Source organism: Luteibacter sp. SVR4-7G, from assembly GCF_056755555.1.
Genome location: NZ_JBPGXO010000041.1, coordinates 1 through 40,505, shown reverse-complemented (window position 1 = coordinate 40,505; position 40,505 = coordinate 1). Strand labels below are relative to the sequence as shown.

The 40,505-nt window shown below is 67.3% G+C and carries 32 protein-coding genes; 18 read left to right on the top strand and 14 right to left on the bottom strand.

The window, feature by feature from the left end:
* A partial coding sequence (gene rho / locus ACR9ZH_RS14825; protein WP_481291527.1) for a transcription termination factor Rho occupies positions 1-1,375 on the top strand: 1,375 nt, incomplete at its 5' end.
* Positions 1,376-1,585: 210 nt separating this feature from the next.
* Positions 1,586-2,956: a glutamate--cysteine ligase gene (locus ACR9ZH_RS14820; RefSeq protein ID WP_481291526.1), complete on the top strand. Its 1,371-nt coding sequence runs from the start codon at positions 1,586-1,588 to the stop codon at positions 2,954-2,956.
* 173 nt (positions 2,957-3,129) lie between these two features.
* Here the strand turns inward: ACR9ZH_RS14820 and ACR9ZH_RS14815 are convergent, their stop codons facing one another.
* Positions 3,130-4,557 (bottom strand): OmpP1/FadL family transporter, encoded by a 1,428-nt coding sequence (locus tag ACR9ZH_RS14815; protein ID WP_481291525.1) that lies wholly within the window; start codon positions 4,555-4,557, stop codon positions 3,130-3,132.
* Positions 4,558-4,797: 240 nt separating this feature from the next.
* On the opposite strand from ACR9ZH_RS14815, the gene ACR9ZH_RS14810 reads away from it, so the two are divergent.
* Together ACR9ZH_RS14810 and ACR9ZH_RS14805 are read left to right on the top strand one after the other, a co-directional pair.
* A complete protein-coding gene (locus ACR9ZH_RS14810; protein ID WP_481291524.1) occupies positions 4,798-5,100 on the top strand; it encodes a YcgL domain-containing protein in 303 nt (100 codons plus the stop codon).
* Positions 5,101-5,191: 91 nt separating this feature from the next.
* Positions 5,192-8,611, top strand: coding sequence for an ankyrin repeat domain-containing protein (locus ACR9ZH_RS14805; protein WP_481291523.1), 3,420 nt, complete (start codon positions 5,192-5,194; stop codon positions 8,609-8,611).
* Here the strand turns inward: ACR9ZH_RS14805 and ACR9ZH_RS14800 are convergent, their stop codons facing one another.
* From ACR9ZH_RS14800 to ACR9ZH_RS14790, 3 genes are all read right to left on the bottom strand, one after another.
* Positions 8,612-10,420, bottom strand: a complete 1,809-nt coding sequence (locus ACR9ZH_RS14800) for a monovalent cation:proton antiporter-2 (CPA2) family protein (RefSeq protein WP_481291522.1) — start codon at positions 10,418-10,420, stop codon at positions 8,612-8,614.
* A 71-nt stretch (positions 10,421-10,491) separates the two neighbouring features.
* Entirely contained in the window at positions 10,492-11,481 is a 990-nt protein-coding gene (gene hemB, locus ACR9ZH_RS14795; protein ID WP_481291521.1) for a porphobilinogen synthase, read from the bottom strand.
* 114 nt (positions 11,482-11,595) lie between these two features.
* Positions 11,596-12,690, bottom strand: coding sequence for an ABC transporter ATP-binding protein (locus ACR9ZH_RS14790; protein ID WP_481291520.1), 1,095 nt, complete (start codon positions 12,688-12,690; stop codon positions 11,596-11,598).
* A 213-nt stretch (positions 12,691-12,903) separates the two neighbouring features.
* On the opposite strand from ACR9ZH_RS14790, the gene glk reads away from it, so the two are divergent.
* Positions 12,904-13,944, top strand: coding sequence for a glucokinase (glk, locus tag ACR9ZH_RS14785; protein WP_481291519.1), 1,041 nt, complete (start codon positions 12,904-12,906; stop codon positions 13,942-13,944).
* Between the two features lie 13 nt (positions 13,945-13,957).
* Here the strand turns inward: glk and ACR9ZH_RS14780 are convergent, their stop codons facing one another.
* The 3 genes from ACR9ZH_RS14780 to secB form a co-directional block, all read right to left on the bottom strand.
* Entirely contained in the window at positions 13,958-16,966 is a 3,009-nt protein-coding gene (locus tag ACR9ZH_RS14780) for a DEAD/DEAH box helicase (RefSeq protein WP_481291518.1), read from the bottom strand.
* Positions 16,967-17,091: 125 nt separating this feature from the next.
* On the bottom strand, positions 17,092-18,126 hold the full coding sequence (locus tag ACR9ZH_RS14775; protein ID WP_481291517.1) for an NAD(P)H-dependent glycerol-3-phosphate dehydrogenase: 1,035 nt from the start codon (positions 18,124-18,126) through the stop codon (positions 17,092-17,094).
* A 3-nt stretch (positions 18,127-18,129) separates the two neighbouring features.
* A complete protein-coding gene (secB, locus tag ACR9ZH_RS14770) occupies positions 18,130-18,621 on the bottom strand; it encodes a protein-export chaperone SecB (RefSeq protein ID WP_481291516.1) in 492 nt (163 codons plus the stop codon).
* Positions 18,622-18,926: 305 nt separating this feature from the next.
* Between secB and rpmB the strand changes: the two genes are divergently transcribed.
* Both rpmB and rpmG read left to right on the top strand, forming a co-directional pair.
* Positions 18,927-19,163 carry a 50S ribosomal protein L28 gene (gene rpmB / locus ACR9ZH_RS14765; protein ID WP_481291515.1) on the top strand — a complete coding sequence of 79 codons (237 nt, stop codon included), beginning with the start codon at positions 18,927-18,929 and terminating at the stop codon, positions 19,161-19,163.
* A 12-nt stretch (positions 19,164-19,175) separates the two neighbouring features.
* A complete protein-coding gene (gene rpmG, locus ACR9ZH_RS14760) occupies positions 19,176-19,340 on the top strand; it encodes a 50S ribosomal protein L33 (protein WP_036109728.1) in 165 nt (54 codons plus the stop codon).
* A gap of 97 nt (positions 19,341-19,437) precedes the next feature.
* On the opposite strand, the gene ACR9ZH_RS14755 is transcribed toward rpmG, so the two are convergent.
* The 3 genes from ACR9ZH_RS14755 to ACR9ZH_RS14745 all read right to left on the bottom strand — a co-directional run bounded on the left by ACR9ZH_RS14755 (position 19,438) and on the right by ACR9ZH_RS14745 (position 22,053).
* Positions 19,438-19,869, bottom strand: a complete 432-nt coding sequence (locus ACR9ZH_RS14755; RefSeq protein ID WP_481291514.1) for a nuclear transport factor 2 family protein — start codon at positions 19,867-19,869, stop codon at positions 19,438-19,440.
* A complete protein-coding gene (locus ACR9ZH_RS14750) occupies positions 19,866-20,741 on the bottom strand; it encodes an AraC family transcriptional regulator (RefSeq protein ID WP_481291513.1) in 876 nt (291 codons plus the stop codon). The genes ACR9ZH_RS14755 and ACR9ZH_RS14750 overlap by 4 nt, the downstream gene beginning before the upstream one ends.
* Positions 20,742-20,859: 118 nt before the next feature.
* Positions 20,860-22,053, bottom strand: coding sequence for a DesA family fatty acid desaturase (locus ACR9ZH_RS14745; protein WP_481291512.1), 1,194 nt, complete (start codon positions 22,051-22,053; stop codon positions 20,860-20,862).
* 231 nt (positions 22,054-22,284) lie between these two features.
* On the opposite strand from ACR9ZH_RS14745, the gene ACR9ZH_RS14740 reads away from it, so the two are divergent.
* The 7 genes from ACR9ZH_RS14740 to ACR9ZH_RS14710 all read left to right on the top strand — a co-directional run bounded on the left by ACR9ZH_RS14740 (position 22,285) and on the right by ACR9ZH_RS14710 (position 30,847).
* Positions 22,285-23,016: an ABC transporter ATP-binding protein gene (locus tag ACR9ZH_RS14740; RefSeq protein WP_481291511.1), complete on the top strand. Its 732-nt coding sequence runs from the start codon at positions 22,285-22,287 to the stop codon at positions 23,014-23,016.
* Positions 23,013-23,768 carry an ABC transporter permease gene (locus tag ACR9ZH_RS14735; protein ID WP_481291510.1) on the top strand — a complete coding sequence of 252 codons (756 nt, stop codon included), beginning with the start codon at positions 23,013-23,015 and terminating at the stop codon, positions 23,766-23,768. Before ACR9ZH_RS14740 ends, ACR9ZH_RS14735 begins: the two co-directional genes overlap by 4 nt.
* Positions 23,768-25,114, top strand: a complete 1,347-nt coding sequence (locus ACR9ZH_RS14730; protein WP_481291509.1) for a GldG family protein — start codon at positions 23,768-23,770, stop codon at positions 25,112-25,114. Before ACR9ZH_RS14735 ends, ACR9ZH_RS14730 begins: the two co-directional genes overlap by 1 nt.
* Positions 25,114-25,602 (top strand): hypothetical protein, encoded by a 489-nt coding sequence (locus tag ACR9ZH_RS14725; protein WP_481291508.1) that lies wholly within the window; start codon positions 25,114-25,116, stop codon positions 25,600-25,602. The genes ACR9ZH_RS14730 and ACR9ZH_RS14725 overlap by 1 nt, the downstream gene beginning before the upstream one ends.
* Before the next feature lie 56 nt (positions 25,603-25,658).
* Positions 25,659-26,471, top strand: coding sequence for a bifunctional DNA-formamidopyrimidine glycosylase/DNA-(apurinic or apyrimidinic site) lyase (mutM, locus tag ACR9ZH_RS14720; RefSeq protein ID WP_481291507.1), 813 nt, complete (start codon positions 25,659-25,661; stop codon positions 26,469-26,471).
* A 97-nt stretch (positions 26,472-26,568) separates the two neighbouring features.
* Positions 26,569-27,459 (top strand): phosphoinositide-specific phospholipase C-related protein, encoded by an 891-nt coding sequence (locus ACR9ZH_RS14715; RefSeq protein ID WP_481291506.1) that lies wholly within the window; start codon positions 26,569-26,571, stop codon positions 27,457-27,459.
* Positions 27,460-27,574: 115 nt separating this feature from the next.
* Positions 27,575-30,847 carry a dermonecrotic toxin domain-containing protein gene (locus tag ACR9ZH_RS14710; RefSeq protein ID WP_481291505.1) on the top strand — a complete coding sequence of 1,091 codons (3,273 nt, stop codon included), beginning with the start codon at positions 27,575-27,577 and terminating at the stop codon, positions 30,845-30,847.
* A gap of 5 nt (positions 30,848-30,852) precedes the next feature.
* On the opposite strand, the gene ACR9ZH_RS14705 is transcribed toward ACR9ZH_RS14710, so the two are convergent.
* Entirely contained in the window at positions 30,853-31,626 is a 774-nt protein-coding gene (locus ACR9ZH_RS14705) for a hypothetical protein (RefSeq protein WP_481291504.1), read from the bottom strand.
* Positions 31,623-32,276 carry a thymidine kinase gene (locus ACR9ZH_RS14700; RefSeq protein WP_481291503.1) on the bottom strand — a complete coding sequence of 218 codons (654 nt, stop codon included), beginning with the start codon at positions 32,274-32,276 and terminating at the stop codon, positions 31,623-31,625. The genes ACR9ZH_RS14705 and ACR9ZH_RS14700 overlap by 4 nt, the downstream gene beginning before the upstream one ends.
* Positions 32,277-32,439: 163 nt before the next feature.
* On the opposite strand from ACR9ZH_RS14700, the gene ACR9ZH_RS14695 reads away from it, so the two are divergent.
* Positions 32,440-34,092 carry a phosphoinositide-specific phospholipase C-related protein gene (locus tag ACR9ZH_RS14695; RefSeq protein WP_481291502.1) on the top strand — a complete coding sequence of 551 codons (1,653 nt, stop codon included), beginning with the start codon at positions 32,440-32,442 and terminating at the stop codon, positions 34,090-34,092.
* 92 nt (positions 34,093-34,184) lie between these two features.
* Positions 34,185-36,179 carry a UvrD-helicase domain-containing protein gene (locus tag ACR9ZH_RS14690; protein WP_481291501.1) on the top strand — a complete coding sequence of 665 codons (1,995 nt, stop codon included), beginning with the start codon at positions 34,185-34,187 and terminating at the stop codon, positions 36,177-36,179.
* 4 nt (positions 36,180-36,183) lie between these two features.
* On the opposite strand, the gene ACR9ZH_RS14685 is transcribed toward ACR9ZH_RS14690, so the two are convergent.
* Together ACR9ZH_RS14685 and ACR9ZH_RS14680 are read right to left on the bottom strand one after the other, a co-directional pair.
* On the bottom strand, positions 36,184-37,203 hold the full coding sequence (locus tag ACR9ZH_RS14685) for an AI-2E family transporter (RefSeq protein WP_481291500.1): 1,020 nt from the start codon (positions 37,201-37,203) through the stop codon (positions 36,184-36,186).
* A gap of 30 nt (positions 37,204-37,233) precedes the next feature.
* The gene (locus ACR9ZH_RS14680; RefSeq protein WP_481291499.1) at positions 37,234-38,253 is read right to left on the bottom strand and encodes an AI-2E family transporter; all 1,020 of its coding nucleotides are present in this window, start codon (positions 38,251-38,253) and stop codon (positions 37,234-37,236) included.
* A gap of 169 nt (positions 38,254-38,422) precedes the next feature.
* Here ACR9ZH_RS14680 and ACR9ZH_RS14675 point away from each other — a divergent pair, with 169 nt between their 5' ends.
* Both ACR9ZH_RS14675 and ACR9ZH_RS14670 read left to right on the top strand, forming a co-directional pair.
* On the top strand, positions 38,423-39,334 hold the full coding sequence (locus tag ACR9ZH_RS14675; protein WP_481291498.1) for a 5'-nucleotidase, lipoprotein e(P4) family: 912 nt from the start codon (positions 38,423-38,425) through the stop codon (positions 39,332-39,334).
* A gap of 241 nt (positions 39,335-39,575) precedes the next feature.
* The coding region (locus ACR9ZH_RS14670) for a hypothetical protein (protein WP_481291497.1) at positions 39,576-40,505 on the top strand (930 nt) is incomplete at its 3' end.

Here is a 40,505-nt window from a genome sequence, read left to right as displayed (position 1 = left end):
AGATGTGTATAAGAGACAGGGCAACGGTGGCGGCAATTACCAGCACCCGCGCAACAACAACGGCTATCCCGTCGACGACGACGAGAACGCCGATGCCGGCAGCAACGATCGCCTGATCAACCTGACCGAACTGAAGCGCAAGAACTCCATCCAGCTCCTCGAGTTCGCCGAATCGCTCGGCATCCGCGAGGGCGTGGCCCGCCAGCGCAAGCAGGACGTGGTCTTCAATATCCTCAAGGCCCACGCCCGCTCCGGCGGCGGCATCTGGGCAGAGGGCGTGCTCGAGATCCTCCAGGACGGTTTCGGCTTCCTGCGCTCGGCCGACGAGTCCTACCTGGCCGGTCCGGACGACATCTACGTCTCGCCCAGCCAGATCCGCCGCTTCAACCTGCGCACCGGCGACTACATCACCGGACGCGTGCGTCATCCGAAGGAAGGCGAGCGCTACTTCGCCATGCTCAAGGTCGACGACATCAACGGCGATCCGCCGGAGGCGTCGAAGAACAAGCTGCTGTTCGAGAACCTCACCCCGCTGTTCCCGCGCAAGGCGTTCAAGCTCGAACGCGGCAACGGCTCCACCGAGGACATCACCGGCCGCATCCTCGACCTGGTGGCGCCGATCGGCCGTGGCCAGCGTGGCCTCATCGTCTCCCAGCCGAAGTCCGGCAAGACGATGATGCTGCAGAACATCGCGCAGGCCATCCAGTACAACCATCCCGACGTCCACCTGATCATGCTGCTGATCGACGAGCGTCCGGAGGAAGTCACGGAAATCGCCCGCACCGTTCGTGCCGAAGTCATCAGCTCCACCTTCGACGAACCCGCCGTTCGCCACGTGCAGGTCGCCGAGATGGTGATCGAGCGGGCCAAGCGCCTGGTCGAGCACAAGAAGGACGTGGTGATCCTGCTCGACTCCATCACCCGTCTCGCCCGCGCCTACAACACCGTGGTGCCGAGCTCCGGTAAGGTGCTCACCGGCGGTGTCGACGCCAACGCCCTGCAGCGTCCGAAGCGCTTCTTCGGTGCGGCGCGCAACGTGGAGGAAGGCGGCAGCCTGACCATCATCGCCACGGCGCTGACCGATACCGGCTCGAAGATGGACGAGGTGATCTACGAGGAGTTCAAGGGCACCGGCAACATGGAAGTGCATCTGTCCCGGCGCATCTCCGAGAAGCGCGTGTACCCCGCCATCGACATCAACCGCTCCGGCACGCGCCGCGAGGACCTGCTGATCGATCCGGACCTGCTCGCCAAGATCTGGATCCTGCGCAAGCTCCTCCACCCGATGGACGAGCTGGCGGCGATGGAATTCATGCTCGACAAGATGAAGAACACGAAGTCCAACGACGAGTTCTTCAATTCGATGAAGCGCTGATTCCGCGCCTTGCCGAAAAAAACTGCGAGAGGCCGCCTCCGGGCGGCCTTTTTCTTTATCGCGATTCCTGAACCCATGGCCCGGGCCAGGATACTTTGGACACGGCCCCGACCCGCGATGCTACGCTCCGCGCGCAGGCACCTTTTGCTTGCCGAATCCGTCCCCATTAGGTGCGGCTACCGGCCGTGCGCCCAACGTCAAGGAAAGTCCGTGTCCATCCCCAGCGCCGCGAAGAGCACGCCCATCGGCGACCGCCACGACCTGGCCGCCTATCTCGCCAAGGGCGAGAAGCCGAGCTCCGACTGGCGCATCGGGACCGAGCACGAGAAGTTCGGGTTCTACACCGACGACCTCACGCCGCCGCCCTTCGAGGGCGCCCGCCCGGGCATCCGGGCCATCCTCGAGGGCCTCGCGTCGCGTTATGGCTGGGACATCGCCCGCGAAGGCGAGACGCCCGTGGCGCTGACCAAGGGCAAGGCGAACATCACCCTCGAACCGGCCGGCCAGCTCGAACTGTCCGGCGCCCCGCTGGAAACGATCCACGAGACCTGCGACGAAGTCACCAACCACCTCGAGGAAGTGCGCTCGGTCGCCGAGGAACTCGGCATCGGCTTCCTCGGCATGGGCTTCCAGCCGAAGTGGCGCCGCGACCAGATGCCGTGGATGCCCAAGGGCCGCTACAAGATCATGCGCGACTACATGCCCAAGGTCGGCTCGCTCGGCCTGGACATGATGACCCGCACCTGCACCGTGCAGGTCAACCTCGATTACTCGAGCGAGGCCGACATGGTGAAAAAATTCCGCGTCGGCCTCGCCTTGCAGCCCATCGCCACCGCGCTGTTCGCCAATTCGCCGTTCACCGAAGGCAAGCCGAACGGCTACAAGTCGTACCGTTCACACGTGTGGACCGACACCGACAACGATCGCACCGGCATGCTCGACTTCGTTTTCGAGGATGGCTTCGGCTACGAGCGCTACGTCGACTACATCCTCGACGTGCCCATGTACTTCAGCTACCGCGATGGCAAGTACGTCGATCTGTCGGGGCAGGACTTCAAGAAGTTCATGCGCGGCGAATTGCCGGCTCTGCCCGGCGTGAAGCCCACGATGACCGACTGGGCCGACCATCTCACCACCGCGTTCCCGGAAGTACGCCTGAAGCAGTACCTCGAAATGCGCGGCGCGGATACGAGCACGTGGGGTTCGCTGTGCGCGTTGCCGGCATTCTGGGTGGGGTTGCTTTACGACGATGTCGCGCTCGACGCGGCCTGGGACCTGGTGAAGGATTTCAGCAAGGCGGAGCGTCACGCGCTGCGCGACGGCGTGCCGAAGGAAGCGCTGGACCTGCGCTTCCGCGACCACACGGTGCGCGACCTGTCGCTCGAAGCGCTGAAGATCGCGGAGGCGGGTCTGAAGCGCCGCAACCGGCAGGGCAACCGCGGCGCGGACGAGTCGATCTACCTCGAGCCGCTGATGGAAATCGCGATCTCGGGTAAGACTCAGGCGGACGTGAAGCTGGAGCTGTTCAACGGGGCGTGGAACAGGAACGTGGACCCGGTATTCCGCGAATACGCCTACTGAGGCTAGGCGCGCGCCTGCGCGGGGTAGGAGCGCGCCTGCGCGCGACAGTTTTTCGCGGAGAGCAGCAGGGCCTGTTGTTCACGGCCTCAAAAGATGTCGCGCGCAGGCGCGCTCCTACAAAAAAACCTCCCCGTCACCGGGGAGGTTTTTTTATCGGCCGATCGACGGATCGATCAGAACGAGTACTTGGCCGACACGCTCAGCAGGTTGCCCTTGTCGTCGTTCGAGCCGACCAGGCGGTCGCCGGTCGAGCTGCTCACGCCGCCGATGTGGGCATTGTTCACGAAGATGTGAGCGTAGCCGGCGTTGATCTCGAAGCGATCGGTGGCCTTGTAGCCGACGCCGAAGGCCAGCCACTTGCGGGTCGAGTCCGGCACGCGCGGCGAGCGGGTGTCGTCGTAGGTCGGCGTGGTGTCGATGGCTACACCGCCGCGCAGGGTGAGCTTGTCGCTGAGGTAATACTCACCACCCACCGAAGCGAACCAGGTGTTGCGCCAGCTGTAGTCTTCGCTGGTCGGCGGCTGGTTCGGGTTCGAGTAGTTGACGGTGAGATCCTTGAAGGTGTCCCACTTGGTCCACGACAGATCGAAGCCGAGGCCGAACTTCTCGTCCTGGTGCCAGAAGCTGGCGGTGGCGACGGAAGGCGTGGTGAAGCCCGCGCGGCCTTCGGTGTGGGTGAACGGCGGCTGGCCGCTGCCCAGCAGTGCGCCCACCGCCGGATTCGACAGCACGGCGGTGACGTTCGTGGGCATCGTGAAGTTGCCGGTGCCTTCGAGCGTGTGCTTAATCTTGCTGCGATAGCTCAGCGCGATGCGATCATTGGGCGTCAGCTTCCACAGACCGCCGACCTGCCAGCCGTAGCCCCAGTCGTCGCCCTTGATCTTGGCGTAGCCATCGCTGCCCGGCGGCACCACGGCGGCGTACTGGCGGGCGAGCGCGGCGGCAGCGGCAGGCGGCAGCTGGCCGGCTGCGGCGGCGCGCTGGATCAGGCCAAGGCCCACGGTGTTGTAGTTGATGGCGCTGGTCAGTTCCGCGCTGGTCTTCTGCGCGATGGCGCTGACGCCCACGGCGAAATCGTCGGTCACGTCGAACGAAGCCGACAAGGTGGCGTCGAGCGACTTGAAGTCCGACTTGATGCCGTTATAGCGGCCCTTCCAGTCGGAGTCGTATTCGGTCTTGAAGCCGAACGGCGCGGTCAGGCCCAGGCCGATGTGCCAGCGGTCGCTGACCTGCGAGGCGAAGTACAGCGCCGGGACCGGCATGGTGGTGCCGGCGTCGCCGCCGTTGCCGCCACTGATCGGCCGGCCCTGGGCGTCCGTGGCCGTACCGTGGAACTTGGTGCTGAAGTTGATGCCGGTGACGTCGGCCTGGAACACGTTGCCCTTGAGCATCGACATCGCGGCCGGGTTGTTCACGATCACCGAGGCGTCGTCGCCGGCCGCGGTGGAACCCGCGAATGCACGGCCGAGAGCCTTGGCGCTGTTTTCCTTCAGCTGGAAGGCGCTGGCCTGGGCAGCCTGGGGAGCCACCAGTGCACCGGCAACGGCCAACGAAAGGGCGGCGATGGCGAACGGACGGGTATGGAGGTTCAGCTTCTGCATGCGGGGTCAGCTCCTGCTTCTTGTTCTGCTCGGGGGCGATGAAATCACGTGTGTGAAAGCGGAAACTTACCCGTTTTCATACGCGCGTTTAACATTCTGGCTGTGCACTCTGGACGAGTTGACGCCTGTTTTGCAAGTCCCGCTGCAACAAATGTGAAACGGCCCGCGGGTAGGCGGCCCCATCGCCGGGCTGCATTTGCTACTGTGGAAACCCCGCCCCCGACCGCGAGACCAGCCGCCATGCAGTGCTTCGTCTACGCCAGTCAGCGCAAGCCGGATACCTACGTCTGGCTCACCCGTCGAGACGGTTTCGACGTGCTTCCCGAGCCGCTCGCGCTCCTGTTGGGCGACCTTCGCTTCGTCCTTGAAGTGCAGGTCACTCCCCAGCGCAAGCTGCCGCATGACGACATCGAGCGCGTGCTCGACAACCTTACCGCGCGGGGCTGGCACATGCAGACGCCGCCCAACGAGACGCTGAGCGTATGCAACCAGCCGAACCACAACCGCGAGATCGATCCGGGCGGATCCCTCGTCCGCGCCTGAGCCGGCCGGAACCGCACCGAGGGGAAAGCGTGGAAGCCGGGTTAACGCCGCGTTACCGCGTAAGGGTTTACGGCTCCGTATACTCGCGCGCATGGCCAATTCCAAACGTCGTCGCCCGCCGCTGATCAAGGCGCTTTCCTGGTTCCTTCCCGCGTTCGCAGCGGTCGCCTGTGCCGGCTTCACGGCTTCGCCCCTGGCGCTGATCCCGCTCCTGCTGGCCAACGCCCTGGCGATGGGCGCGGTATGCCATGCGATCGGCTTCGACCCCGAGACCAGCTACCTGCGCACGGTGCTGCGCCGCGGCTCCGCGCACGTCGTGATGTTCACGGCCTACACCTTCCTCGTCTTCGTCCTGGTCGCCTGGCCCCTGCTGAAGCTCACCCAGGCCCCGAGCCTCGGCGCGGCGCTGCTGCTCGCGGCGACGCTGGTCGTGGCGCTCGCCGCGCTGTGGCGGGTCTGGCCAGCCTTCGGCCTGGTCTTCGTCTGGGACGACGCCTATCCCGAACACAGCGGCGATGGCTCATGGATCTTCACCGCCATGGCCCGTTCGATCACCTTCGGCCGGCATCTCTCGGCCGAGGAACGCTTCTTCTCGCACTTCCTGCCGGCCTCGCTGGGCCTGTTGATCCTCGCCTTCTGCGCCGTGGCCCTGTCCGGCCTCTATGGCGTGCTGCCCGCGGAGATGCGCATCGCGGCGCTGGGCATCTATGCCCTTGTGCTGCTGCCGCTGGGCTGCATGGTCATCGCCAACCGCACCTTGCGCGCCCTGCTCTGCGACCGCCGCGGGCAGATCCGTGGCACGCGCACCGATCCGCGCAGCGAGGTGCCCGCCGAGCCGGTTCGCGCGCCCATTCCGCAGCTGCGCACTGAGGAGAGCCAGCCGGGCGTGCGCGAGCGGTCCCTGCTCGCCGCAGCGCGCGAAGGCGACATCGCCCGCGCCGTGGCCCTGGTCGAAGCGGGCGCCGATCCCGATACCGGCGCCGAGCCCGGCGATCGCGACCAGCGCCCGGTGCTCACCCTCGCCGCGCTCTCGCCGGATACGCGCCTGCTGCGCGCGCTGATCGGCAAGGGTGCGCAGGTGAACCGCGTGCACAACGGCATGACCGCCCTGCTCGCGGCATGCCGCGACAGCTGGCACGGACGTCCGGAAGCCGTGCTCACCCTGCTCACCAACGGCGCGAACGCCGCCGGTACGGACGCGGAAGGGAACACGCCGCTGCACGGCGCCGTACTCAGCGCGGAACCGACGGTGGCCGCCATGCTGCTCGACGCCGGCGCACCCGTCGACGCCGTGAACCACGCAGGCGAAACGCCGCTGGTGATCGCCTGCCGCACGGCGAACTGGACGCTCGCGCGTTTCCTCCTCGACCACGGCGCGAAGCCGGCGCCGGTCGGCACGGAACCCGCGCTGGTCGCGGCGGCCGGCATCCCCGACGACGACAGCGAAGGCGTGAAAGTGCTCCTCCGCTACAAGGCACCGGTGAATGCGACCGATGCCAATGGCCGCACCGCGCTGCTTGCCGCGGCCGCCGAAGGCCACGAGCAGATCGCCCGCGTCCTGCTCCAGGCCCATGCGAATCCGAACATCGCCGACAGGAACGGCACCACCGCCTTGATGGAAGCCGCGCGTTCCGGCGCGCACGGCATCGTGCAGATGCTCGCCGAGGCCAGCGCCGACGCTTCGCCGCGCGACGGCCACGGGCGCGACGCGCTGACGCTCGCCTGCCAATCGCCGCGCGCCCAGGCCGCGACGGTACGCGCGCTGCTCACGCTCGGCGCACAGCCGAAGGAACCGGCGGCCGACGGCCGCAGCGCGCTCGACCATGCGGCGGCAGCCGGCCGCTGGGATTTCGTCGCGCTGCTCGATCCGGAAACGCCGCTGCCCACGTCGCTGAGCGAATCGGTGGTGCCGGAAGCGGGCGCAGACTCGCCTGTGCACCTCCACGACGCCCTGCGTTTCGGTCATTGGGCGGTCGCGTCCACGTTCGCCGCCAGGGTCCGCGAATGGCCGGAGCATGAACTCGCCGCGCTCTACGTCGACCTGGCGGGCGCGGGCTTCGATGCCGCGCGTGCATGGCTGCTCGATCACGGCCTGTCGGCCGAGGCACGGCTGGCTGCGCCCGCCGGCGAGGAAGGCGTGCTGGGCAAGCGTCTGTTCGATGCGCTGCTTCCGCAACTGCCGCAGTCCGCCGACGCACTGCTCCAGCTCATGCGCGCCGGCGCGAGTCCGGCCGGCGCGGGCCTGCTAGGCCATGCCATCTGCCGCCTCGAGGACGCCGACGAACGGCTCACCCTGGCGATGCTCGAGGCCGGCGCGGATCCCTTCGGCGCCGATGCGCGCGGGCGCACGCCGGTGCACATGGCCGCCGCGACCGGCCGCGCGGCACTGCTCGGCGCGCTGCTCGCGCGCGGCATGGATCCGAACGTGCGCGATGCGGGCGGCCGCACGCCGCTACATGCTGCACTGGAAATGGGCGACGACAGTCTTCCGCTGGTGCGCCTCCTGGTGTCGCACGGCGCCGATCCCGAGGCGGCGGACGTCAATGGCGAAACGCCTTACGGCCTCGGCATCGGCCATGGCGACGTCGAACGCTGGCTGAGCTGGTCCACCTGGCCGTTGCCGCGACGCGCGCTGCGCGCCGACGATCTTCCGGCCGCCGCCGCCGCGGGTGACCTGCAGGCCGTAGATCGCCTGCTCGAACTCGGCTTCGCCGTGGACAGCCGCGATCACCAGGGCGCAACCGCCCTGCTCCGTGCGGCAGGCGCAGGCCGCCGCGACGTCGCGGAACGCCTGCTCGCGGCGGGTGCGGATACGGCACTCGCCGCCACGTCCGGCGTGACCCCCCTGGCGGCGGCGGTTACCGCCCGCCGCGAGAACGTCGTGGCCCTGCTGATCGAACGCGGCGTGACCGTGGACCAGCGCCTGCCCGGCGACGCCACGCCGCTGATGATCGCCGCGACGCTCGGCTATCCCGAGATCGCCGACCTGCTGCTCGCCGCCGGCGCGGACGTGGCCGCGCAGGACGCGCATGGGCACACGGCCCTGCACGCGGCCGCCCAGTATTGCTTCGGCAGCAACGACAGCCTGCGCGCGCGGCGTCTGCTCGATGCCTTGATCGGCAAGGGAGCCGAGGCGAACAAGCCCGACAAGGACGGTGTCACGCCGCTGCTCATTCTCCTCGGCGCGCACATGCGCCCCGGTGCGGACGCCGACGCCACGCACCTTGGCGCACTCGTGCCGGTGCTGCTCGATGCGGGGGCGAAGCTCGAGCATGCCGACCATCGTGGCGTCAGCGCGCTGCATGCCTGTGCGATGCACGCACTACTGCCACCGGCACGCGTGCTGTTGCAGCGTGGCGCGAACCGCCATGCGGCCGATGCGTTCGGGCGCACGGCGGGCGATGTGGCCCGGCACCTCGGGTACGTCGACATCGCGCACGAGCTCGGCACGCGCGTGGGTGCGATTCCCAGCGTCAGGCAGACCCTGCGCCAGCCCGCGCAGCCGGACTGATCACTTCTCCTCGTCCCTTACGCGCTCTTCGACGGCGTCCGCCTCGAAGAGCTGCTGCAGGTCGTGCAGGGCTTCCTTGGTGGTCTGCACCAGCGCGGTCTCGTCGTCGTAAACGAGGTATTGCGCGCGCAGCACCTGGTCGTCGTGCTTGCGGAAGCGCTCGAGGCGGCTCTCCGCCACGTCGGCGCTCATGCCCAGCGATTCGAGTACGTAGCGGGTCATTTCCAGGCTCGAATAGAACGTTTCGCGCACCGGGTTCTCGACGCCGATGTCCATCAGGCGGAATGCATGCTGGCGGTTGCGCGCGCGGGCCACGATCTTCAGGTGCGGGTACTGGCGGCGCACCAGGCGCGCGGTGCGCAGGTTCGCCTCGGGATCATCCGTGGCGATCACGAAGACCTCGGCCTTGTCGGCCTGTGCCGCGCGTAGCATTTCCGGCCGGCCCGGATCGCCGAAAAACAGCGACGTGCCGCCGAAACGGCGCGACGTGTCGACCTGCTCCACCGAACTTTCCAGCGCCACGAACTGGATGCCCTGCGCACGCAGGATGCGCGCGACGATCTGGCCCATGCGGCCGAACCCCGCGATGATCACGCGTGGGGTGTCTGTTTCGATGGTGTCGAATTCGCGGTCCGGTTTGCGCACGCGCTCGGTCACCAGGCGGGAAGCCACCAGAACGAGCAGCGGCGTCAGTGCCATGGACAGCGAGATAACCATCACCATCAGGCCGCGCTGGGTCTCGTCGATCACGCGGCTCTGCTGGGCCAGGTTGAGGATCACGAAGGCGAATTCGCCGCCGCACGCGAGCACCGCCGCAAGGCGCACCGAATCCGCTGTGCTGAGCGCCCCCACCAGCTTGCCCAACGGCACGATGAGTGCCGCCTTCACCGCCAGCAGCAGACCTACCAGTCCCAGCACCAGCAGCGGCCTGTGGACCAGCATCGCCAGGTCCACCGACATGCCCACGCTGATGAAGAACAGGCCGAGCAGCAGCCCCTTGAACGGCTCGATGTTCGATTCGAGCTCGTGCCGGTATTCCGAGTCCGCGAGCAGCAGGCCGGCGAGGAAGGCGCCCAGCGTGGTCGAGATGCCCGCAAGCTCCATCAGCCATGCGGTGCCCATCACGACCAGCAAGGCCGTGGCGGTGAATACCTCGGTGCTCTTCGCGCGGGCGACGAAGCGGAACACATGGCGCAACAGCAGCCGGCCGCCAAGGATCACGGCAAGGATGGTGCCGACCACCCGGACGACGCTCATCAGGTCCGGGGAGTGGGCATCGCGCGCGATGGCGCCGCCCAGCAGCGGCACGGCGGCGATCAGCGGAATCGCCGCGAGGTCCTGGAACAGCAGGATGGCGAACGCCTGGCGGCCATAGACCGTGCCGGCTTCCTTGCGTTCGGCGAGGATCTGCAGCCCGAATGCGGTGGACGAGAGCGCGAGGCTGCCGCCGACGATCACCGCGGCTTTCCAGGTGAGGCCGAACAGGAAATAGCCGGCCGCGCCCAGGGCGATGGCACAGGCGAGCACCTGGAGGCTGCCGCTGCCGAACACGGCGCGACGCATCACCCAGAGGCGCGACGGCGACAGTTCCAGGCCGATGACGAAGAGCATCAGCACCACGCCGAAATCGGAGATGGTCGCGACGCCTGCGGTGTCGCTGACCAGGCCGAGCACCGACGGCCCGATGACGACGCCGGCCAGCAGGTAACCGAGGACGGCGCCGAGGCGGAAACGCTTCGTGAGCGGAACGGCGATCACCGTCGCCAGCAGGAAGACGACCGCCGTCTCGAGAAAATGATGACCGTCCATCCCGGCTCCCCAAGTGTCCACAGGATTATGTCATGCGGGAGCGTTCGGGTTTTGGCGAATCCGGCGGCGCGTCAGCCTTTCAACCAGCGCGCCACGTCGATGGCGAAGTAGGTGAGGATCGCATCCGCGCCGGCGCGCTTCATCGACAGCAGCGATTCCATCACCACCGCCTTCTCGTCGACCCAGCCATTCTGCGCGGCCGCCTTGATCATCGCGTACTCGCCGCTCACCTGATAAACGAAGGTCGGTGCGCCGAAGGCATCCTTCACGCGACGCAGGATGTCGAGGTACGGCAGGCCCGGCTTCACCATCACCGCGTCGGCACCCTCGGCGAGGTCGAGCTCCACTTCGCGCAAGGCTTCGTCGCTGTTGCCCACGTCCATCTGGTAGGTGTGCTTGTTGCCCTTGCCAAGGTTCGCCGCCGACCCCACCGCGTCGCGGAAGGGTCCGTAGAAGCTCGAGGCGTACTTCGCGGAATAGGCCAGGATGCGTGTATGGATGTAGCCGGCGTCTTCCAGGGCTTCGCGGATGGCACCGATACGGCCATCCATCATGTCGGAAGGCGCGACGAAATCGATGCCCGCCTCGGCCTGGGCGAGCGACATCTTGATCAACGCCTCGACCGTCGGGTCGTTCATCACGTAGCCGTCGTCGTCGATCAGGCCGTCCTGGCCATGCGTCGTGTACGGATCCAGCGCCACGTCGCCGATCAGGCCCAGTTCCGGGAAGCGGCGCTTGAGTTCGCGCGTGGCCCGCTGGAACAGCCCATTGGGATTCCACGCCTCGCGCGCGTCCTCGGTTTTCGCCGAGCCATCCACCGACGGGAACAGCGCCAGCGCCGGGATGCCAAGCTCGACGCATTCCGCGGCCAGCTTCACCAGTTCGTCGATCGAGAGGCGCTCCACGCCCGGCATCGAAGGCACCGGCTGCCGCACGCCTTCGCCGTCGACCACGAACGCAACCATGATGAGGTCGGACACGGTGAGGACGGTCTGGCGCATCAGCGCGCGGGAGAAGGCGTCGCGGCGCATGCGGCGCATACGTACTGCAGGAAAGGTCATGGGACGGCCTGTGCGTGGGCGATCCACTCATTTTACTCCCCGCGGCACGGCCGTCAGGGGGACAAGGCGTCGCAGGCCGCCCCCTGCCGGTCACGGGTTACGCGCGGGATCCGCTCAGGCGTCGATCCGCGCCGTGCTCTGCGGATCGAAGAAGTGCAGCCGTTCCGGCTGGAAGCCCAGGCCCACGTCGGAGCCCGGCTGGACCGGCGAATGCGGCGGCACGCGCGCCACCAGCTCCGCGTCGGCGTGGCGCATGTTGAGGAAGACCTCGTTGCCCACGGGCTCGACCACCTCGACGTGCGCACGCAGGCGCTCCGGCACGTCCGGATGATCGTCCACCGTGAGCAGGTCTTCCGGCCTGACGCCGAGGATGACCGGCTTGTCGACATAGGCGGCGAGCCCCGGCGCATCGGTGCCCAGCGCCATCGAACCGTCCTTCATCGCCAGGCGGAGCCCGTCGGCGCGATGCAGCGTGCCATTGAACAGGTTCATCGCCGGACTGCCGAGGAAGCCGGCGACGAACAGGTTCGCCGGCTTGTTGTAGAGGTTCATCGGCGTATCGAGCTGCTGCACCACGCCACCGTTGAGCACCACGATGCGCTGGCCCAGGGTCATGGCCTCGATCTGGTCGTGGGTGACATAGACCATCGTCGCGCCGAGGCGGCGATGGATGCGCGCGATTTCCACGCGGGTGGAGAGGCGCAGCTTCGCGTCGAGGTTCGACAGCGGTTCGTCGAGCAGGAACACGGAAGGATCGCGCACGAGGGCGCGGCCCAGTGCCACGCGCTGCCGTTGGCCGCCCGAGAGCGCCGCCGGGCGATGGTCCAGCCGCTCGTTCAGGCCCAGCATGTCCGAGGCCACGGCCACGCGCCTGTCGATCTCGGCGCGCGCCACGCCACGCAGGCGGAGGCCGAAGCCGAGGTTCTCGCGCACGGTCATGTGCGGGTACAGCGCGTAGTTCTGGAACACCATCGCGATGTCCCGGTCCTTCGGCGCCACGTCGTTCACCACGCGGCCGCCGATGGTCATCGTGCCGCCCGAGATCGACTCCAGCCCCGCGATCATCCGCAACAGCGTCGTCTTGCCGCAGCCCGAGGGGCCCACCAGCACCAGCAGTTCGCCGTCGGCGATCTCGAAGCTCGCCTCCGTCAGGGCCACGTGCCCGTTCGGATACACCTTGCGCACCTTGTCGAGGCCAACCGCTGCCATCTCTACTCTCCGCTGGGGCCTGGGCAGACAGGACTTGCCTGCCATTGCCCCGGGCAATGGGGTATTCTGCCGACGTAATCGTTTACATCAAAGCCCAGGCCTGGGCCAGATGACGCGGTAGGTTCTTTCCGGGCCGGGAGCAAGCCTTCACTAGACGCCAGCCCCCGCGCGAGGCACCCTTGCGGGCTTCCGTGATTCGACAGGTTCTTCAACATGGCCAACGTTAGCGCCCCGGCGCCGACCCTGCTCGCCGACCTCGGCGGCACCAACGTGCGCTTCGGCATCGCTCATCCGGATGAAGATCAGCCGCTCATCCAGGAAAGCATCCGGCGCTACCACGTCAAGGACTATGCCTCGCTAGCCGACGCCGCCCGGCAGTACTTCAAGGAAACGGGTCACCCGGCGCAGCGCGCCATCATCGCCGCCGCCGGTCGCATCGACAATGGCGAGACCGTGAAGGTCACGAACAATCCCTGGGCCATCTCGGCGCATACCCTCGCCAGGGAACTGGACCTCGAGTGGGTGCACCTGGTGAACGATTTCGCCGCGCAGTCGATGGCGGTGATGCTCATGAGCGACAAGCCGGATGCCGAAGGCCACGTCGACCTGGTGCAGGTAGGTAGCTGCGCGATCCCGAAGATCGGCAGCAAGGAAGAACAGACCTTCGTGGTCGTGGGCCCCGGCACCGGCCTTGGCGTCGGCGGCCTGCTGATCCGCGGCGACAAGGTGAGCGTGCTGCAGACCGAGGGCGGCCATGCCGGCTTCGCCGCGCATAGCGCCGAGGACATCGAGATCCTCAAGGTGCTAAACCTCCGCTACGGCCGCGTGTCGAACGAGCGCCTCATCAGTGGCGCCGGCCTGGTGAACCTTTACACCGCCATCTGCGAGATCTCCGGGAAAAAGCCGGACGAAGGGATCACGCCCGAGGACATCACGCGCCGCGCCACGGACGAGAGCTGCGCGATGTGCGGCCGCGCCGTGGAAACCTTCGCCGGCGTGTTCGGCAGCGTGGCGGGCGACCTCGTGCTCACGCTCGGTGCGTGGGACGGCGTCTACCTCACCGGCGGCATGACTCCGATCCTCCTGCCGTGGATCCAGAAGGGCCACTTCCGCGAGCGCTTCGAAGCCAAGGGCCGCTTCCGCGACACGATGGAGGCCGTGCCCACCCAGGCCATCATGAACCCGGAACCGGGACTCATCGGCGGCACCGCGCTCGCCATCGTGGAAGCCGGCGGCACGCCGTTGCGCCGCTGAGGCGCGCGCTGGATCAGGCCGACGGCGCCAGCAGTGCGTCGAGGTCGCTTTCGTCGAAGCTCAGGCGTTCGCGGCTGCCGCCGCCTTCGAGCACGGCGTCGGCGAGTTCGGCCTTGCGCGCCTTCAGTTCCTCGATGCGCTCTTCCACGGTTCCCGCCGTGATCAGGCGGTAGACGAACACCGGCTTGTCCTGACCGATACGATGCGCACGGTCGCTCGCCTGCGCCTCGGCGGCAGGGTTCCACCACGGGTCATAGTGGATGACCGTGTCCGCGGAAGTGAGGTTCAGGCCCACGCCGCCGGCCTTGAGCGAGAGCAGGAACAGCGGCACCTCGCCTTCCTGGAAACGCTGCACGGGCTCGGCGCGGTCGCGCGTTTCGCCGGTGAGCGTGACGTAGCTGATACGTCGGCGGTCGAGTTCGGTGGCGATGAGCTTGAGCATCTCGGTGAACTGGCTGAACAGCAGTACGCGGCGCCCTTCCGCAAGCAGCGCGGGCAGCATGTCCATCAGCAGTTCGAACTTCGCGGACTCGCGCACGCCACGCGCGGCTTCCAGCTTCACCAGCCGCGGATCGCAGCACACCTGGCGCAGCTTGAGCAGCGCATCGAGCACGACGATGCCGCTGTGCGCGATCCCGCGTTGGGCGATGACCTCGCGCAGTTCCTCGGCGAGCGACAGGCGCAGGCTCTCGTAGAGGTCGCGCTGCTTCGACTCCATCACCACGCGACGCGTGATTTCCGTTTTCGCCGGCAGTTCCGAGGCGACCTGCGCCTTCGTCCGGCGCAGGATGAACGGGGCGATACGACGGTTGAGCCGTTCCTGGCATTCGAGATCCTGGTGCTTCTCGATCGGCAGGCGGTAATGGCGGCGGAAGGCGCCTTCGTCGCCGAGCAGGCCGGGCACCGCGAGATCGATCTGCGACCACAGCTCGCCGAGGTGGTTTTCCAGCGGCGTGCCGGTGAGGCACAGGCAACGCGGCACCTTCAGCGTGAGCAACGCGCGGCGCGCCTGCGTGCGCGGGTTCTTCACCTGTTGCGCTTCGTCGAGCACCACGAGCGAGAACGCCTGCTTCTTGAGCGTGTCGACATCGCGCGGCAACAGCGCGTACGTAGTGAGGATGACGTCATGCTCGGGAATGCGGGCGAAGGTTTCCGCGCGCTGCGGTCCATGCAGTGCGAGCAGCGTCAGGCCGGGCGCGAAGCGCGCGACTTCGGAAATCCAGTTCGGCACGAGGCTGGTCGGCACGACCACGAGGGCGGGCGAGGTGAGGTTGCCGCTCTCCTTCAGTGCGAGCAGATGGGTGATCAGCTGCAGCGTTTTGCCGAGGCCCATGTCGTCGGCGAGGACGCCGCCGGTGCCGGCCTCGGCAAGCGCGTTCATCCAGCGCAGGCCATCGCGCTGATAGCCGCGCAGTTCCGCACGCAGGCCTTCGGGCACGGCGTCGCTCGCGCGCTCGGCGGCTTCACGCAGCCGGCGCGTGAACCCACGCAGGCGCTCCGGTGCCTCGAAGGAGCCGCCGCTCGGCAAGGCCTGCGCCAGCTCCTCGAGACGGCCCGCCTGGACCCGGGGCAAATGCAATTGCTGGCGCGGCTTCTCCAGGTACTCCGCCAGGGGCGCGAGCAGGCCGCGCAGTTCCTTCAGGCGGACCGGCACGCGGCGGCGTTCGTCCACCGGCGCATACCAGACGGAGTCCTCGGCTTCGCCCGGCATGGGACTGAGGCTGACATGATGCTCGGCCAGGGCCTGGGCTACCGCGGGAAGCAGGTTCACGCGCTTGCCCTCGACCTCGATGCCTATCTCCAGGTCGAAGGCGCGATCGGCGTCGTCCTCGTGAGCCTGGCCGTACCAGCGCACGGGGCCTTCGAGCACCTCGAACGGGAAGCTAGGCGCGTATTCGAGCAGGAAACCGTCTGCTTCCAGCTTCGGACGCAGGGCGAGCCAGCGTGCCGGGGTGTTCACTTCCAGCGCCCCGGCGTACCCCTTGCCGGGGAACAGCCACGCGTCGTCCGGAAGGGTGTCGGCCATGTCCCAGGGCAAGCCCTCGGTATCGACCGCGGGATTGAGACCGGCGCTCTCCAGGCTTTCCATCGTCGCCAGTTCCTCGGCGCGACGGCGGGTGATCTCGAGCAACGAGCCGTTGCGTACACGTCGCACCAGGGGCTCGCCGCCACGGCCGGGGAGGCGTTCGCCAGCGTAGTCGAAGGCCAAGCGTCCGTAGGCGAGCGGCGGCGTGCCGGCGGCGAGCCGCGCATGGCGCGTGAGCGCATGCAGGACCAGCACGGGACGTGGCGACACCTCGGCCCGGCGCACTTCGCCGAAGACCTGGGGCTCCGGCACGCGCGAGCCCATGCGGGTGGACTCGAACCCCGCCCGGAAGGCGGCCGTGTTCTGCGGCGGCAGCGGCGGCAGGTCGAGCCAGCCGCTTTCCTCGGGGCTCCCCTGAAGCAGACCGACCTCGGCATGTTCCGCATCGAGGTACCACAACGAACCGACCCGGAACAGGCGCTGGCTGGCGGGCACGTCGGGAAGCAGCTTCTGGCTACCGTCCTTCTCGAGGTTCCAGCGCCAGCGCAGGGCCTGCGGCTTGCCGCGCGACAACTGCAGACCGGCCACGCCGCCGAAGAAGCAAGGCGCGCCGTCGAGCACCTCGGCCAGCAGCTGGTCGCCCAGCTCGCCGGTGAAGCGTGCATAGCTGCGGCTCTTGCGAAGGGTCTGCGGCAGGCCGAGGACAGTGGCGGCGAGGCGCTTTTCGAGGACCGTCAGCCGGGTCTCCGGCAGGTGCCGGCTATCCAGCGGGAGCGGGCGCGAATAGCGCCCGTCGGCGGCCACGGTCAGCAGGACCGGCGCGACGTCGAGATGGGCGGCGGGCTCGTGGTCGTCGTTGACGCCCTCGAGGAAAAAGCCGAGGACGGCGCGATCCGTCGCCTCCGTTCGCGCGGTGGTGCTCATGGCCCGCTGCCACGCCTGTGGCAGCGCGTCCACGGACTCGTCCCGCCTGCGCTTGTCGTCCGCCTGATGCATCCGTAGCGATCCTGTCCGCGCGCCCAAAACAGGAAGCTTAGCAAAGCCCGGATGGGTTACCCGTAGGACTTTTTACCCAACGGACCGTCCCGGTTCAGCCAGCCGGGAGACGCCCGTCGCGCCGGTCAGGCCCGGCCGGGAAAGAGGTCGACGGGATATTCGGCCTTCTGCTCACGCCCCATGAGGGCGCGCAGGGCCTCCTCCGGCGTGACCTCGCCATGCAGCACGGCGCGCACGGCGGCCGAGATGGGCAGATCGAGGCCATGGAAGCCCGCGAGGCGGTCCACTTCGTCCGCCGTGACGACGCTTTCGACGACCTGGCCGATCTGGCGGATGGCGTCTGCCAGCGGAATACCCTTACCGAGCGCCAGGCCCAGGCGGCGATTTCGGGAGAGGTCGCCCGTGCAAGTGAGCACGAGGTCGCCCAGGCCGGCGAGGCCCATGAGGGTCTCCGCCCGCGCGCCAAGCGCCACGCCAAGACGCAGCATCTCGTTCATGCCGCGGGTGATGAGGCCGGCACGCGCGTTCAGGCCCAGCTCCATGCCGTCCGCCACGCCCGTGGCCACGGCGAGCACGTTCTTCATCGCGCCGCCGAGTTCGGCACCGAGGATGTCGTTGCCTGTGTACGCGCGGAAGTTGGGCGCGTGCAGGAGCACGGCCAGCTCCTTGCCGAAGGCCTCGTCCGTGGCATGCACGGTGACGGCGCTGGGCAGGCCCGCGGTGACCTCGCGGGCGAACGACGGACCCGTGACGACGGCTGCCGGACGCCCTGGCAGCTTTTCCTCGACGAGTTCGTGCAGAAAACGGCCCGTGCCGGTCTCGAAGCCCTTGGTGGCCCAGGAAATCCGGGTGCCGGGATCGAGCAGCGGCACGATCTCGTCGAGCAGCGCGGCGAAGGCGTGGCTTGGCACCACCAGCAGGACGATGTCCGCGCCGCGCAGCACCGCGGCAAGGTCCGACTCGTACGCGAGTTCCGGGGGGAGATCCAGGTCAGGCAGGTAGCGCAGGTTGCGCCGCGCCGCGGCCATGGCCGCGAGCGCGCCGGCATCGCGCCCCCACAGCCGCGTGGGGACGTCGTTGCGCGCCAGCAGGGCTGCCAGCGCGGTGCCCCATGACCCGGCGCCGAGGACGGCGACGGTGGGTCGGGAGGTGGCGCTCATCGCTCAGCTGTTGAGCGGACGGGTACCTGCGCCTTCGAGCTGCTGGCGCTGCTGTTCGGCGTACAGGGCGTCGAAGTTGATTGGCTGGAGCAGGAACGGCGGGAAACCGCCTTCCTGGATCATGGCCGAGACCATCTGGCGCGCGTACGGGAACAGGAGGTTCGGGCAGTAGGAGCCGAGGATGCCGTCGCGGTCGTCGCCCGAGAAGCCGGCGATGCCGAAGATACCGGCCTGGTGGACCTCGGCCAGGTAGGCGGTGCGCTCGCCCAGGTTGCAGGTGAGGGTGAGGCTCAGGACGACTTCGAAAAGGTCGTTGCCGAGGTCGACGGCCTTGTGGCCCAGGTTCAGCTGGACCTGCGGCTGGGCTTCGGTCTCACCCATCTCCTGGAACACCTGCGGGGCGTTCGGGGCTTCGAAGGAGGCGTCCTTCACATAGATCTTCTGCAGCACGAGCTGCGGCTGGCCGGCCTGGCCATTGGCGGTGATTTCTGCCATTGCGTGGTCCTCGAAAAGGCGTCGTGTGGGCTGATGACGTGCCGCTGGCACGAAAGCGGGGATTGTTTCACACAACCCCGCGCGGCGCACAGTCCGGCTTGCGTGCCGGGCCGGGATTCTGAGAGAATGCCCGGCTTCCCTGTGCCAGCCCGATACGTCGGGAAAGTCCGTCACGCGATGCGGGCTTCCACTGGCGGAAGCGCTCCACCCTCCAGCCATCGCGTGGCAGCCGGTCGAACGGCACGCCGCTGGGCCGACGCCGTCCTGGCCAAAGGGCGGTCCAACGAATCTATAAGGAGGCCCCCATGGCCCGTAGATGCCAAGTCACCAACAAGGGCGTGCAGAGCGGCAACAACGTCTCGCACGCGAACAACAAGACCCGCCGCCGCTGGCTGCCGAACCTGCACGAGCGCCGCTTCTGGGTCGCCAGCGAGAACCGCTGGGTGAGGCTCCGCGTTTCCAACCACGCGCTGCGCACCATCGACAAGAACGGCATCGAGGCTGTGCTGGCCGACCTCCGTTCCCGCGGCGAAAAGATCTAAGGAGATCGAACCATGGCAAGCAAGCGCGATAAGCACCGCCTGATTTCCACCGCGGGCACCGGTCACTTCTACACGACCACGAAGAACAAGAAGAACACCCCGGAAAAGATGGTCTTCATGAAGTACGACCCCGTCGTCCGGAAGCACGTCGAATACAAGGAAGGCAAGATCAAGTGATCTTGAAGAAAGCCGCCGAAAGGCGGCTTTTTTTTGGGTTCTTAACCGGAGAGCCGCTACCCCGCCCTCCCGGGGCGAAGACGGGCACGCCCGCCCCCTAGGGCGAGCAGGTCCCGGAAGGGGGCTGGAAAAAACTCTGGTCCCGCACGATGCGGCCATCGACCAAGGTGATGAAGGCGGCGATCGGCAGGTCGAACGCCTGCCCGCCAGCGCTCCCCCGCGAGCGGAAACGCACCGCGACGCGGTCGCCCTGCACGATCATCTCGTCCACGCTGTCGACGATGTCCGGTGCCTCGTCGAACAACGCCTGGTACGTGCGGCGCACGTCCTCGTGACCGCGTCGTGGCGCGCAGAAGTCCGGGGACAGGAGCACGGCGTCGGGTGCGTACAAGCTCGCCATGCCTGCCGCGTCGTGACGGTTGAACGCATCGAACATGGCGCGAACTACGCTGGCGGGATCCTTCGCCTCGCCCGCATGCAGCGGCATGCAAGCGGCCAGGATCGCCGCGGCGAAGCATGGCGTCTTCATCGGCCGCTTCCTTTGCCGAGGGGTTGCAGGGGCAGGTAGATATCCGTGCGCAACGCATGCTCCGGCGTCGACTCCGGATCGTCGAGGTAGTGATGGAAGAGCGGCTCATCCGCCGGCTCCCGGCCCGAGTACGGCAGCCAGTCGCGGTAGAGCGCGGAACAGGCCTCGTCGAGGCCGGCATACGACCCGAGCACCCGGGTCACCGCGTAGTCCCCGCCGGCAAGCACCATTGTCTCCAGGGGTGGCGGGGGCGCCGGACATGGCCCAAGGTCCAGACCGGCGAAGAACACAGGCACCTCCGCCACCTCCGGCTCGTTCCACGGCACGCCATAGATCCCGCGCAGGCAGTCGAGACAGCCTTCGTCCTGCGCCCACTGCCAGGGCACCTGGAAGTCTTCGGCGAGGTCGCTGTCGGTATAGGCACCGCGCCGTCGCATTGCGACGATCGACACCGGATCCATGTGCACCAGCCGCACCTCGATGAGCGATGCAGCGGACGCGGGCGGTGGAACCGTCCACACCGGCCACTCCGTCGGCGCCATGCGGTATTCGGTAGGCGAGGCGCCGGACACCGCGCGGAACGACCGGGCGAAGGCCTGGGCCGAGGCAAAACCAGCCGAGAGGGCGATGTGGGTGACCGGTGCCGCCGAGGCCCGCAGCTGGTGAGCGGCGTGCTCCAGCCGCAACCTGCGCACACTCGAGGCCAGCGTCTCGCCGACCATCGCCGTCCACAGGCGGTGGAAGTGGAAGGGGGACATCGCGGCGATCCCGGCCAGCCGATCCAGCGAAAGCGGCTCGTCCAGGTGGCTGGCCAGGTGGTCGGCCACGCGTTGCAGCCGGGACTCGAAGCGGTTGACGGTCGTCGGTTTCATGAGCCGCAAGATAATGCGCTTCCGGGTCGGAGGCGGTGCATCGCTTGCGCTTTTTGGAGATGCCAAAAAAAACCCGCCGTCTTTCGACGGCGGGCTTCGTTTTTCCCGGAGGACGGCGTTACGCGCCGACGGCCGAATAACCCTTCAGGCGCTGCGCGAACTGCTGGAGCGAGCGGATGCCGCTCTGTTCCGCCTCGACGATCCACTGCTGGAGCGCCTTGAGCGACTTCTCCGCGCCACGTTCTTCCATCAGGGCGACGAGGCGTGCGCGGAAATCGCACACCGTCTTCAGTGCCGGACGGTTGGCCAGCGCGGCCTGCAGGCGCTCGCGCGCGTCGTTGTCGAGCCAGCGGCCGCCGTCGGCCAGTGCACGGCGCAGGCGGCGCGGCACGGACTTGATGTTGTCGCCGGCCTGGCCCATCTCCTCGCGCATCGTCGGCAGGATGACGTTGCGGTAGTAATCGGTGGTGGCCTGGAAGCGCAGGGTGAGCACGCCCTTCAGCGTTTCGGCGTCCGGCAGGTGCACGTTCGGGCGGATGTTGAGCGTGGGAGCCACGCGCAGCACCTTGGCAAGGCCGAGGAAACGGAGGCCGCAAATCGTTGCCCAGCCGATGTCGAATTCCCACTTGCGCAGGGCGAACTTCGCCGAGCTGGGGAACGCATGGTGGTTGTTGTGCAGCTCTTCGCCGCCGATCCAGAAGCCCCACGGCGAGATGTTCGTCGCGGTGTCCGAGCTTTCGAAGTTGCGGTAACCCCACCAGTGGCCGATGCCGTTGACGAAACCGGCTGCCCAGAACGGGATCCACACCATCTGGATGGCCCAGATCGCGAGGCCGATCACGCCGAACAGCGAGACGTCGATGATCGCCATCAGGGTCGGACCCCAGTACGGGTGACGGCCGAACAGCGTGCGCTCGAACCAGTCGTCCGGCGTGCCGCGGCCGTACTTCTCCATGTCTTCCTTGTTGTAGCTGGCTTCGCGGTAAAGCGAGACGCCATCGAGGAAGACCTTCTTGATGCCGAAAATCTGCGGGCTATGCGGATCTTCCTCGGTTTCCACCTTCGCATGGTGCTTGCGATGGATGGCCACCCACTCCTTCACGACCATGCCGGTGGTGAGCCAGCCCCAGAAGCGGAAGAAGCCGTTGAGCGTCCAGTGGAAATCCACGCCCCGGTGCGTGGCGCTGCGATGGTAGTAGAGCGTCACCGTGAAGATGGTGAGCTGGGTAACCACCAGCAGATAGACCAGCATCTCGCCCCAGCTCGCGCGGGTGAGTCCGTTGGACAGGAAATCGAGCAGGGTGTCGAGCATCGAGTCGTTACCGCGCGGGTAGTCAAGGTGTTGAAGTGCAGTCTAGCGAGGCCGCGCCATACCCACCAGCATGGATAACGGCAAAGTGTGAAGGGGGCTGTTGTGGGATGGCGAGCCCATTGCGCACAATCGCCGGATGATCTCAGCTCTCTTCGTTCAGCCTAAGCGGTACCCCGACGCACGATCGGAACAGGATGCCCGCCGTAGCCGGGCGATCGCCGACGTAGCTGCATGAACGACGCGATTTTGCTGAACGTCGACGGGGTTTCCCGCCGCCGGGCCGGGCGGGTCGCGGTCTCCGGCCTCTCTTTCACCCTGAACGGTGGCGAAGTCCTGGGCCTACTGGGCGTCAATGGCGCGGGCAAATCCACGACCCTTTCCATGCTTTCCGGCGCCCTTCGCCCTGACGAGGGCCGCATCCACCTCGCCGGCATCGACTTTGCCGCCCACCCGGAGGTCGCCCGCCACTTGATCGGCTGGCTGCCGGAGAACGCGCCGTCGTGGTCGGAGCTTTCCGTCGAGGAGCACCTCATCGCGTTCTCGCGCCTGCGCGGCGCAACCCGTGGCGAGGCCCGCCGCGCGGCGGACGCCATGATCGGCCGCCTCCAGTTGGGCGACCTGCGCCGCCGTCTTGCCGGCGTCCTCTCGCAGGGCCAGCGCCAGCGCCTCGGCTTGGCCTGCGCGCTCGTCCACGAGCCTGCCCTGCTCATTCTCGACGAGCCAGCCAATGCGCTGGATCCGGTCCAGGTCGGCGAACTGCGCAAGCTCATCCGCGAGCGCGCCGCCGCAGGTGCCGCGGTGATCCTCTCCACCCATGTGCTCGCCGAGGTGGTGGCGGTGTGCGACCGCGTGCTGATCCTCCACGAAGGACGCTTGCGCCACGATGCGCCGCTGCGTGGCGACGAGGGCGGCACGGCCCTGGAGGCGACCTTCTTCGCCGTCGCCACGGGAGCCGCCGCATGAGCGTCGCCTCCGTCACCGGTCTCGAACTGCGCCGCCTTGCCGTGCGCCCGCTCGCATGGGCGCTGGCCGCCCTCACCATCGCCTGGCTGGCATGGACTTTCGTCCTCGGGCTCGGGCAGTTCCTGGGCGCGCAGGTGAAACTCGCCGCCGTGGCCGATGCACCCGGGTTCACCGACCTGGTCGCGATCCCGCTCCTCGCGGAACTCGCCAAGCTCGCCTTCCTCGTCGTGCCGCTGATGACCATGACCCAGCTCGCCGGGGAACGCCGCGCGGGCACGCTCGCCCTCCTCGCCTCCACGGGACTTTCGCCGTGGCGGATCGTGGCCGGCAAATATCTCGCAGTGCTCGTCTGGCTGGGCCTCTGGCTGTTGGCGACGCTGGCGATGCCGCTTGCCGTCGGCGCCGAATCCACGGCTGACTGGGGCAAGCTCGCGGCCGCCACGATGGGCACCGCGCTGCTGCTTGCGACGCTCGCGGCGATCGGGCTCGCCTGTTCCGCGGCCACCGCGTTTCCCGCCATCGCGGCGGCCATGGCGCTGATCGTCACGCTGGCCCTCTGGACCATCGACCGCGGCGCGCAGGCCGCCGGGGTGAGCGGCGGTTTCCTGGAATGGCTCACGATGGCGACCCATCTGCAGAACCTCCTGCGCGGGCTCGTCGTGACCAGCGACCTCGCATGGTTCGCGCTCGCCATCGCGCTGTCGCTCTGCCTCGCCATACGCCGCCTCGGCGCCGACCGGGAGCGCCAGTGATGCGTCGCCTCGATCGCTGGCTCGTACTGTTCGGCCTCGTCATCGCCACCGGCTGCATCGGCTTCCTCAGCGCGCGGCATGCATGGACCTTCGACTGGACGCGCGGCGCGCGCGCCAGCCTCGCTCCCGAAAGCGTGGCCGTGCTGGACAAGCTTCGCGGACCGGTGGAGGTCGTCGGCTACATCTCGCCCACCGGGCCGTTGCGCGAACAGATTGCCGCCGCGATGGAACGCTACCTGCGGGAGAAGAAGGACCTGCACCTCTCGTTCGTCGATCCCGACCTCGATCCGGCCGCCTCGCGCCAGCTCGGCATTTCCGGCGACGGCGCGCTGCTGGTCCGCTACCAGGGCCGCGAGGAACGCGTCGAGAGTCCGATCAACGAGCGCAATCTTTCCAACGCGCTCGAACGTCTTGCGCGGGGCGGCCAGCGCATCGTCGCCTTCGTGACCGGCGACGGCGAACGCCAGGCCGACGGGCGCGCGAACGCAGACCTCGGCACCTTCATGAGCCAGGTGGAGCGTCGCGGCATCCGGGCCGTGCCGCTCAATTTCAGCCAGACCCAGGGCGTGCCCGAACATACCGACCTCGTCGTGCTGGCGAGCCCTTCTGCACCGCTGCCCGCGGGAAGCGTCGCCGCGCTCGTCGACTACGTGCGCAGCGGAGGGAACCTGCTCTGGCTTACCGAGCCCGCCGACGACGACCTCGGCACCGGCTCGCTGGCGGAGGTGCTCGGCATTCGCGTCCTGCCCGGCGTGCTCGTGGACGGCCAGGGCAGCACGCTGAACGTCACCGATCCGCGCATCGTCGTGCTCGGCGATTACCCTTTCCACGCGATCACGCGCGCCTTCCGCGACACGACCCTGTTCCCGCAGGTTTCGGCGCTGGCGCAGGTCTCGGCGCATGACTGGGCGGTCGTCCCCTTCCTGCGTTCCGGCGAACGCAGCTGGACGGCCTTCGGCGGCATCGACAACGACAAGCCGTCCACCATCGCCTTCCATCCCGAGGCGGGCGAACTGAAAGGGCCGCTCGATTTCGGTTTCGCCCTGAACCGCCTGTCGCCCAGCCCGGCCAAGAGCGAGCAGCGCGCCATCGTCATCGGCGACGGCGACTTCCTGTCGAACACCTATGTCGGCAACGGCGGCAACCGCGCACTCGGCGAGCGAATCGTCGATTGGCTGCTCGGCGACGACGTGCTCGTCGACCTGCCCGCGCGCGGCGCACCCGACCGGGTGATCTCCCTTTCCCAGGAAGGCCTCAACACCATCACCCTGGGCTTCCTCGTGTGCCTGCCCCTGGTCCTGTTGGGCCTGGGCATCGGCATCGCATGGCGGCGGAGGCGGCGCTAGTGAAAGCACGGCTGGCCGGCATCCTGATCCTGGTCGTCCTCGTGGGCGCGGTGGCGTGGCAATGGCACGCGGACGAGGCGGCATTGCGCGAGCACACGCTGACGGCACTCGATCCGGATACCGTGCAGCACATCGAGGTCGACCTGCGCGGCCTGCCAGGCCAGCGCTTCGAGCGCCGTGACGGCCGCTGGACGAGCACCTCCCCGCATACGGACGAGGGGCGCGCGCAGGACTTGGCCGCCCTGGCCGCGACGCCGGTGGCCGACTGGCGTCCACGTTCCGCCTTCGACCCGGCGAAGATCGGCCTCGCGCCACCGCTGGCCGTGCTTGTGCTCGACGGTACGCGGGTGGAGTTCGGCGACATGACGGCGCTGGGCAAGCAGCGGTACGCGCGGGTCGGCGAGCGCATCGCCATCGTTTCCGCACAGGCGCTGCCGAGGCCACCGCGCACGGCGTCGTTACCGACCACGGCCGGCGCGACGCCCTAGGGCCTGTCCATAAGCCCTAGCTTGCCAGCGGCGCCCGGGCATCCCATCTTTCCGGCATGCCCGAACTTCCCGAAGTCGAAACCACCCGTCGCGGCATCGCACCGCACGTCGAAGGGCGCCGTGTGACGGGCGTGGTCCTGCGTCGTCCGGACCTGCGCTGGCCGATCCCGCCCGAGATCTCCACGCTGCTGCCCGGGCAGGTGATCGATGCCGTGGAACGCCGCGCGAAATACCTGCTGGTGCACACGCAGGCAGGCACGGCCCTGCTCCATCTCGGCATGACCGGGGTGCTGCGCGTGCTGCCTGCCGACACGCCTATCGGCAAGCACGACCATGTGGACATCGTGCTGGACTCGGGCCAGCTCCTGCGCTTTACCGATCCACGCCGTTTCGGCGCGCTGTTGTGGCAGATGCCTGGGGAGACCCATGAGCTGCTCGAGGGCATCGGCCCGGAGCCGCTCACCGACGCATTCGACGGCGATTTGCTGTGGCGGCTGTCGCGCGGCCGTTCGGCCGCAGTGAAGACTTTCCTGATGGACAACGCCGTCGTCGTCGGCGTCGGCAACATCTATGCGAGCGAAGCACTCTTCGCGGCGGGCATCGATCCGCGCCGCGCCGCAGGCAAGGTCTCACGCGAGCGCTACGCGAAGCTCGCCGAGGAAGTGAAACGCATCCTCGCCCACGCCATCACGCGGGGCGGTACCACGCTGCGCGACTTCCTCTCGCCCGACGGCGCGCCGGGCTATTTCTACCAGGAGCTGTTCGCCTATGGCCGTGCCGGGGAAGCCTGCAAGGTCTGCGGCACGCCCATCCGGGTCGTGACGCTCGGGCAGCGCGCTTCATTCTACTGCCCGTCCTGCCAGCGCTGAGGCCGTAAAGACTACGAGGATTTCAGTGACGATCTGACGGCGGCACCCGGGCGCGGACTTCTAGACTTTGCTCTCCCCACACGCACATGGATGTCGTATGAAGCTCCGATTCATTGCCGCGCTGGCCATGTTCGCCGGCACCGCGCTTGCCCATCCGCCAGAAGACACCGGCCTCCCCTTCGATCGCTATACCTGGGTCACCACGCACAATGCCTTTACGGCCGGCGGATTCCTGCCGAACCAGGGCCAGACCATCGACAAGCAGCTGGCTGCAGGCGTGCGCGGGCTGATGCTCGACCTGTATCCGTACAAGGGTCGCGTGCACCTCTGCCACGGTGCCTGCTCGGCCTGGTCGGAGCCTTTCGCCGACCTGGTCAACGATGTCCTGCTGCCGTTCCTCGAGGAGCATCCCGACGAGATCCTCACGCTGCACCTCGAGGACTACACCAGTCGCGCCGAACTGGCCGCCGAACTGGAACGGACACCCGGCCTCGTCGGCAAGACCTTCGATCCGTACGCCTGGTCGACGCCGGAGTGGCCCACCTACGACGAGATGCTCGCGCGCGGGCAACGCATCCTGATCTTCGACCTGGAACGGGGCAACAGCGGCGCGATCTTCACGCGTGCCGGAGCAGTGCACGTGATGGCCAGCGAGGAGTTCACCGTCGAGAACTACTGGAGTCTCGGCAGCACGATCCTGCAGCACGACAACCGCTGCTACAGCAGGTGGGAAGGCCGGTCGCTGTCGCAGCGGGAGATCCGCGGCATGCCCGGCTGGCGCCCGCTGTTCACCATGAACCAGTTCCACGGCGTGCCTTTCTTCCTGCACAGCGACAATGCCTTCGACACCCTGCTGGCGCGCTATCGTGACCACTGCTGGCCTGCCGCCCGGCGTAAGCCGAATTACGTCGCCGTGGATTACCACGAGCGCGGCGACGTGGACCGCTTCGTCGATTGGCTCAATGCGCGGCCGGACGACGCGCCATAAGCGAATGCCACGACGGGGCGTTGCCTACATGTGATCGTCCTCGTCGTGGACAGACGCGCGGGTGCCGCCGCACCTAACCTTGGCTTTCCTCCAACGCCAAGGATTGCCTTTGGACATGCTCCCGCCGCAGGCGCCGCCTGCACACGTCACCTACGCCAACCAGTCCGCCGTCGACGCGATCCAGCGCATGCAGGACACGCAACGCTGGATCGCCGCACAACAGTCGGTTCTTCCGGAGCTTCCCGTCACCCTGGAGGAGCCCGGCTACTTCCTCGCGGAACTCGATGCCTTCTGGGAAGCATCCGTCGAACACGGACCGGGGACTGCCTACGTTCCCCGCTGGAAGGCGCTCGCACTGCACATGGCACAGGTCGCCCGCGACGATGCAACGCTGCGCGGTAACGACGGTACGCTAGCCGGCGATGCCGCTGCGCTGGCCGGCGCCATCGCGCGCCATCCTGGCGGCCCGCTGCCGGGACACCTACGCGCGCACGAACTGCTCGTCGGCACGCAGCCTTACGCGGGCGCGCTCGTGGTCCTGAGCGACAGGCACCCGGGGCAGGTGCTGCTGTTCACCGTCGATGCCGGCTGGCAGGCGTTCGACTCGCTCGACGCGCTTTACCGCGACGCCGAACTGCACATGCGCGCCCGTCTCGCCCATAGCGACGACCTTCCAGGCGTCGGCATGGACGACATCGAAGCCGCCATCGACACGCATTTCGTCGGTTCCCGGCTCATCGAAGGCGACGTCTTCGAAAGCCTGGCCCGCCGTCTCGTCGCGCGGCAGCGCGAGAAGGCCGCGCTCGCCTGGAACGGCGCCGCCACGCTCGACGAGCGGCACGACGCGCTCCGAACCGCGCTCGGCGTGCACGCCCTCCTCGACGTGCACGCCATCGTGCAACACCGGGACATCGCCCTCGCAGCCAGGATGCAAGAAGAGCGTCTCGCCATCCAGCCCGCGACAGTCCGCGGACACTGGCGCCAGGCGGCGAACGCGTATCGCGACAGCTGGCGCGAAGCGAAGAAGAGCCAGCTCGCCGCGCCGCCGCTGCTGGCATCGTTCGCCACCGAGGTCCTGGCTACCGAGTTGGCAAAAGCCGGTATCGATGCCGAGCCGGGCGAACTGCGGGTACGCGTTACCCGCAGGGTGCCAGAGAAACCCGTGGCGAACCTCCTCTCCGGCTTTCCATCGGAAGACCTGTCCCTTCTCCAGCTTGCCTACCGGAATGCCGGGGCACTGCAGACCGATGCCCTGACCGTCATCCACGCCGACGGGTCGGCTCGCGACGATGTGCCTGCGGAACGGCTGCGCTCGATCGTGCGGGAACTCGACCTTCCCCGTCGCTACGTCCGCCATCTGGACGAAGTCTTCGGCAGTTCGGCGGAAGCGAGCGCGCGCCGCGCCACGGTCACCCGCCTGCAACAGGCGCGCATGCGCTTCGAAGCCGCGGACGCACGGCTTTCGTTCCTCGATCCGAAGGAACCGCGTTCCTTTATCAACGACCGGCTGGAACGGGGGTTCGAGTGGGTGAAGGCCGTCCTCGACCATCCCTCTCCCACTGGCCGCGCCCGCGTGGAAGGACACGAGATCGTCGTTCACCAGCTCACCTACAAGGGGTTCCCGCTCGGCGACGTCTTCACGATCAGCGCACGCCAGCGAAAAGCCGTGGACAACATCGTCGTCTACACGCCGGACGCGCCCGACGGCATCGCGTTCCGCGAGTTCCATGATCGCGACGAACTCGATCGCAAGTTCCTCCTCGCTCCGGCATTCGAGCGCTACCTCCTCGAGAGGCTGCCCGTCGAATTCTCGGAAGTGAGCCCCCGCGGCAAGCTGCGCTTCAAGACCCTGCGGCTCAATGACGACCGCACCCTGGGCTGGATCTTCGGCGGCAACGCGTGCCAGGGCTGCACCGAAATGGACGCTCGCTTCGAGGAACGCGAGGTCACCTCCTCGTTCCTCGATGCCACGTACGACAGCGCCGTGAACAGGGCAAAGCGGGACGCCACCCACCTGGCCCGGTCGACGGACAGCGCGAATCGACAGGACATCGGCGACATCTACCTGTGGACGAACCTTCCCAGCCTGCTGGTCCAGGAATTCGTCGTAAACACCGTGCAGAGTTTCCCGCGTGCCGCGCAGGCCGCCTGGCGCTTCTACGACGACGTGAAAGCCGGCGACTCCACCCGCGCCTTCCTCGACTTCACCGACGGATATACCAACGCACTGGGCGTGCTACCCCTGTACACGAGCCTTCCCAGGCTCGCCGGCGCCAGCGTGCGGATGGCGCCAGGCTCGCGCACGCTCGTTCCCACCCAGCGCGTCGTCATGCGGCCCGAGACCCTGTTCGAGGAACGCTATCTGGCGCGGGGCATGGCGGTTCCGGCGGGCAAGCCGCCAGCGTCCGGCGTCTACACCATCGGCGGGCAGAACTATATCGAACAGGGCGGGAAGATGTACCACGTCAACTTCGACACCGATATCGCCGGGTGGCGGCTCAGCAAGCCGCATTCGCCGGCTTCGCTGAAGACCGGCGGACCCGTCGAACTGCTCGCCGACGGCAACTGGCAATATCGCCGCGTCGGCTTGCAAGGCGGCGGCCTCGGACGGGGCGTGGCCGGAAGCCGGCACGCGGCACTGCGTGAGGATCCCGCCGCCATCCTGGCGGACAGCGACCTGCTCAATCCCGAGATCGCGCGGCTTTCGATGCACCAGCGCAACGTCGTCATCGACGCGTTGTACCAGCGGCTTCCGGTAAGCGAGTACGCGCGCACCCTGAAGCACATGCTGGGTTCCAGACCAAAGCCAACGCGCTTGTCGGCGTCGCAACGCCAAGCCTGGGACGATGCGCTGCAAGCCGGCATGTGGGCACCCGCCGAGCCGCCGGCAGGCAGCATCCGACTGACGGCCACCGGTGCGCCGCCTCGCTTGGAGGCGGTACCGTTCGAGTGGTGGCCGGAGCATGTCTACGCCTACCTTCCCGGACACATCGGGACCCATGGAACCGAAGTGGCCAGCATCACGCTACAAGAGCTGCGGGTGTTCCGTGGCCTGCACGTGGGTATTCCCGTGACGACCCTGCCGCCCACGTCTCCGCTATCGTCCCTGGCGCCGGGGCTCGCTGCATGGTTGCCCCATCGTGCCGGAGACGCCGCCAGAGCCACGCTCGGCAGCGCTTCCGGCGAATGGGTGCGGATCAACCTGAAGACCTTGCAGCAGGCCGCCCAGACGACGGCTCGCCGATCGTATGGGCTGGTGAGGGTGGGCGATACCGAAGCCTACCTGCTGCGGCCCAACACGCGGGCTCTCCTCCAGGCGGACATCTCCAGCGGCGATCCCGTACGCTTCTTCGGCAACGAGTTCGAGCTCGGCGGCGGGACGCCGTAACCGGCTCAGTCGGGCCAGCGCATCGCCGCGTGGGAATTGTTGAAGCGCGGATCCTCCTCGTCGCCCGACAAGGCCACCGCGAGTCCGCCGGCCACCCCGTCCACTTCGATCTTCTGCGCAGGGTCGAAGTGGGCACCCAGTGCGCCCAGCTCGACGAATCGCTCCGACAACGCGCCGGCACGATCGATCTCGCGGTCGGGAACGTTGGTGAGACTGATGTCCGGGCGGCCGAACTTGCGCATGCCACGCGTGCGTATCCACGAACGCCCCTTGGTTTCCTCGGGGCTGCACAGGATCAGCACGTGGTGACGCGGCGGCGCGCCACCTTTCACCAGGTAATGCTCGCGCCACGAGGCGGCGTCGAACAGTGTCAGTATCTGCGGGTCGACAACGGCCGTGCCGCCGACATCGGTGAGCGCGGCAACGACACCGAGGGTATCGCGCAGGTAATCCAGGCTTTCCCGGTCGGGAAAGCGGCCACGGATCGCCACGACATGTGGCGCGGCCTTGGCGCCGGCATAGGCCTCAGGATTGTCTTCGCGCAACAGCTCGCCCAGGGCGCCCGACAAGGGATAACCCTCCCAGCGGGACAGCACCGCATTCTGGAAACGTTGCAGCTCCACGCCCTCGGGAAGCCCCGGGCTGCCGTAGCGCGCGGCCGGAATGGCGAGGTCTTCAGGAAAGGCACCGAAGACGAAGAACAGCAGCACGGCCTGCTCGTCGCTCGGCTTCCAATAAGGGCGCGGCCATTGGGCGGCGGTCGTCGTCGTCTCGGTCACGCGGAATGTCCTTCGTCGGGGTCGCTCTCGCCAAGCGGCAGCATCGGCTGCTGCAACTCGATATGGCCGTCGCCAGCGGTGATGCTCTTGAACTCGGCGCGGCTTACCGAGACATAGCGGTCGTTGCCGCCGATCTCAACCTGGGGACCCTGGGTCACGGCGCGGCCATGCCCGTCCACGCGCACCACCATCGTCGCCTTCTTCCCGGAATGGCAGATGGTCTTGATCTCGTCGAGGTTGTCGGCCCAGGCAAGGAGGTACTTGCTGCCCTCGAACAACTCACCGCGGAAGTCCGTGCGCAGGCCATAGGCAAGGACGGGGATGCCGAGCCGGTCCACCACGTCCGTCAGCTGCCAGACCTGGGCCTTGCTCAGGAACTGCGCCTCGTCCACCAGCACGCAATGCAGCGCGCCACGCTTTTCGATGTCCCTCTCCACCACGGCAAGGAGGTTTTCGTCCTCGGCAAAACGCATCGCCCGGGCCTGCAAGCCGATCCGCGATGCGACGACGCCCTCGCCATAGCGATCGTCCAGGGCGGGCGTGAGGATCAGCGTCCGCATGCCGCGCTCATGGTAGTTGTGCGCGCTCTGCAGCAAGGTCGTGGTCTTGCCGGCGTTCATTGCCGAGTAATAGAAGTACAGCTTGGCCATGCGGATTCAGTTCGGTCGAGACGGCTTATGGTAACGAAAGTCGCCGGGAGCCATGGAAACGGCGGGCGGGACAAAGCACAATCGCCTCCGCGGCAGCACCCATCCCCAGGGGTGCCTCCAGCAAGGTGCTGATTGCCGCGTATCTCACGAAAGGACTCCCAGCATGCATCCCCTCCTCCGCCGCGCGCTCGCGGCCATCTCCTTTGCGATTCCCTTGTTGGCTGCGGCCCAGGACAGCGCCCTGCCTGTCCCGCTGGACAAGCCGCTCAACCGGCTCACCTTTACCACGGCGCACAACGCTTTCGCCCATGTGACCCCGGTCATCCGCAACCAGGACAAGGACATACGCACCCAGCTGAACGACGGGGTCAGGGCCCTGATGCTCGACCTGCGAGAACACCGGGGCCGCGTCTACCTGTGCCACCAGGAATGCGCTAATCCGATCAACACCGGCATCCGCACGCTGGCGGACGTGCTCGGCATGGATATCATGCCCCACCTGCGGAACAACCCGCATGCCATCGTCACGCTCTTCCTCGAAGACTATGCGTCGCCCGATAAGATCCAGGCCGAACTCGGCGTCGTGGCAGGTCTCGCCGGCATGACGTTCGATCCGTCGCAATGGCCGGACAGCCGCGAGTGGCCGACGATCCGCCAGCTTGCGAGCAAGGGCCAGCGCCTGCTCATTTTCACCGACAAGGAAGGCAATGCCGGCGATTACAACGTTCCCGGCGGCAAGGCGAGCCTGATGTTCGGCCGGGACGGCACGGTGGAGAACTATTGGAGCCTGGGCGCCACGATCGGACAGCACGACTGGTCGTGCCGCACCCGTTGGGACAACGTCCCCTTGAACGAGAGACGCGTCGACTTCCCCGGCAAGTCATGGCCGCCCCTCTTCGTCATGAACCAGTTCCATGGCCAGGGTGAAACCCTGCATGCGCGGTCGGACAATAACCTGTCCCATCTCTGGAAGCGGGTCGAGGATCAGTGTCGCCCCGTCTCTGGAAAGGTGCCCAACTTCATAGCGGCCGACTTCTACCACCAGGGCGACGCACTCGAGTATGCGGCCACATTGAGCCACGGCGGCATCGTGCTATGGGAGGGCAACGACGCGACGCAGGACGCGGTATGCGCCATTCCCTACACCGGCGAGCCGCTGCGCTTTTCGTTCGGCGACCGCAACGCACGGATCAAGGGCTGCGAGAACGACGAGGCGCGCTCCGCCACGCTTCTCAACCTGAAGGCGGGATCCCGCTTCACCTTGTTCGACTCGCCCAGCGGGTCGCGCGATGACGACTGGACGACCATCCTCGTCAAGCGCGACATCAGGCGCATCGACATCGGCTCCTTCGAGAAGAACGTCGACGACACCGATGTGCAAGTGACACACCACAGGAACGATGGACTGGACGGCAAGGTGTCGTTCGCATCCCTTGCCGTCGAGGAACCGGGCTTCGTGGTTTTCCACGAAGGGAGCGACGCGACGCAGAACATCGTCTGCACCGTACCGATGCCAGCCTCGGGCAGCGCGTCGGTGGACTTCCGATCGAATAGCCATGGCTGCGACAACGACGAAGCGCGGTCTGCCAAGCTGGTGAACGTGAAGCCGGGCAGCAGCATCACGGTGTACGACTCGCCCAGCGGAAGTACCGGGGATGATTACACCACGATCACCGTGCACCAGCCTGCCGCGCAGATCGTCATCCCGCATTTCGAAACGAACACGTCTGCGGCCCCTTCGGTCTACACGATTCGCCACTACCGCAACAACGGTTTGAACGGAAAGGTCTCCCGGGCGCTCTTCCAGTCGCCCTGACAGCGAAGACCCCGTCGCCCCCAACCGCCGGTGGGGGCACACCCGGCCGTCACCTGCTACCATCCGCAGCCTGGCCCGTCCCGGTCGATCCCATGCTCAATCCCCAACAACACGCGGCCGTCGAATACTGCGACGGCCCCTTGCTGGTGCTGGCCGGCGCCGGTTCCGGCAAGACCCGCGTCATCACCGAAAAGATCTCCCACCTCATCTCGCGGCGGCACCTCGCCGCGGAAAAGATCGCGGCCATCACCTTCACCAACAAGGCGGCGAGGGAGATGCGCGAGCGCGTGGGCCGGCTGATCTCCGACGACGCGGCGAAGGCGCTCACCGTCTGCACCTTCCATGCGCTCGGCCTCAAGTTCCTGCAGATCGAACACGAGCGTGCGCGCCTTCGCCGCGGTTTCTCCGTGCTCGACGCGGACGACAGCGCCAACATGATCAAGGAGCTTTCGCCCAAGGGCGTGAAGCCCGAGGTCATCCTCGGCATCCGTAACCTCGTCGGCCGCGCGAAGAACGCGGGCATGACGCCGGAGGAGGCGATGGCGGCCGCACGCAGCCCGCGCGAAATCGAGGCGGCGACGATCTACGATCTCTACCAGCAGCGCCTCGCTGCCTTCAACGCGGTGGATTTCGACGACCTCATCCGCCTGCCGCTGCGCATCCTCGAAACCGACGACGACGCGCGTGCGATCTGGCAGGAACGCCTGCGCTATCTGCTGGTGGACGAGTACCAGGACACCAACGACGCGCAGTACCGCCTGCTCAAGGCGATCGCGGGCCCGAAGGCGCGTTTCACCTGCGTGGGCGACGACGACCAGAGCATCTACGCCTGGCGCGGCGCGAATCCCGAGAACATCGACCAGCTGGGCCGCGACTTCCCGCAGCTGCGGGTGATCAAGCTGGAGCAGAATTACCGCTGCGCGAAGCGCATCCTGCGCGCGGCGAACCGGCTCATCGCGAACAATCCGCATGTCCACGAAAAGAAGCTGTGGAGCGACCACCTGGAGGGCCCGCCGATCCGCGTGCTCGAGTGCAAGGACAGCGACCACGAGGCTGAACGCATCGCCGCCATCGCCGTCAACCTGCATGAAAAGTACAAGGACAAAGGCGTCCGCTGGGACGACTTCTGCATCCTCTACCGCGGCAACTTCCAGGCACGCGCGCTCGAGAAGGCGCTACGCGTGGCGCGCGTGCCGTACCACCTGAGCGGCGCGCTGTCGTTCCTCGACCGCGCGGAAGTGAAGGACATCCTCTGCTACCTGCGCCTGCTCACGAACCCCACCGACGACGCGGCCTTCCTGCGCGTGGTGAACGTGCCCAAGCGCGAGATCGGCGCCACGTCGCTGGAGAAGCTCGGCCAGATCGCGCAATCGCGCAATGCGTCCCTGCTCGATGCCGCGCGCAGCGATGCCGCGCTGAAGAACATCTCGCCGCGGCCGGCGTCGGCCCTGGCCGGGTTCTCCCGGCTGATGGACGAGCTGCGCAGCCACGCCGTGCACGAAAGCGCGGCCGACCTGGTGAATTCGGTCATCGAGAAGTCCGGCTACGGCGCGCACATCGCCGCGTCCACGCCCGACGAAGCGCTGCGTGAGCGGCGCCTGGGCAACCTGCGCGAACTGGTCGACTGGTTCCGCGCCATGGGCAAGGATGGCGGCCGCACCGGCGACATCGCCGCCCAGCTGGCCCTGCTCAGCCACGCCGACCGCGACGATCCGGGCAATGCGCTGCGCATGATGACGTTGCATTCCGCGAAGGGCCTTGAGTTCCGCTTCGTCTTCATCGTGGGCTGCGAAGACGGCACGCTGCCGCACGAGGGCGCCATCGACGAGGGCCGCCTCGATGAGGAAAGGCGTCTCATGTACGTGGGCATTACGCGCGCGAAGGAATCGCTGACCCTCTCGTTCGCTGCGAAGTCCCGCAAGTACGGCGAGATCCTGTCGAACGATCCGAGCCGCTTCCTCGCGGAACTGCCCCAGGAAGACCTGCACTGGGACGGCAAGGACCCGGACGCGGATGCCGAGGTGAAGAAGGAAACGGCCGAAACGCACATGGCGCGGATCCGCGCGATGCTGGCTGGCGGCGCGTAGATCGCTAGATCAACTGTTCCGCTTCCAGCTCGCTCTTCAGGTACGCGTAATAGATCGGCGCGGCCACGAGACCCGGCAGCCCGAAGGCCGCTTCCAGCACCAGCATCGCCACGAGCAGTTCCCAGGTACGCGCGCGGATCTGTCCGCCGACGATGCGCGCGTTGAGGAAGTACTCGAGCTTGTGCACCACGATCAGGAAGCCGAGCGCCGCGACGCCCACCCACAGCGACACGGACAGCCCGGCGATCGTGATGAGCACGTTAGACACCAGGTTGCCCACGACCGGAAGCAGGCCGGTGACGAAGGTGACGATCACCAGCGTCTTGGCCAGCGGCACATGCACGCCGAAGCACGGGAGTGCGACCAGCAGGAACAAGGCAGCGAGCGTCGTGTTGATCGCGGAGATCTTCAGCTGGGCAAAGATGATGTTGTGGAACGCGTGGGCCAGCCGTCTCGCACGCGTCGACAGCTCGAACGACAGCGGGCGTGCCGCGCGGCCGCCGGCCCCGTGCGACACCGCGACGATGGCACCGAGCACGAGGCCGATGACGATATGCACGAACACTCGTGCCGCCGTGGCCCCCACCAGGCGCAGGTCGCCGGCGTGGTCGTGCACCCAGGCCATGCCCTGCTCACGGAAATCGGCGAAGCTGTCGGGAATGTTCGCGGTGAGCCACGCCGGTAACTGCTCATGCGCCTTGCTCAGCAGCGGCAGGAGCTTGGTGTCCCACAGCTCCCGGGGGTCGCCCAGATCTCGCCGGTAAAAGGTGAGCGCGGCAACGACGACGAGGATGATCATGCCCACCACGACGGCAGTCACCAGGGCCACGGCGATCGGCCTTGCCCGCTCGCTGGGAGCGATGCGGCGGATCAGGGGCGTGAGGCTCTCCACCACCTCGTACACCAGCAGCCCCGCCAGCAGGGCTGAGATGAGGTGCAGCCAGAGGATCGCCCACAGCGCCACTGCCGCGAGTATGCAGGTGGCGATGCGGAGGTTGCGGGTGTCCTGCGGGTTTCCGACCATGGCGCGATTCCAGCAGCCGCGGGATGAACGCTAGATCAAACGCTCCGCTTCGAGTTCAGCCTTGAGGTAGGCGTAGAAGATCGGGGCGGCGACGAGGCCCGGCAGCCCAAAGGCCGCCTCGAACAGCAGCATCGCCACCAGAAGTTCCCACGCGCGGGCACGGATCTGGCTGCCGACGATCCGCGCGTTGAGGAAGTATTCGAACTTGTGGATGACGATGAGGAAGGCCAGCGCCCCGAGGCCTACGTATAGCGACACCGACAGTCCCACGATGGTGATGGCTGTATTCGACAACAGGTTGCCGATGACCGGCAGCAGGCCGACGACGAAGGTGATGACGATGAGCGTCTTGGTCAACGGCAGGTGCACGCCGAACATTGGCAGTACGGCCAGGAGGTAGATGCCGGTGAAGAGCGTGTTGAACAGCGAGATCTTGATCTGCGCGAACACGATGTTGTGGAAGGCGTCGGCGAGGCGCGCGCTGCGCAGGCTCAATTCCGCGGCAAAGGGACCGACCTGGTGCGTGGGCCGCGCGCGGCTGAGAGCGACGATGGCGCCAAGGACGAGGCCGATGATGATGTGCACGACGACACGCGCCGCTTCCTTGCCGGCCAGCTGCAGCGTGACGGCGTGCGAGCGCGCCCAGTCCATGGCGGTGATGCGCAGGGCGTCGACGCTCTCGGGCAGGCGGTCGACGATGGCCGGCGGCAACTGCTGGCGCGCACGCTCCACCAGCGGCATGAGCCGGTTCTGCCAGAGGTCTTCGGGATTGCCGATCTCATTGCGGAAGAAGCTGATGCCGCCGAGTACCAGGAGGGTGAGCAGGCCTACCACCACCACGCCGACGAGGGCCACGGCGAGCACGCGCGCCCGGTCGCCCGACAGGCGCCGCCCCATCAGCGGTGCCGTGGAAACGACCACCTCATAGACCAGCAGCCCGGCGAGAAGCGCCGGCAGCAGGCGCAGGTAGAGGACGAGGAACAGGCCGAAACCGGCGGCGATATAGCTGGCGATGCGCACGGCACGTGTCCGAGTGTTGGCGGCTTCCATGGACAACCCCGTCTTGAATGAGCGCGCAGTCTGTCAGGACGCGGGGTGCCGTGGGAAGCGGATATCCCCGACCCTCCCACAGGGCAGGCGGACGTCCCGGACTTCACAGTGTCGTAAACTCACCAGAAAATCGCCGCCCTCGGCGCGATGCGTCATCCAAGGGGTTTCCATGCTGAAGTTCGTTCCGGCCGCGCTGGCGGCCGCCCTCGCCCTGGCCGGCTGCGCCCATACGCCGCGCGCGGCCGCACCCGCGCCCGTCGCCCCGCCACAGGCGGAAGCGCCGCCGGCCACCCCCGCTGGCCCGGCTGCCGACGACAACCTCAATGCCGTCGCCTGGTCGCAGACCGCCGCGGAGCACGACTTCATCTTCCTGCAGACTTACCGGAACGCGCAGGAGAAACTCCTCAAGGCGAAGAAGGATCCCGACTGGGATGCGCTGCCGAAGGACGATCGCGCGGCCCATCCGTCGCTGAAGGGCCTGAAGCCCGCGGTGATCCTCGACATCGACGAAACCGCGCTGGACAACTCGCCGTACCAGGCCCGACTGGTCCGCTCCAGCGGCGAATTCAACGAGGCTGATTGGGCCGCCTGGTGCAAGGAGGCCGTCGCCCGGCCGCTGCCGGGCGCGGTGGCATTCACGAAGTTCGCGGCCGAGCACGGCATCGCCGTGATCTATATCTCAAACCGCGCGAAGGATCTGGACGAAGCCACGCTGGCCAACCTGCGCTCGGCTGGCTTTCCGGTGGCGGGCAAGGATTCCTTCCTCGGCCTCGGCACCTTCGTCGAAGGCTGCGAGCAGGTGGGCAGCGAGAAAGGCTGCCGTCGGCAGAAGGTCGCGAAGGACTATCGTGTGCTGATGCAGTTCGGCGACCAGATCGCCGACTTCGCGGACGTCCCGGGCAATACGGCCCAGGGGCGCGAAAAAGCCATGGCGCCTTACACCGCCTGGATCGGCGAGCGGTGGTTCGTGCTTCCGAACCCTACTTACGGCGCCTGGGAAAGCAGCTTGTTCGACAACGATTACACTCTGCCACGCGCGGAGCGTCGCCAGAAAAAGATCGGATCGCTTCGAGTCAATTAAATCAATGATTTAAGCGTTGATATATGAGGCATTGCTTTAGCAATGTCAGCCAACTATCATGCTCCTCGCCGAAACCTGTGGCGCCCAAAGCAATGCAGGCAAGGCCATTTCCCTTTCCGGCTTCGGGCTGGACAACCCCGTGAGGTTCGCGCCTCCGGGGTTTTTTGTTGAAGCGGACCCGGCGGCGACGGCTCTTCGCGATATGCTCCACGTCCCCCGCCCCCCAGCCCACTTTCCCGCCATGCGCCGCCCATCCCCCATCCTCTGGATCTTCGTGCTGGTCATCGCGCTGCTCGCTGCGTGCAACCGGCAGAAGGAAGCGCCGGGCACGCCGGGCGGCGGCTCGCCGGAGGACGCCACGCGCGAGTCGCTCGCCCTTCTGCGCGACGGCAAGTTCGACCTCTTCTGGAAACACGCGCTGCCTCGCGCCGACTTCGCCATCCTGCGCAGCGACTGGCCGCGGCGCAATGCGGCCCAGGCAACGCTCAGTCCCGACGACGAAGCGAAGTTCGAGGCGGGCGTGAAGCGGCTTACCGAGCCCGATGCGGAGAAGAAACTTTTCGCCGAATTGCGGCCGACCCTCGTCCGCTTCGACCGCGATTACAAGGACCAGATGCCGCTCATCTCCGGTATCGGCCAGTCGATGGCCCTCACCGCCATCGACCAAGCCAAGGACCTCACGCTTTCGCAGAAACGGCAGCTGCGCGAAGCGGTGAACGTGATCGCACCGTGGACGCAGACCGTGGCCTGGGGCGACCAGGCGAAGGCTAAGGAAGCCATCGGCATCCTGGTCGATACCGCTCGCAAGGCCAACCTGTCCACGCCGGAGGCCCTGCACACGATGACGTTCGAGCAGTCGATGGCTACCTGGTCCACGGCGTGGCTGGGCCTCAAGCGCCTGCTCGACGTGTACGGGCTCTCGATCGACAAGAGCTTCGACTCCGTGAGCATCGACACCATCGAGAGCAACGGCGGTTCGGCCCACGTGAAGATCACTTACACCCTCCTCGACAAGCCGATCCAGACCGACGCCACCCTGGTCCTCCTGGACGGCCGCTGGTACGACAGCGACCTGCTCCAGCGGGTGCGTGACGAGCACGCCCGCCTTGCGCCACCCGCGCCGGCCGCCAGCGCGCCCGCTCCCTCCTCTACCTGTCTCTTATACACATCT

Bases quoted from the DNA above. Each gene is read 5' to 3' on its own strand.
- ACR9ZH_RS14815 (WP_481291525.1), bottom strand. From the start codon at position 4,557: ATGCAGAAGCTGAACCTCCATACCCGTCCGTTCGCCATCGCCGCCCTT.
- ACR9ZH_RS14810 (WP_481291524.1), top strand. From the start codon at position 4,798: ATGCAGTGCTTCGTCTACGCCAGTCAGCGCAAGCCGGATACCTACGTC.
- ACR9ZH_RS14805 (WP_481291523.1), top strand. From the start codon at position 5,192: ATGGCCAATTCCAAACGTCGTCGCCCGCCGCTGATCAAGGCGCTTTCC.
- ACR9ZH_RS14800 (WP_481291522.1), bottom strand. From the start codon at position 10,420: ATGGACGGTCATCATTTTCTCGAGACGGCGGTCGTCTTCCTGCTGGCG.
- hemB (WP_481291521.1), bottom strand. From the start codon at position 11,481: ATGACCTTTCCTGCAGTACGTATGCGCCGCATGCGCCGCGACGCCTTC.
- ACR9ZH_RS14790 (WP_481291520.1), bottom strand. From the start codon at position 12,690: ATGGCAGCGGTTGGCCTCGACAAGGTGCGCAAGGTGTATCCGAACGGG.
- glk (WP_481291519.1), top strand. From the start codon at position 12,904: ATGGCCAACGTTAGCGCCCCGGCGCCGACCCTGCTCGCCGACCTCGGC.
- ACR9ZH_RS14780 (WP_481291518.1), bottom strand. From the start codon at position 16,966: ATGCATCAGGCGGACGACAAGCGCAGGCGGGACGAGTCCGTGGACGCG.
- ACR9ZH_RS14775 (WP_481291517.1), bottom strand. From the start codon at position 18,126: ATGAGCGCCACCTCCCGACCCACCGTCGCCGTCCTCGGCGCCGGGTCA.
- secB (WP_481291516.1), bottom strand. From the start codon at position 18,621: ATGGCAGAAATCACCGCCAATGGCCAGGCCGGCCAGCCGCAGCTCGTG.
- rpmB (WP_481291515.1), top strand. From the start codon at position 18,927: ATGGCCCGTAGATGCCAAGTCACCAACAAGGGCGTGCAGAGCGGCAAC.
- rpmG (WP_036109728.1), top strand. From the start codon at position 19,176: ATGGCAAGCAAGCGCGATAAGCACCGCCTGATTTCCACCGCGGGCACC.
- ACR9ZH_RS14755 (WP_481291514.1), bottom strand. From the start codon at position 19,869: ATGAAGACGCCATGCTTCGCCGCGGCGATCCTGGCCGCTTGCATGCCG.
- ACR9ZH_RS14750 (WP_481291513.1), bottom strand. From the start codon at position 20,741: ATGAAACCGACGACCGTCAACCGCTTCGAGTCCCGGCTGCAACGCGTG.
- ACR9ZH_RS14745 (WP_481291512.1), bottom strand. From the start codon at position 22,053: ATGCTCGACACCCTGCTCGATTTCCTGTCCAACGGACTCACCCGCGCG.
- ACR9ZH_RS14740 (WP_481291511.1), top strand. From the start codon at position 22,285: ATGAACGACGCGATTTTGCTGAACGTCGACGGGGTTTCCCGCCGCCGG.
- ACR9ZH_RS14735 (WP_481291510.1), top strand. From the start codon at position 23,013: ATGAGCGTCGCCTCCGTCACCGGTCTCGAACTGCGCCGCCTTGCCGTG.
- ACR9ZH_RS14730 (WP_481291509.1), top strand. From the start codon at position 23,768: ATGCGTCGCCTCGATCGCTGGCTCGTACTGTTCGGCCTCGTCATCGCC.
- mutM (WP_481291507.1), top strand. From the start codon at position 25,659: ATGCCCGAACTTCCCGAAGTCGAAACCACCCGTCGCGGCATCGCACCG.
- ACR9ZH_RS14715 (WP_481291506.1), top strand. From the start codon at position 26,569: ATGAAGCTCCGATTCATTGCCGCGCTGGCCATGTTCGCCGGCACCGCG.
- ACR9ZH_RS14710 (WP_481291505.1), top strand. From the start codon at position 27,575: ATGCTCCCGCCGCAGGCGCCGCCTGCACACGTCACCTACGCCAACCAG.
- ACR9ZH_RS14700 (WP_481291503.1), bottom strand. From the start codon at position 32,276: ATGGCCAAGCTGTACTTCTATTACTCGGCAATGAACGCCGGCAAGACC.
- ACR9ZH_RS14695 (WP_481291502.1), top strand. From the start codon at position 32,440: ATGCATCCCCTCCTCCGCCGCGCGCTCGCGGCCATCTCCTTTGCGATT.
- ACR9ZH_RS14690 (WP_481291501.1), top strand. From the start codon at position 34,185: ATGCTCAATCCCCAACAACACGCGGCCGTCGAATACTGCGACGGCCCC.
- ACR9ZH_RS14685 (WP_481291500.1), bottom strand. From the start codon at position 37,203: ATGGTCGGAAACCCGCAGGACACCCGCAACCTCCGCATCGCCACCTGC.
- ACR9ZH_RS14680 (WP_481291499.1), bottom strand. From the start codon at position 38,253: ATGGAAGCCGCCAACACTCGGACACGTGCCGTGCGCATCGCCAGCTAT.
- ACR9ZH_RS14675 (WP_481291498.1), top strand. From the start codon at position 38,423: ATGCTGAAGTTCGTTCCGGCCGCGCTGGCGGCCGCCCTCGCCCTGGCC.